The sequence below is a fragment of the Delftia sp. genome, assembly GCF_059499305.1.
Genome location: NZ_JCABYI010000031.1, coordinates 112,382 through 168,789 on the forward strand (window position 1 = coordinate 112,382; position 56,408 = coordinate 168,789).

At 65.7% G+C, this 56,408-nt stretch carries 50 protein-coding genes and 1 tRNA gene (1 of these 51 cut by a window edge); 34 read left to right on the forward strand and 17 right to left on the reverse strand.

The features are described 5' to 3' along the window. The 5 genes in view from AC5I49_RS21635 to AC5I49_RS21655 are tightly spaced (at most 15 nt apart) and all read right to left on the reverse strand, a layout consistent with a single transcriptional unit that may run on beyond the window. Positions 1-2,248, reverse strand: partial view of a pilus assembly protein gene (locus tag AC5I49_RS21635; RefSeq protein WP_495789872.1) — the 5' portion only. It extends 239 nt beyond the left edge of the window; the window shows 2,248 of its 2,487 coding nt (coding positions 1-2,248); its start codon is at positions 2,246-2,248; its stop codon lies off the left edge, out of view. Positions 2,249-2,263: 15 nt separating this feature from the next. Then, positions 2,264-3,028, reverse strand: coding sequence for a pilus assembly PilX family protein (locus tag AC5I49_RS21640; protein WP_133072481.1), 765 nt, complete (start codon positions 3,026-3,028; stop codon positions 2,264-2,266). Then, positions 3,025-3,900 carry a PilW family protein gene (locus AC5I49_RS21645; protein WP_133072480.1) on the reverse strand — a complete coding sequence of 292 codons (876 nt, stop codon included), beginning with the start codon at positions 3,898-3,900 and terminating at the stop codon, positions 3,025-3,027. Before AC5I49_RS21645 ends, AC5I49_RS21640 begins: the two co-directional genes overlap by 4 nt. Continuing rightward, complete coding sequence (gene pilV, locus AC5I49_RS21650; protein ID WP_133072479.1) at positions 3,897-4,535, reverse strand: type IV pilus modification protein PilV; 639 nt, start codon at positions 4,533-4,535, stop codon at positions 3,897-3,899. The genes AC5I49_RS21645 and pilV overlap by 4 nt, the downstream gene beginning before the upstream one ends. Further along, positions 4,526-5,089: a GspH/FimT family pseudopilin gene (locus AC5I49_RS21655; RefSeq protein WP_016451209.1), complete on the reverse strand. Its 564-nt coding sequence runs from the start codon at positions 5,087-5,089 to the stop codon at positions 4,526-4,528. Before AC5I49_RS21655 ends, pilV begins: the two co-directional genes overlap by 10 nt. 848 nt (positions 5,090-5,937) lie before the next feature. Here AC5I49_RS21655 and rpsO point away from each other — a divergent pair. From rpsO to AC5I49_RS21790, 27 genes are all read left to right on the forward strand, one after another. Further along, on the forward strand, positions 5,938-6,204 hold the full coding sequence (rpsO, locus tag AC5I49_RS21660) for a 30S ribosomal protein S15 (protein WP_012206984.1): 267 nt from the start codon (positions 5,938-5,940) through the stop codon (positions 6,202-6,204). A gap of 206 nt (positions 6,205-6,410) precedes the next feature. After that, entirely contained in the window at positions 6,411-8,672 is a 2,262-nt protein-coding gene (gene pnp / locus AC5I49_RS21665; RefSeq protein WP_016447715.1) for a polyribonucleotide nucleotidyltransferase, read from the forward strand. Between the two features lie 121 nt (positions 8,673-8,793). After that, positions 8,794-9,795, forward strand: coding sequence for an NAD(P)H-quinone oxidoreductase (locus tag AC5I49_RS21670; RefSeq protein WP_016447714.1), 1,002 nt, complete (start codon positions 8,794-8,796; stop codon positions 9,793-9,795). A 2-nt stretch (positions 9,796-9,797) separates the two neighbouring features. Then, positions 9,798-10,544: a triose-phosphate isomerase gene (gene tpiA / locus AC5I49_RS21675; protein ID WP_017404094.1), complete on the forward strand. Its 747-nt coding sequence runs from the start codon at positions 9,798-9,800 to the stop codon at positions 10,542-10,544. Positions 10,545-10,602: 58 nt separating this feature from the next. Then, complete coding sequence (gene secG, locus AC5I49_RS21680; protein ID WP_016447712.1) at positions 10,603-10,995, forward strand: preprotein translocase subunit SecG; 393 nt, start codon at positions 10,603-10,605, stop codon at positions 10,993-10,995. A gap of 118 nt (positions 10,996-11,113) precedes the next feature. Next, positions 11,114-11,198: transfer RNA gene (locus tag AC5I49_RS21685), tRNA-Leu, on the forward strand. Positions 11,199-11,271: 73 nt separating this feature from the next. Next, positions 11,272-11,631, forward strand: coding sequence for an NADH-quinone oxidoreductase subunit A (locus AC5I49_RS21690; protein ID WP_012206979.1), 360 nt, complete (start codon positions 11,272-11,274; stop codon positions 11,629-11,631). Between the two features lie 23 nt (positions 11,632-11,654). Then, positions 11,655-12,134: a NuoB/complex I 20 kDa subunit family protein gene (locus tag AC5I49_RS21695; protein ID WP_012206978.1), complete on the forward strand. Its 480-nt coding sequence runs from the start codon at positions 11,655-11,657 to the stop codon at positions 12,132-12,134. A 10-nt stretch (positions 12,135-12,144) separates the two neighbouring features. Beyond that, on the forward strand, positions 12,145-12,753 hold the full coding sequence (locus AC5I49_RS21700) for an NADH-quinone oxidoreductase subunit C (RefSeq protein WP_026062051.1): 609 nt from the start codon (positions 12,145-12,147) through the stop codon (positions 12,751-12,753). Between the two features lie 32 nt (positions 12,754-12,785). Then, positions 12,786-14,039, forward strand: coding sequence for an NADH-quinone oxidoreductase subunit D (locus AC5I49_RS21705; RefSeq protein WP_016447710.1), 1,254 nt, complete (start codon positions 12,786-12,788; stop codon positions 14,037-14,039). After that, positions 14,036-14,527: an NADH-quinone oxidoreductase subunit NuoE gene (nuoE, locus tag AC5I49_RS21710; RefSeq protein WP_016447709.1), complete on the forward strand. Its 492-nt coding sequence runs from the start codon at positions 14,036-14,038 to the stop codon at positions 14,525-14,527. Before AC5I49_RS21705 ends, nuoE begins: the two co-directional genes overlap by 4 nt. Further along, positions 14,524-15,882, forward strand: a complete 1,359-nt coding sequence (gene nuoF, locus AC5I49_RS21715; protein WP_016447708.1) for an NADH-quinone oxidoreductase subunit NuoF — start codon at positions 14,524-14,526, stop codon at positions 15,880-15,882. Before nuoE ends, nuoF begins: the two co-directional genes overlap by 4 nt. Positions 15,883-15,897: 15 nt before the next feature. Continuing rightward, positions 15,898-18,021: an NADH-quinone oxidoreductase subunit NuoG gene (gene nuoG, locus AC5I49_RS21720; RefSeq protein WP_495789873.1), complete on the forward strand. Its 2,124-nt coding sequence runs from the start codon at positions 15,898-15,900 to the stop codon at positions 18,019-18,021. Further along, the gene (gene nuoH / locus AC5I49_RS21725; protein ID WP_016447706.1) at positions 18,018-19,094 is read left to right on the forward strand and encodes an NADH-quinone oxidoreductase subunit NuoH; all 1,077 of its coding nucleotides are present in this window, start codon (positions 18,018-18,020) and stop codon (positions 19,092-19,094) included. The genes nuoG and nuoH overlap by 4 nt, the downstream gene beginning before the upstream one ends. A gap of 11 nt (positions 19,095-19,105) precedes the next feature. Beyond that, positions 19,106-19,615, forward strand: coding sequence for an NADH-quinone oxidoreductase subunit NuoI (gene nuoI / locus AC5I49_RS21730; RefSeq protein WP_016447705.1), 510 nt, complete (start codon positions 19,106-19,108; stop codon positions 19,613-19,615). 34 nt (positions 19,616-19,649) lie between these two features. After that, positions 19,650-20,318, forward strand: a complete 669-nt coding sequence (locus AC5I49_RS21735) for an NADH-quinone oxidoreductase subunit J (protein WP_012206970.1) — start codon at positions 19,650-19,652, stop codon at positions 20,316-20,318. Beyond that, entirely contained in the window at positions 20,315-20,623 is a 309-nt protein-coding gene (gene nuoK, locus AC5I49_RS21740) for an NADH-quinone oxidoreductase subunit NuoK (protein WP_016447704.1), read from the forward strand. The genes AC5I49_RS21735 and nuoK overlap by 4 nt, the downstream gene beginning before the upstream one ends. Positions 20,624-20,652: 29 nt before the next feature. After that, positions 20,653-22,701, forward strand: coding sequence for an NADH-quinone oxidoreductase subunit L (nuoL, locus tag AC5I49_RS21745; protein ID WP_026062052.1), 2,049 nt, complete (start codon positions 20,653-20,655; stop codon positions 22,699-22,701). A gap of 16 nt (positions 22,702-22,717) precedes the next feature. Next, positions 22,718-24,193, forward strand: a complete 1,476-nt coding sequence (locus AC5I49_RS21750; RefSeq protein WP_046239124.1) for an NADH-quinone oxidoreductase subunit M — start codon at positions 22,718-22,720, stop codon at positions 24,191-24,193. Positions 24,194-24,217: 24 nt separating this feature from the next. Continuing rightward, positions 24,218-25,711: an NADH-quinone oxidoreductase subunit NuoN gene (gene nuoN / locus AC5I49_RS21755; RefSeq protein WP_016447701.1), complete on the forward strand. Its 1,494-nt coding sequence runs from the start codon at positions 24,218-24,220 to the stop codon at positions 25,709-25,711. 55 nt (positions 25,712-25,766) lie between these two features. Then, positions 25,767-26,072, forward strand: coding sequence for a DUF2818 family protein (locus AC5I49_RS21760; RefSeq protein WP_016447700.1), 306 nt, complete (start codon positions 25,767-25,769; stop codon positions 26,070-26,072). A gap of 38 nt (positions 26,073-26,110) precedes the next feature. After that, entirely contained in the window at positions 26,111-26,620 is a 510-nt protein-coding gene (locus tag AC5I49_RS21765; RefSeq protein ID WP_209801637.1) for a DUF1178 family protein, read from the forward strand. A gap of 613 nt (positions 26,621-27,233) precedes the next feature. Continuing rightward, entirely contained in the window at positions 27,234-28,004 is a 771-nt protein-coding gene (locus tag AC5I49_RS21770; RefSeq protein ID WP_016447698.1) for an ABC transporter ATP-binding protein, read from the forward strand. 1 nt (position 28,005) lies between these two features. Beyond that, positions 28,006-28,716 carry an ABC transporter ATP-binding protein gene (locus AC5I49_RS21775; RefSeq protein WP_016447697.1) on the forward strand — a complete coding sequence of 237 codons (711 nt, stop codon included), beginning with the start codon at positions 28,006-28,008 and terminating at the stop codon, positions 28,714-28,716. Positions 28,717-28,816: 100 nt separating this feature from the next. Beyond that, complete coding sequence (locus AC5I49_RS21780) at positions 28,817-30,013, forward strand: ABC transporter substrate-binding protein (protein WP_016447696.1); 1,197 nt, start codon at positions 28,817-28,819, stop codon at positions 30,011-30,013. A 57-nt stretch (positions 30,014-30,070) separates the two neighbouring features. After that, a complete protein-coding gene (locus tag AC5I49_RS21785) occupies positions 30,071-30,955 on the forward strand; it encodes a branched-chain amino acid ABC transporter permease (protein ID WP_012206960.1) in 885 nt (294 codons plus the stop codon). A gap of 27 nt (positions 30,956-30,982) precedes the next feature. Further along, positions 30,983-31,981 (forward strand): branched-chain amino acid ABC transporter permease, encoded by a 999-nt coding sequence (locus AC5I49_RS21790; protein ID WP_016447695.1) that lies wholly within the window; start codon positions 30,983-30,985, stop codon positions 31,979-31,981. Between the two features lie 61 nt (positions 31,982-32,042). Here AC5I49_RS21790 and AC5I49_RS21795 read toward each other — a convergent pair whose 3' ends face one another. From AC5I49_RS21795 to AC5I49_RS21835, 9 genes are all read right to left on the reverse strand, one after another. Further along, positions 32,043-33,155: a lipocalin-like domain-containing protein gene (locus AC5I49_RS21795; protein WP_495789874.1), complete on the reverse strand. Its 1,113-nt coding sequence runs from the start codon at positions 33,153-33,155 to the stop codon at positions 32,043-32,045. Between the two features lie 3 nt (positions 33,156-33,158). Next, entirely contained in the window at positions 33,159-34,226 is a 1,068-nt protein-coding gene (locus AC5I49_RS21800) for a PLP-dependent cysteine synthase family protein (protein WP_016447693.1), read from the reverse strand. A 26-nt stretch (positions 34,227-34,252) separates the two neighbouring features. Beyond that, the gene (locus AC5I49_RS21805; RefSeq protein ID WP_495789875.1) at positions 34,253-35,305 is read right to left on the reverse strand and encodes a tetratricopeptide repeat protein; all 1,053 of its coding nucleotides are present in this window, start codon (positions 35,303-35,305) and stop codon (positions 34,253-34,255) included. Positions 35,306-35,531: 226 nt separating this feature from the next. Further along, complete coding sequence (locus AC5I49_RS21810; RefSeq protein WP_202396519.1) at positions 35,532-36,617, reverse strand: collagen-like protein; 1,086 nt, start codon at positions 36,615-36,617, stop codon at positions 35,532-35,534. Positions 36,618-36,626: 9 nt separating this feature from the next. Continuing rightward, entirely contained in the window at positions 36,627-37,325 is a 699-nt protein-coding gene (locus AC5I49_RS21815) for an IPTL-CTERM sorting domain-containing protein (protein ID WP_495789876.1), read from the reverse strand. Positions 37,326-37,520: 195 nt separating this feature from the next. Next, positions 37,521-40,088: an FtsX-like permease family protein gene (locus tag AC5I49_RS21820; RefSeq protein ID WP_495789877.1), complete on the reverse strand. Its 2,568-nt coding sequence runs from the start codon at positions 40,086-40,088 to the stop codon at positions 37,521-37,523. A gap of 19 nt (positions 40,089-40,107) precedes the next feature. After that, positions 40,108-40,824, reverse strand: a complete 717-nt coding sequence (locus AC5I49_RS21825; protein WP_013801071.1) for an ABC transporter ATP-binding protein — start codon at positions 40,822-40,824, stop codon at positions 40,108-40,110. A gap of 16 nt (positions 40,825-40,840) precedes the next feature. Further along, positions 40,841-41,830 (reverse strand): tRNA (adenosine(37)-N6)-dimethylallyltransferase MiaA, encoded by a 990-nt coding sequence (gene miaA, locus AC5I49_RS21830; RefSeq protein ID WP_209801635.1) that lies wholly within the window; start codon positions 41,828-41,830, stop codon positions 40,841-40,843. 29 nt (positions 41,831-41,859) lie between these two features. Continuing rightward, entirely contained in the window at positions 41,860-43,056 is a 1,197-nt protein-coding gene (locus tag AC5I49_RS21835; protein WP_209801634.1) for a multidrug effflux MFS transporter, read from the reverse strand. 214 nt (positions 43,057-43,270) lie between these two features. On the opposite strand from AC5I49_RS21835, the gene AC5I49_RS21840 reads away from it, so the two are divergent. The 4 genes from AC5I49_RS21840 (at position 43,271) to AC5I49_RS21855 (ending at position 47,894) form a co-directional block, all read left to right on the forward strand. Continuing rightward, positions 43,271-44,236 carry a sulfurtransferase gene (locus AC5I49_RS21840; RefSeq protein ID WP_017407485.1) on the forward strand — a complete coding sequence of 322 codons (966 nt, stop codon included), beginning with the start codon at positions 43,271-43,273 and terminating at the stop codon, positions 44,234-44,236. A 176-nt stretch (positions 44,237-44,412) separates the two neighbouring features. Continuing rightward, entirely contained in the window at positions 44,413-45,678 is a 1,266-nt protein-coding gene (locus AC5I49_RS21845) for a YeeE/YedE thiosulfate transporter family protein (protein ID WP_209801633.1), read from the forward strand. A gap of 333 nt (positions 45,679-46,011) precedes the next feature. Further along, positions 46,012-46,767: a hypothetical protein gene (locus AC5I49_RS21850; protein WP_209801632.1), complete on the forward strand. Its 756-nt coding sequence runs from the start codon at positions 46,012-46,014 to the stop codon at positions 46,765-46,767. 38 nt (positions 46,768-46,805) lie between these two features. Further along, positions 46,806-47,894: a type VI immunity family protein gene (locus AC5I49_RS21855; RefSeq protein ID WP_209801631.1), complete on the forward strand. Its 1,089-nt coding sequence runs from the start codon at positions 46,806-46,808 to the stop codon at positions 47,892-47,894. 68 nt (positions 47,895-47,962) lie between these two features. Here the strand turns inward: AC5I49_RS21855 and AC5I49_RS21860 are convergent, their stop codons facing one another. Beyond that, complete coding sequence (locus tag AC5I49_RS21860; RefSeq protein ID WP_495789878.1) at positions 47,963-49,624, reverse strand: ankyrin repeat domain-containing protein; 1,662 nt, start codon at positions 49,622-49,624, stop codon at positions 47,963-47,965. Between the two features lie 311 nt (positions 49,625-49,935). Here AC5I49_RS21860 and AC5I49_RS21865 point away from each other — a divergent pair, with 311 nt between their 5' ends. Continuing rightward, positions 49,936-51,375 carry an alpha/beta hydrolase family protein gene (locus AC5I49_RS21865; RefSeq protein ID WP_495789879.1) on the forward strand — a complete coding sequence of 480 codons (1,440 nt, stop codon included), beginning with the start codon at positions 49,936-49,938 and terminating at the stop codon, positions 51,373-51,375. A gap of 27 nt (positions 51,376-51,402) precedes the next feature. Here the strand turns inward: AC5I49_RS21865 and AC5I49_RS21870 are convergent, their stop codons facing one another. Continuing rightward, the gene (locus AC5I49_RS21870; RefSeq protein ID WP_495789880.1) at positions 51,403-52,305 is read right to left on the reverse strand and encodes an alpha/beta hydrolase; all 903 of its coding nucleotides are present in this window, start codon (positions 52,303-52,305) and stop codon (positions 51,403-51,405) included. Between the two features lie 149 nt (positions 52,306-52,454). Here AC5I49_RS21870 and AC5I49_RS21875 point away from each other — a divergent pair, with 149 nt between their 5' ends. Both AC5I49_RS21875 and AC5I49_RS21880 read left to right on the forward strand, forming a co-directional pair. Beyond that, positions 52,455-53,327, forward strand: coding sequence for a methylglyoxal synthase (locus AC5I49_RS21875; RefSeq protein WP_016447679.1), 873 nt, complete (start codon positions 52,455-52,457; stop codon positions 53,325-53,327). A gap of 110 nt (positions 53,328-53,437) precedes the next feature. Beyond that, complete coding sequence (locus AC5I49_RS21880; protein WP_495789881.1) at positions 53,438-54,763, forward strand: serine hydrolase domain-containing protein; 1,326 nt, start codon at positions 53,438-53,440, stop codon at positions 54,761-54,763. 84 nt (positions 54,764-54,847) lie between these two features. Here the strand turns inward: AC5I49_RS21880 and gdhA are convergent, their stop codons facing one another. Continuing rightward, the gene (gdhA, locus tag AC5I49_RS21885; RefSeq protein WP_016447677.1) at positions 54,848-56,191 is read right to left on the reverse strand and encodes an NADP-specific glutamate dehydrogenase; all 1,344 of its coding nucleotides are present in this window, start codon (positions 56,189-56,191) and stop codon (positions 54,848-54,850) included. Positions 56,192-56,408 lie beyond the last annotated feature (217 nt).

Consider the following 56,408-nt stretch of genomic DNA (forward strand, 5'->3'; position numbering starts at 1 on the left):
GGAATTGGCGCTCCTCGCTCGCATTGCAGGCGTCGGGCGGGCTTGCGCTTTCGCCGGGGCGCCTGGGGGATCCGGCAGGTATCTGGCTGTAGATCGCGAGGATGTTGCTGCCGTCGTAGAAGCCCATTGGCTTGAGCAGGCGCTCGCCCGGCAGGGGCAGGTCCATGTACCAGCCTTTGTGCCGCGTCCAGTCGAGGTCGGTCGTGGAGTCAACGCGCCAGAAGCCTTGGCCGGCCGCCCCTGCCGGCTGATGGTTCACCGAGCGCCTGGCCAGTTCTCCGATGCCTGAAACGGGTGCCGCTCGCTGTCCGTCAGGCTGCCTGCAGTCCGAATCCTTGCCATCGAGGCAAGCTTGCACTCTGCCGTCCGCGAGCAGCCTGTAGCGGGTGCTGTCGAGGATGGAATAGATGCTCTGGACCGCTGTGTTGCCAGAATCCTGCCGCGTGATGTGGCGTCCGGTACCGAATGCCACCAGCATGCCGCCTGCCGTCAAGCGCTCGCGCCCTTCTTTGGCATTTTTGCTGGCCCTGCGCCGGTCATTGGCGCGTACGGAAGGAGGGGCGGTGATGGCTTGACGCAGGTTGCGAGTGGCCGATGGAGAACTGCCACCCCAGGCTGTGTACAGCGGCCGGCCGTCGAAGGCCACGCCCCAGCGGGAGGAGTCACCGCTGGCGATGAGGAATTTCCACAGATTGCCCTGGATGTCACCTGCGTAGACCACATCGGGCAGGCCGTCTCCATTGATGTCCACAAGGCGCGGGGCGGAGAGTCCGTTGTGGGAGGTCTCGGGGGTGGTGCCGGTTGGGGTATTGCCCGTGGCAACGAGGCGCAACAGCTCCTGGTTGCCATCGAGATACTGGATCAGCAACACGGGCCGCTGGTTGGTGCTGTGGTAGCCGTTGCCCGTCACCAGTGCCCAGCGGTTGTTGTTCAACTGCGTGATCTGAGTGCTGCGTTGCGGGTTGGCATCGTCCAGCACGGGCGCCGCAAAAATATGGCCCAGGTCCTTGTTTTCCTGGCAAGTGGCGCGCTGGCGCATCTCATCCAGGCTGGCGCAGTCGCCGGGATCGCTGTTGCGTGTCTGGGTTCGGTCGAGCAGGACCAGCGAGCTGGCACCGGACTCGCTGAAAGCCTCCGGATGGGTGATGTCCAGCACGAAGTAGCCCTTGGCTCCGGCGCCCGCCATGCCAGCCAGCACAGTGCGCCACTGCGAGGACGCAACGCTGCCCGGGGGGATGTCGCCGCTCATGGCGGAGCCGTCCACAAAGTAGCGATGCCGGGCGTCATAGTCGGGGTCGGAAAGTCTTGCCAGTCCGGAGATCACGCCTCGTGGGATGTAGGCGATCTTTTCCCTGCCTTCGGTGGCCGAAAAGCCATGCAGCATGCCGTCATTGCCGCCTGCATAGATCATGGGCTGGCGTTTCTGCTGGGCGAGGGTATAGGCGGCATAGCCCGGCAGGGGCCAGTTGTCCACGGGATGACCGGTATGCCAGATCTGGGAGTTGACGATGTCGCCCTGGCGCGAGCTGCGCTGGCGAAAAGGACGGGTGGGGCCAACGCGCGGCGGTTGTCCCGGCGCTTCCATGCGGCGGTCGCCGCGTATGAAGTTGAGCCTGTGCTTGCCCAGGTTGTCTGCTCTTCCTTCGACATCGATGCCCAGGGAGGCTTTCTGCAGGTGGTCGAGTTCATTCCACTTGAAGGACACGCCTCTTTGCAGTCTGTCGCTCCAGGTCAGGATCAGACGGTCATTGATTGCCTGTTCGTCGCTGAGTGCATCCAGGTGGCCGGCCGTGGTTTTGCCTTGCCAGCCGGCTGTTGCGGTGAGGCTGCCATCGGCCTGGACGGTTTCTGCGCTGATCCAGCCGCTCCAGGCCGCTTTTGCGCTGTAGCGGGCGCTGAATATGTCCACGCCGGCCCGCGTAATCACGCTGCCGCTGGAGGCCATGGAGCTGCTGCGGCCCTTGGCATCTGCCTGTTGTCCGGCCGGGCAGTCTTCAATGGGCGCGGCGAATTCGGTGCCATCTGCCTGAACCCTGGCAATTGGAGTGTCTGCCTCCAAGACCTGCTGGACCTGGATGGGTGCCGGCAGGCCAGGCTTTATCGTGACCTTGACTCGGGGCCCAAGCGACGACTGGGTCATATCCATTGCCTGGCTGTTTTGCGCGGCCAGGACTGCAGCGGCCATGGCTGCGGCTGTCGGCGCTGGCAGCAGGATGCGCCGGAGCCAGGGATGGCAGAGGTGGGGCATGTCAGGTGTCCTGAGTCAGTCGCGGCGTTTCTGCCGGGCATAGGTCTGCTGCATCACCACCTGGGTGTTGCTCTTGCGGCCATGGGCAATGGCCGTGATGCGATAGATCACCTGGGGCTGCATGTAAAGGGCCAGTCGGGGTGAGCCGTTGGCGATGACGCCCGAGTTCCCTGCGTTGACGTCATAGGGCAGGATCTCTATCCAGTACCAGCCTCCCTTTCCTGCCTCACGATTTGCCAGGATGGAGTCGCTCTTTCCGCCAGCGATGGCGCCCGTGAACTGGCCGTAGCGTGCGCCGACGTCAGCGGCAGTCATCTGGCCCAGCGTGATCCCTTGGCCTTCGTCCGCGTTGTTCCAGAAGTCCTGAGGTCCCGTGCGCTTGGTGCACAGGCCATCGCGGCATCCAGTGGGTGCGGCCTCAGCGAGGCTGGCCAGCAGCAGGCCGACTTCCCCGGTTTCCCGGGGGAACTGTGCGATGCCTGCACCGCTGCGGCAGACGGATGGCTGGCTGCTGCTGGCGGCGCAGGCGGCGCCGCTGGCCTGTTCGCCCCGAATATCCAGTTCGGCATCCTGCAGCAAGGCCTGTGCAGCTTCCAGGGCGCGCTGGTAGTCGGCATCGTTGCCCACGAACATTTCGTTGAACAGTGCGCTGCGCGACGCCCACAGGGCGAGCAGCATGGACAGCATGACCAGCACCACCACGATGAACAGGGCGATGCCTTTTTGGCGCTGCGCTGCGCAGGTGTGGGCATGTCGCATGCCTGCAGCCTTGTGCGTCATCCGGCCAACCCCTGGCTGCGCAACTGGTACACGCTGCGAAAGACCATGTGCAGGCGCCGCGTCCTGGGCGCAGGCAGCGTGGCCATGTGGATGGATTCGGCCGTACCGCCGCTGTCGTCGCAGTCGGTATAGCTGCTGTTGGCGGGCATGTCGATGGCCTCGTTGCCGAATAGCACCAGGCAGACCTCGGCGCCGACGACGCGAGGCCAGTCCTGGCCTACGGCGGCTGCGTTGACATACTGTATGCGGGCGGCGCCCCCCGGCGCCTGGATCAGGTAGCGCACCTGGAAGTTGGCGACGTTCCTGGCAAGGGGCTGGGCACCCGCGGAGGGCGCTCCGGCGCAGCGCAGGGTGTTTTTACTGGCGTCCAGGACAAAGCGGCTCAGGATGAGGCTGTCGCTGTTGGTCTGCCCCAGGCAATTGCGCTGCAGTGAGGTCTCGATGGCCGATGTGTGCAGCGGCTGCGTGTAGTTGCTGTAGCCCACGGCGAGCTTGTATTGGGAGCGCCCGGGTGCATCGAGGCCCTGGATGGTGTCGTGCGCGGGGTTGAAGTCCAGTGCGCCCACCTCGAATGCAACGGGGTCTGCCACGTCAATGGCTTCTGTTGCCTTCTTGTGTGATGCAAGAAGCAGCCGCAGGGACCCCGCCTGCCGGATCTGCCGGCCCATGACACGGAAGAGATGGGAAGCCTGCTGTTGCAACTGACTGGCATCGCTGACGGTGGCGGACACGGCGCGTGACGCCATGAGTGCGCCCATGGCCACGCCGATGATCAGCAGTCCCAGGAAAAGTCCGACCAGCAGTTCGACGAGGCTCAGCCCGCGTTGACGCGGTCTGGCCGCAATAGCGGTGGCGATGCGATGGGGATTCATGGGCCTGCGCAGAAGAGCTGTACTGCGTTGTTTGCAAGGTAGGGAGCGCAGCGAGCGCTGAGTGCGATGTATTGCAGGTGGCAGGTTCTGCCTGCAGGACAGGCCATGGCCTGATCGCTGTGCATGCGATCGCCATCGCCATCAAGCCCGATGGGGTCCTTGTAGTCGGCCTTGCCGGACTTTTCGTTCTCGCGCCAACTGATCATGATCCCCAGCTGGCGCCCATTGCCGGCGCTGGCGGCTGCCTCGTCTCCTGCGAGGAAGACCTTGGCGGCCCCGCCTGGCAGCAGTTGGCGAACGGATGCCTTCCATCGTGCGAGGTGGTAGCTGGCCATTGCGTCCGGGCCGCATGCGGCGGCACTGCAGTCGGCGACGGATTCGGGGGCGTGATTCCAGTCGGAAACGTAGCGGCCGATCTGTCCGAGGGAGTTGGGGTTGGCGTGCGTGCGCTCGCTGAGGTCCTCGATCAGCCGGATGGCCTGGGCGCGGCGCACGCCGCTTTGGTTGTCGGCCAGGGTGCGCATCTGCAGTCCCAGGATTCCCAGAACACCCAGGGCCGTGATGACGGTGGCGACCAGGGTTTCGATCAGGGTAAAGCCATTGGGATGCCGATTGCGGGTACGTGTCAGGCGCATGGAATACCCTCCTGGCCGACCACCCGGATGCGTCCGCCGGACGAGACGCAAATGCCTTGGGTTGCGGCGGAAGTGATTCCGGCCGGAGATGGCGCAATGGCGAAGCCCATGGCGGTGAGTCCGCCCAACTGACCCCAACGGTCCACACTGATGATGGAGGCAGACCGGGAGCGGGTGACGAGGGTGCGGGCGGGCGTGTCGAAGCGCTGCAGCTCCTCCTTGGGATCCCAGTGCCTGTTGCCATTGCGGTCGACGAACACCACCCAGCCGCAGCCCCAGTCGGCGTGCTGCGCCGCCAGGGTGCAGCCCTTGGTGCCTTGGGGCAGTTTCTGGATGAAAACGCCGCCACCGCGCCGCACGGCTTCGGAGCGCGCGTACTGCAGCGTCGATTGCAGGGCCTCGACGGTCTGGCGAACACGCCAGCGCTCGATGATGAGGTTGAAGCTGGGAGCTGCCAGCGTGGTGAGCACGGCGAGGATGGCGACGACCACCATCAACTCGATGGCAGTGAAGCCTTCGGCGCCCGGGCGAGCCTGAGGCCTGGTCGATGACATGTCTTGAATCCCTCCCCGTCGATTGGCTTGCGCAACGCTGGTTGTTGCTGCTTGTTTCGTGCGCCGCTCAATCTATTGGGGTTGTTCGTGCATGTCTTTCAGACCAATCTGTTTCTTTGGTCAAAAAATAGGAGTTGTGCAGTGAATGGGGCTGAATTCAGGCGTGCAGAGGTGCGAAAAAATCCAATGATGGCAAGGCTTTGCCGGATTTTTGGGTATTCGAGGCCGGCCTAAGACTGTTTCTGGGAGCGTGTCAGCGCTGGCGTCTGCCCGGCGGCTGCCCAATGTATCCGGCGCATGCTCCGGCGTTGTGCCTGCCCTGGCATTCGCGGTAAAGCCGCTTGTCGCGTTGCTCGGGCGACTCGTCGGAGCTGCTGCGCTGCGTCGGCACCCGGACCCGCTGCCCGCCCTTTTTGCGCTTGGAGCCTTGCGCAGCCGATGCGTCGGCGCGATGGGACGCAGCCTGGGCAGGCAGGGCCAGGCCCAGGGCCGCGACCAGGCAGAGCAGGGTGCATTGCCGCAGCTGCGCTTGTCGGGTCGATGGAATGAATGAAAAACGCACTGCCATGGCGTGGCCCTCCCTTGGTGTATGGAATGCCTGCGCACCACATATCCGTGCTTCGTGACGGCATGCCTTTGGCGCGGGCTTTGCGGGATTCTGGGCGGCCAGCAGGCCGAAGTGGCAAAGGGCGCAAATCAGGTGTGGATGCCGGTCCGGGCGTGCTTGTTATAATCCCAGGGTTTTGCATGGTGCAAGACGCACGTCGGGGCCTTTCCAGTCCCGGCGCAAGTAACCAAGGCTGCCTCCTTGCTTTTGTCTTTGAGGCGCCAATTTCCAAGGAAAAAAAATGATCGCATCTTCCGTGAAGGCTGAAGTCGTCAAGTCCAACGCACGCTCTGCCAACGACACTGGTAGCCCAGAAGTGCAAGTGGCCCTGCTGACCGCACGCATCAACGAGCTGACCCCTCACTTCAAGCAACACGCCAAGGACCACCACGGTCGCCGTGGCCTGCTGCGCATGGTGAGCCGCCGTCGCAAGCTGCTGGACTACCTCAAGTCCAAGGACGCTGATCGCTACACCGCACTGATCGCCAAGCTGGGCCTGCGCAAGTAAGCACGGTGGGAGATCGAAACGCCTGAGTTAGCCTGTCTAGCTCAGGCGTTTTTTACTTCGGAGAAAGCAAGACAGAGCGAAGCTGTGTCATTCCATTGCTGCGGATTTGATAGCAAGAAATCCAGCAATGGAATGGCATCGTGTTCTGAATTGCTCTCCATCATGGCCGGATGAGTGCATCTGGCCAACATTCCCTAGGAGCAACAATGTCCATCTTCAACAAAGTCACCAAGACCTTCCAGTGGGGCCAGCACACGGTCACCATGGAAACCGGCGAGATCGCCCGCCAGGCTTCCGGCGCCGTGCTGGTCAACATCGATGACACCGTGGTGCTGGCCACCGTGGTGGCGTCCAAGCAGGCCAAGTCCGGCCAGGACTTCTTCCCGCTGACCGTCGATTACATCGAGAAGACCTACGCCGCAGGCAAGATCCCCGGCAGCTTCTTCAAGCGCGAAGCCAAGCCCAGCGAACTCGAAACCCTGACCAGCCGCCTGATCGACCGTCCGATCCGCCCGCTGTTCCCCGAAGGCTTCTACAACGACGTGCATGTGGTCATCCACACCGTGTCGCTGAACCCCGAAGTCGATGCCGACATCGCCGCCCTGATCGCCACGTCGGCCGCCCTGTCCGTGTCGGGCATTCCGTTCAACGGTCCCATCGGTGCCGCCCGCGTGGGCTACATCAATGGCGAGTACGTGCTCAACCCCGGCCAGACCCAGCGCAAGGATTCGCAGATGGATCTGGTCGTGGCCGGTACTGAAGCTGCCGTGCTGATGGTGGAGTCCGAGGCGCAGCAACTGCCTGAAGACGTGATGCTGGGCGCCGTGGTCTTCGGCCACGAGCAAGGTCGCATCGCCATTGACGCCATCCATGAACTGGTGCGCGAAGCCGGCAAGCCCGTCTGGGACTGGGTCGCTCCCGCCAAGGATGAAGAGCTGATCGCCAAGGTGGCCGCACTGGGTGACGAAGCCCTGCGCGCGGCCTACCAGATCCGCAACAAGCAAAGCCGCACGCAGGCCTGCCGCGAAGCCTACGCCGCCGTGAAGGCCGGCCTGACGGCCCAGGGCGTGGAGTTCGACGGCGTCAAGGTCGAAGGCATGCTGTTCGACATCGAGGCACGCATCGTTCGCAGCCAGATCCTGGCCGGCGAGCCGCGCATCGACGGCCGTGACACGCGCACCGTGCGCCCCATCGAAATTCGCAACTCCGTGCTGCCCCGCACGCACGGCTCGGCCCTGTTCACGCGTGGCGAGACGCAGGCCCTGGTCGTGTCCACGCTGGGCACCGAGCGCGACGCGCAGCGCATCGACGCGCTGGCCGGCGAGTTCGAGGACCGCTTCCTGTTCCACTACAACATGCCTCCCTTTGCCACTGGCGAAGTGGGCCGCATGGGCTCGACCAAGCGCCGCGAAATCGGCCACGGCCGTCTGGCCAAGCGCGCCCTGGCGGCCTGCCTGCCCAGCAAGGAAGAATTCCCCTACACCATCCGCGTGGTGTCGGAAATCACCGAGTCCAACGGCTCCTCGTCCATGGCCTCGGTCTGCGGCGGCTGCCTGTCGATGATGGATGCAGGCGTTCCGATGAAGGCCCACGTGGCCGGTATCGCCATGGGCCTGATCAAGGAAGACAACCGCTTCGCCGTGCTGACCGACATCCTGGGTGATGAAGATCATCTGGGCGACATGGACTTCAAGGTGGCTGGCACCACCAGCGGCATCACTGCGCTGCAGATGGACATCAAGATCCAGGGCATCACCAAGGAAATCATGCAGGTCGCCCTGGCCCAGGCCAAGGAAGCGCGCATGCACATCCTGGGCAAGATGCAGGAAGCCATGGGTGAAGCCAAGGCCGAGATCTCGTCCTTCGCTCCCAAGCTGTACACGATGAAGATCAACCCCGAGAAGATCCGTGACGTGATCGGCAAGGGCGGCTCCACCATCCGTGCACTGACCGAAGAGACCGGCACGCAGATCGACATCGGCGAAGACGGCACCATCACCATCGCTTCCAGCGATGCCGCCAAGGCCGACGAAGCCAAGCGCCGCATCGAAGAGATCACGGCCGAAGTCGAAATCGGCAAGATCTACGAAGGCCCGGTCACCAAGATCCTGGACTTCGGTGCTCTCGTGAACCTGCTGCCCGGCAAGGACGGTCTGCTGCACATCAGCCAGATTGCCCACGAGCGCGTGGAGCGCGTCGCCGACTACCTGCAGGAAGGCCAGATCATCAAGGTCAAGGTCATGGAGACCGACGAAAAGGGTCGTGTCAAGCTGTCGCTGAAGGCGTTGACCGAGCGTCCTGCCGGCATGGAGCGCAGCGAGCGCCCCGCGCCTGCCGAGCGTGAGTTCCGCCAGCCGCGTGAGCCCCGCCAGCAACGCGAGTACCGCGAGCCGCGTGAACCTCGCGAGCCCCGTGACGGCGGCCGTCCGGCTGCCGAGGGCGAGCAGCAACAGCAACAGCAGCAGTAATGCCCGGCAAGGCCGTTCCCCAAAAAGGGGGGGTGGCCTTGCAGGTGCATGCGGTGACTGGAAAAAGCGCTGACCTGTTCAGCGCTTGTGGCATTTTTGACAGGGATTGCGAGGTCGAAAAATGGAAAAGCAAATCATGCGTGCCGTGGAACTCACGGACTTTGGTGGTCCCGAGGTCTTGCGCCTGGGCGAGCGTCCGCTGCCCGTGGCCGGCGCGCAGGAGTTGCTGATCCAGGTCTCGGCCAGCGGTGTCAATCGTCCTGATGTGTTGCAGCGCAAGGGGCACTACGCCCCGCCGCCCGGTGCCTCGGATCTGCCCGGGCTGGAAGTGGCCGGGGTGATCGTGTCGGGTGACGACGACGCCATGCGGCTGGCAGGCCTGCGCGTGGGCGACCGCGTGTGCGCGCTGCTGGCCGGTGGTGGCTATGCGGAGTACTGCGTTGCGCCAGTGGCCCAGTGCCTGCCCATCCCGGCGGGGCTCAGCGAGGTGGAGGCTTCGGCATTGCCTGAAACCTTCTTCACCGTCTGGAGCAATGTGTTCGATCGCGGCGCCTTGCAGGCGGGCGAAACCCTGCTGGTGCAGGGCGGCAGCAGCGGCATTGGCGTGACGGCCATCCAGTTGGCCAAGGCGCGTGGCGCCACGGTCATCGTGACGGCTGGCTCCGATGCCAAATGCGCCGACTGCCTGAAGCTGGGCGCCGACCATGCCATCAACTACCGTACCCAGGACTTTGCCGCGGAGGTGCAGCGCATCACCGACGGCAAGGGCGTGGACGTGATCCTGGACATGGTGGCGGGCAGCTATGTGGCGCGCGAAGTGCAGAGCCTGGCCGAGGATGGCCGTCTGGTCATCATTGCGGTGCAGGGCGGCATCAAGGCGGAGTTCGATGCGGGCCTGGTCCTGCGCCGTCGCCTGCTGGTGACGGGCTCCACGCTGCGTCCGCGTCCTGTCGCCTTCAAGGCGGCCATCGCCCAGGCGCTGCGGCGCGAGGTCTGGCCGCTCATCGAGGCAGGCGGTATCCGCCCTGTGATTCACAGCACCTTTGCTGCCGCTGATGCCGACAAGGCGCACGCGCTGATGGAGTCGAGTCAGCACACCGGCAAAATCGTTTTGACGTGGTAACCATGAAGAAGAAACTCATCGTCGGCAACTGGAAGATGAATGGCAGCCTGGCTGCCAATGCCGTGTTGCTCAAGGCCCTCAAGCAGGGGCTGCCCGAAGGTGGAAATGCGGGTGTGGCGGTGGCTGTGCCGGCCGCCTATCTGGCCCAGGCCCAGGCCGAGCTTGCAGGGTCGTCCATTGGCGTGGCTGCGCAGGATGTGTCGCAGCATGACTCGGGCGCCTACACGGGCGAGCTTTCGGCTGCCATGCTCCAGGATTTTGACGTGCGCTACACCTTGGTGGGGCACTCGGAGCGTCGCCAATACCATGGTGAAACCGATGCCGTGGTGGCCTTGAAGGCGCAGGCTGCGCTGGCCAAGGGCGTCACGCCCATCGTCTGTGTGGGCGAAACGCTGGCAGAGCGCGAGGCGGGGCAGACCGAGGAAGTCGTCAAGCGCCAGCTGGCAGCCGTGATCCATCAGGTGGGGCAGTGCATCAGTGAGCTGGTCGTGGCCTACGAGCCTGTCTGGGCCATCGGCACCGGCAGGACCGCAACACCCGAGCAGGCGCAGCAGGTGCATGCCGTGCTGCGCGCCCAGCTGGCGGCTGCCAGCCGGCAGGCTGACCGCATCCCCTTGCTCTACGGCGGCAGCATGAATGCCTCCAATGCAGCCCAGCTTCTGGCCCAGGCCGACATTGACGGTGGTCTTGTGGGTGGGGCGTCGCTCAAGGCGCCGGATTTCCTGACCATCATCGCTGCGGCCCAGTGAGCCGGAGCAGTTTCTCCATTCGCTTTTTTAGCTCTCGCGTTACTAGCAGGTACAACCAATGAATGCATTCGCAAGCGTGATCCTCGCCGTCCAGATGCTGTCGGCACTCGGCATGATCGGCCTGATCCTGATCCAGCACGGAAAGGGCGCCGACATGGGCGCCTCGTTCGGCAGCGGCAGCTCCGGCAGCCTGTTCGGTGCCTCGGGCAGCGCGAACTTTCTGTCGCGCTCCACGGCAGGCCTGGCCACGGTGTTCTTCGTGACCACGCTGGCGCTGGCCTATCTGAGCAATGCGCGCCCCGTCAGCTCGGGCAGCGTGCTGGAAGGCGCGGCCCCCATCACGGCACCGGCTCCCGCAGTCCCTGGCGCTGCTGGCGAAGTGCCTGCTCCTGCGGCAGGTCAGGCGCCTGCTGCCGGTGCTGAAGGTGCGGCCCAGATCCCCACGAAATAATTTCGAACAAAGCCCTCGGTCCTCCTGGTCCGAGGGTTTTTCAGAGTAGAATCTAGAGATTGTTCGGTAGGCGGAATCTTTGCAACGAAGATAAAGAGCCAGCCGAAATCGAGACGTAGCCGTCGTGGTGAAATTGGTAGACACGCTATCTTGAGGGGGTAGTGGCGAAAGCTGTGCGAGTTCGAGTCTCGCCGACGGCACCAAGATATAACTAAGAGCCTGCCCTGCTGATCAGGCTGATCGGTGCGGGCATGCCTTTCAAGGTAGCCGCACACGATGAACATCGACCAGTATCTTCCCGTTCTCTTGTTCATTCTCGTCGGCATGGGTGTCGGCGTAGTCCCCCTGGTACTGGGGTATGTGCTGGGTCCGAACCGGCCCGATGCCGCCAAGAACTCTCCCTACGAATGTGGCTTCGAGGCCTTCGAAGACGCGCGCATGAAATTCGATGTGCGCTACTACCTCGTCGCCATCCTGTTCATCCTATTTGATTTGGAAATCGCCTTTCTGCTGCCCTGGGCCGTTGCGCTTCGGGACGTGGGTGGGGCTGGTTTCGCCGCTGTCCTGATTTTCCTGACCGTTCTCGTCGTGGGCTTTGTCTACGAATGGAAGAAGGGTGCGTTGGACTGGGACTGATGCGGGTTCACTAAGGAAACACGATGATCGAAGGCGTGATGAAGGAAGGCTTCATCACCACGAGTTACGACTCGGTGGTGAATTGGGCCAAGACGGGCTCGCTGTGGCCCATGACATTTGGTCTGGCCTGCTGCGCGGTCGAGATGATGCACGCTGCGGCGGCGCGTTACGACATTGGCCGCTTTGGCTCGGAGGTCTTCCGTGCCAGCCCCCGCCAGTCGGACCTGATGATTGTGGCCGGCACCCTGTGCAACAAGATGGCGCCCGCCATGCGCAAGGTCTATGACCAGATGTCCGAGCCGCGCTGGGTCATCTCCATGGGCTCGTGCGCCAATGGCGGCGGCTACTACCACTACAGCTATTCCGTGGTGCGTGGCTGCGACCGCATCGTGCCGGTCGATGTCTATGTGCCTGGCTGCCCCCCCACGGCGGAAGCCCTGATCTACGGCATCATCCAGCTGCAGCAGAAGATCCGCCGCACCCATACCATCGCTCGCGTCTAAGGGCTAGATGATGACTGCTATTGCGATTCACCCCGAAGTGCTTCGGGATGTGGTGGCTGCTGCCTTGGGCGACAAGGCGCGCAGCGTGACCGTGGCCCTGGGCGAGGTGACGGTCGAAGTGTCCGCTGCCAACTATCTGGAGGCCATGCAGGTTCTGCACAGCGCCCCGGATTGCCGGTTCGAGGTTCTGGTGGACCTGTGTGGCGTGGACTATTCCACCTATGCGGAAGTCGGCCGCGAAGGGCCGCGCTTTGCCGTGGTGTCCCACCTGCTGTCGATCAGCCTGAACCAGCGCCTGCGCGTTCGCGTCTTCTGTACCGACGACGATTTTCCGGTGGTGGCTTCGGTCACTCCCATCTGGGCCGGCGCCAACTGGTTCGAGCGCGAGGCGTTCGACCTGTTCGGCATTGTCTTCGATGGCCATGACGACCTGCGCCGCATCCTGACCGACTACGGCTTCATCGGCCATCCCTTCCGCAAGGACTTCCCGCTGTCGGGCCATGTGGAGATGCGCTATGACCCCGAACAGCAGCGCGTGGTGTACCAGCCGGTCACCATCGAGCCCCGCGAGATCACGCCGCGGATCATCCGCGAAGACAACTACGGGGGCCTGCACTGAAGGCGCTGCAGGCGCCTTTTTGATGGACGACCATGGCTGAAATCAAGAACTATTCCCTGAACTTTGGTCCGCAGCACCCGGCAGCGCACGGCGTGCTGCGCCTGGTGCTGGAGCTCGACGGTGAAGTGGTGCAGCGTGCAGACCCGCACATCGGTCTGCTGCACCGCGCGACGGAAAAACTGGCAGAGAGCAAGACCTACATCCAGTCGCTGCCCTATATGGACCGGCTGGACTACGTGTCCATGATGTGCAACGAGCACGCCTACTGCCTGGCCATCGAGAAGCTGCTGGGCATCGAAGTGCCCATTCGCGCCCAGTACATCCGCGTGATGTATTCGGAGATCACCCGCATCATGAATCACCTGATGTGGCTGGGCTCCAGCGGCAACGATGCAGGCAGCTCCACGACGCTGATCTATACCTTCCGTGAGCGCGAAGACCTCATGGACATGTACGAGGCGGTCTCCGGCGCGCGCATGCACGCGGCCTATTTCCGTCCGGGCGGCGTCTACCGCGACCTGCCCGACACCATGCCGCAGTACAAGGCCAGCAAGGTGCGCAATGCGCGCTCGGTCGAGGTCATGAACCGCAACCGCCAGGGCTCGCTGCTGGACTTCATCGACGACTTCACGCAGCGCTTCCCCAAGTGCGCCGACGAGTACGAGACCCTGCTGACCGACAACCGCATCTGGAAGCAGCGCAACGTGGACATCGGCGTGGTGACGGCCGAGCGTGCCATGAACCTGGGCCTGACCGGCCCCATGCTGCGTGCCTCCGGCGTGGCCTGGGACATGCGCAAGTCGCAGCCCTACGAGGTCTATGACCGCATGGACTTCGACGTGCCCGTGGGCAAGACCGGCGACTGCTACGACCGCTACCTGGTGCGCGTGGCCGAAATGCGCCAGTCCAACCGCATCATCAAGCAGTGCGTGGACTGGCTGCGTGCCAACCCGGGCCCGGTGATCGTGGACAACCACAAGATCGCCCCGCCGCCGCGCGAAGGCATGAAGTCCAACATGGAAGAGCTGATCCACCACTTCAAGCTCTTCACCGAAGGTTTCCGCGTGCCCGAAGGCGAGGCTTACGCGGCCATCGAACACCCCAAGGGGGAGTTCGGCATCTACATCGTGAGCGACGGGGCCAACAAGCCCTACCGCCTGAAGATCCGTCCGCCGGGATTCGCCAATCTGTCCGCCATGGACGAACTGTGCCGAGGCCACATGCTGGCCGACGCCGTGATGGTGCTGAGTACCCTGGACATCGTGTTTGGAGACGTTGACCGATGATTACCGAAGCGACCAAGGAGCGCTTTGCGCGCGAGGTGGCCAAGTACCCGGCCGACCAGAAGCAGTCGGCCGTGATGGCCTGCCTGTCCATCGTGCAGCAGGAACAGGGCTGGGTCAGTCCCGAGAGCGAGGCCGTGATCGCCGAGTTCCTGGGCATGGCCGAGATCGCGGTGCACGAAGTCACCACGTTCTACAACATGTACAACCAGCGGCCGGTGGGCAAGTTCAAGCTGAACGTCTGCACCAACCTGCCCTGCCAGCTGCGCGACGGCTACAAGGCGCTGCACCATCTGGAATCCCGCCTGGGCATCAAGATGGGCGAGACCACGCCCGACGGCATGTTCACGCTGCAGCAGTCCGAGTGCCTGGGTGCCTGCGCGGATTCGCCGGTGATGCTGGTGAACGACCGCTGCATGTGCAGCTTCATGAGCAACGAAAAGCTCGACGAACTGATCGACGGCCTGCGCGCCGCGGAGGGCAAGGCATGAACGCCGCCGCACAATCGGTCCTGGCCAGGTTTGCCGCCTCGGGCAGCGAGACCTGCTTCCACGACCGCCACATCAATCCCCAGATCTATGCCGATCTGACCGGCGCCAACTGGTCCATCAAGGACTACGAGGCACGCGGCGGCTACCAGGCGCTGCGCAAGATCCTGGGCAAGGACGGCAGCGAAGGCCTGACGCAGGACCAGGTGATCGCCACCGTCAAGGAGTCGGGGCTGCGCGGCCGCGGCGGCGCAGGTTTCCCCACGGGCCTGAAGTGGAGCTTCATGCCCCGCCAGTTCCCGGGCCAGAAGCATCTGGTGTGCAACTCGGACGAAGGCGAGCCGGGCACCTGCAAGGACCGGGACATCCTGGTGCACAACCCCCACATCGTGATCGAGGGCATGATCATCGCGGCCTACGCGATGGGCATCTCCCTGGGCTACAACTACATCCACGGCGAAATCTTCGAGGCCTATGAGCGCTTCGAGGCCGCGCTGGAGGAAGCCCGCGCTGCCGGCTACCTGGGTGACAACATCATGGGCAGCAGCTTCAGCTTCCAGCTGCACGCGCACCATGGCTTCGGCGCCTACATCTGCGGCGAAGAGACTGCGCTGCTGGAGTCGCTGGAAGGCAAGAAGGGCCAGCCGCGCTTCAAGCCGCCGTTCCCGGCCAGCTTCGGCCTGTACGGCAAGCCCACCACCATCAACAACACCGAAACCTTTGCGGCCGTTCCCTGGATCATCCGCAACGGCGGTGCTGCGTACCTGGAGTGCGGCAAGCCCAACAATGGCGGCACCAAGATCTTCTCGGTCAGCGGCGACGTCAACCTGCCCGGCAACTACGAAGTGCCGCTGGGCACGCCTTTCAGCAAGCTGCTGGAGCTGGCGGGCGGCGTGCGCACGGGCCGCAAGCTCAAGGCCGTGATCCCCGGCGGATCGTCCTCGCCCGTGTTGCCGGCCGACATCATCATGGAATGCACGATGGACTACGACTCCATCGCCAAGGCCGGCTCCATGCTGGGCTCGGGCGCCGTGATCGTGATGGACGACTCGCGCGACATGGTCGAGAGCCTGCTGCGCCTGTCCTACTTCTACCAGCACGAGTCCTGCGGCCAGTGCACTCCCTGCCGCGAAGGCACGGGCTGGCTGTGGCGCGTGGTCAACCGAATCGAGCACGGCGAAGGCCGTCCTGAAGACATCGAGCTGTTGGACTCGGTGTCCGTGAACATCATGGGGCGCACGATCTGTGCGCTGGGCGATGCGGCAGCGATGCCGGTGCGCGCCATGATCAAGCACTTCCGCCACGAGTTTGAAGCGAAGATCCAGAACGCTTCCAAGCAGACGGTCCACGCCGCCTGATCGCGAGAAAAGCATATGGTTGAAATTGAACTGGACGGAAAGAAGGTGGAGGTCGCCGAGGGCTGCATGGTCATGCATGCAGCCGAGAAGGCAGGCACCTACATCCCGCATTTCTGCTACCACAAGAAACTTTCCATCGCCGCCAACTGCCGCATGTGCCTGGTGGACGTGGAAAAGGCCCCCAAGCCCATGCCCGCCTGCGCCACGCCCGTGACGCAGGGCATGATCGTGCGCACCAAGAGCGAGAAGGCGATCAAGGCACAGCAATCGGTGATGGAGTTCCTGCTCATCAATCACCCGCTGGACTGCCCGATCTGCGACCAGGGCGGCGAATGCCAGCTGCAGGATCTGGCCGTGGGCTACGGCAGCTCCGCCTCGCGCTACGAGGAAGAAAAGCGCGTGGTCTTCCACAAGGACGTGGGCCCGCTGATCTCCATGCAGGAGATGAGCCGCTGCATCCACTGCACCCGCTGCGTGCGCTTCGGGCAGGAAGTGTCCGGCGTGATGGAGCTGGGCATGATCAACCGCGGCGAGCACTCCGAGATCACCACGGTGGTGGGCGATACGGTGGACTCCGAGCTGTCGGGCAATATGATCGACATCTGCCCCGTGGGCGCGCTGACCAGCAAGCCCTTCCGCTACAGCGCCCGCACCTGGGAGCTGTCGCGCCGCAAGTCGGTCTCGCCCCATGACTCCACGGGTGCCAACCTCATCGTCCAGGTCAAGAACCACAAGGTCCTGCGCGTCGTGCCCTTCGAGAACGAAGAGGTCAACGAGTGCTGGATCGCCGACCGCGACCGCTTCTCCTACGAAGCCCTGAACAGTGACGAACGCCTGACCCGCCCCATGCTCAAGCAGGGCGGCGAGTGGAAGGAAGTCGACTGGCAGACGGCCCTCGAATACGTGGCCAACGGCCTGCGCCAGATCAAGAACGACCATGGCGCCTCCGCCATCGGCGCGCTGGTCAGCCCGCACAGCACGCTGGAAGAGCTGTTCCTGGCAGGCAAGCTGGTGCGCGGCCTGGGCAGCGAGAACATCGACCATCGCCTGCGCAACGCCGAGTTCACCGCCGCCCAGGGCGTGCAGTGGCTGGGCACGCCCATCGCCTCGCTTTCCAAGCTGCAAGGCGTCCTGGTGCTCGGCTCCAACCTGCGCAAGGACCATCCGCTGTTCGCGCAGCGCATCCGCCAGGCGGCCAAGCAGGGCTGCACCGTGCTCGCCATCAATGAGCGTGTCTACGACTGGGCCATGCCGGTGACGGCGTCCATCGTGGCAGCCCCGGACTGGGCCCAGGCGCTGGCCGATGTGGCCGCCGCCGTGGCGCAGGAAAAAGGTGTTGCCGCTCCCGTGGCCGCCGCCGACGTGCATGCCGAGGCCCAGGCCATTGCCACCGCGCTGCTGCGCGGCGAGCGCAAGGCCATCTTGCTGGGCAATGCCGCTGCGCACCACGCACAGGCATCGACCCTGCTGTCGCTGGCCAACTGGATTGCCGAGCAGACCGGCGCCTCGGTCGGCTACCTGACCGAAGCCGCCAACACAGTGGGCGCGCAGTGGGTGGGCGCACAGCCTGCCGCTTCGGGCCTGAACGCAGGCCAGATGCTGGCCGGCGGCCTCAAGGCCGTGCTGCTGCTGAACAACGAACCCGTGTTCGACTCCGCTGCCGGCGCCCGCGCCGCAGAGGCACTGGGCAAGGCCGAGATGGTCGTGACCCTGAGCCCGTTCAAGGCCAACATGGAATTCAGCGACGTGCTGCTGCCCATCGCCCCGTTCACGGAAACCTCGGGCAGCTTCGTCAACGCCGAAGGCCGCCTGCAAAGCTTCCATGCCGTGGTCAAGCCGCTGGCCGAAGCCCGTCCGGGCTGGAAGGTGCTGCGCGTTCTGGCCAACCTGCTGGGCGTGCAGGGCGTGGACTACGAGACGTCGCAGGATGTGCTCGCAGCCGCCACCGCCGGCGCCACCAGCGTGCCGGCCAACCTGCTGGGCAATGGTGCGCTTGCCGTGAATTCCATCGCCAACGGCGCTGGCCATGCCGCGCCCGTGGTGGCCAGCATTTATCAGCTCGACAGCATCGTGCGCCGCGCGACGTCGCTGCAACTGACGGCAGATGCACGTCAGGCTCGTGAGGGAGGCGCCGCATGATTGACGCACTCAAGACGGCCGGTGCCGGCCTGATCGCCGCCCCCTGGTGGACCGACGTGGCCTGGCCCGTGCTCTGGATCCTGCTGGGCATCGTCGCCATCGTCGCCCCGCTGATGGGCGCCGTGGCCTACCTGACGCTGTGGGAGCGCAAGCTGCTGGGCTTCATGCAGGTTCGCATGGGTCCCAACCGCGTGGGTCCCTTCGGCCTGCTGCAGCCCCTGGCCGATGGCCTGAAGCTGCTGACCAAGGAACTGATCCAGCCCACGGCTGCCGCCAAGGGCCTGTTCTACGTGGGTCCCGTGATGGCCATCATGCCCGCCCTGGCGGCATGGGTGGCGATCCCCTTCGGCCCCGAAGTGGCGCTGGCCAACGTCAACGCCGGCCTGCTGCTGATCATGGCCATCACGTCCATCGAAGTCTATGGAGTGATCATTGCCGGCTGGGCCTCCAACTCCAAGTACGCCTTCCTGGGCGCGCTGCGCGCCTCGGCGCAGATGGTCAGCTACGAGATCGCGCTGGGCTTCTGCTTCCTGGTGGTGATCATGGTCACGGGCAGCATGAATCTGACGCAGATCGTGCTGAGCCAGGGCCAGGGCCAGTTCGCCAGCATGGGTGCCAGCGTCCTGTCGTGGAACTGGCTGCCGCTGCTGCCGATCTTCGTGGTGTACCTGATCTCGGCCGTGGCCGAGACCAACCGCCACCCCTTCGACGTGGTCGAAGGCGAAGCCGAAATCGTGGCCGGCCACATGGTCGAGTACTCGGGCATGGGCTTTGCCATCTTCTTCCTGGCCGAGTACGCCAGCATGTGGCTGGTGTCCATCCTGGCCGTGATCATGTTCCTGGGCGGCTGGCTGCCTCCGTTCGACTTCCTGTCGTTCATCCCCGGATGGATCTGGCTGGCGGCGAAGACTTTCCTGGTCGTGTCCATGTTCATCTGGATCCGTGCCACCTTCCCGCGCTTTCGCTATGACCAGATCATGCGTCTGGGCTGGAAGATCTTCATTCCCGTCACCCTGGTGTGGCTGGTCATCGTGGGTGGCTGGATGCACTCGCCTTGGAACATCTGGAACTGAGCGGAGCAAGAATGTCTGCGGTTGCTGCTACCCCATTTTCGATCAAAGATTTCTTCAAGAGCTTCATGCTCTGGGAACTGGCCAAGGGCATGGCCCTGACTGGCCGGTACACCTTCCGCCGCAAGGTCACGGTGCAGTTCCCCGAAGAAAAGACACCTCTGTCGCCGCGTTTTCGCGGACTGCACGCCCTGCGCCGTTATGACAACGGCGAAGAGCGCTGCATCGCCTGCAAGCTGTGCGAAGCGGTCTGCCCGGCCATGGCCATCACCATCGAGTCCGATGTGCGTGACGACGGCTCGCGCCGCACCACGCGCTACGACATCGACCTGACCAAGTGCATCTTCTGCGGCTTCTGCGAGGAAAGCTGCCCGGTGGATTCCATCGTCGAGACGCATATCTTCGAATACCACGGAGAAAAGCGCGGCGACCTGTACTTCACCAAGGACATGCTGCTGGCCGTTGGCGATCGCTACGAACCCGAGATTGCCGCCGCCAAGGCTGCGGACGCCAAGTACCGCTGAAGCGGCTCCTTGATCACTTGAAAAGATTCGATCCATGGACGCCAAAACTGGTTTCTTCTATCTGTTCTCGGTCGTGCTGCTGTTTGCAGCCTTCCGGGTCGTCACGGCGCGCAACCCCGTGCATGCCGTGCTCAACCTGATCCTGGCCTTCTCGCAGGCTGCCGGCATCTGGCTTTTGCTCAAGGCCGAGTTCCTGGGCGTGACCCTGGTGCTGGTCTACCTGGGCGCCGTGATGGTGCTGTTCCTGTTCGTGGTGATGATGCTGGACATCCGCATCGACGCCGTGCGCCAGGGCTTCTGGAAGCATTTCCCCTTCGCTGCCCTGATCGGCGCACTGATCGCCTTTGAAATGGGCATGGTGCTGATGGGCGGCTTCAGCGGCGTCGAGGAGCCCAAGGCCATTGCGGCCACGGTCAACGCTGCCGGCCAGACCGTGCAGTACTCCAACACCCAGGCCCTGGGCAAGCTGCTGTACACCGAATACCTGTACCCCGTCGAGATCGCTGCCGTGATCCTGCTGGTGGCCATGATCGCCGCCATCGCCCTGACCCTGCGCAAGCGCAAGGACAGCAAGGCAGTGAACCCGGCCCAGCAGATCCGCGTGCGCGCAAAGGATCGCCTCGAGCTGGTCAAGGTGCCGGTCACCCAGGCGCCGCAGGCACCGGCCGCCGAGGCAACCCCCGCCGTGGAGACAAAAGCATGACGCTGACTTTGGGCCATTACTTGACGCTGGGCGCCATGCTGTTCGCGCTCTCCGTCGTTGGCATTTTTCTGAACCGCAAGAACCTGATCGTGCTGCTGATGGCCATCGAGCTGATGCTCCTGGCCGTCAACATGAACTTCGTGGCCTTCTCCAGCTATCTGGGTGACATGCACGGACAGGTGTTCGTGTTCTTCATCCTGACAGTGGCAGCGGCCGAGTCGGCCATCGGTCTGGCGATCCTGGTGCTTCTGTTCCGCAACAAGACCAGCATCAATGCGGAAGATCTCAACTCCCTCAAGGGTTGAGTCCGCCGTAACTTGCAAGGTTCTTAAGAATGAGTCAAACACTCTCTGCATCCATGCTCCTGGCGGTGCCGCTGGCACCGCTGGCGGGTTCCGCGCTCGCGGGTATCTGGGGCACGGCCTTCGGCGGCAACAAGATCGGTCGCGGCGGCAGCCATTCCCTCACGATTTTGGGCGTGCTGATCGCCTTCATCCTGTCGGCCATCACCTTCAACAGCGTGATCTTCGACGGGGCGCGCTTCGACCAGTCCATCTACACCTGGATGGAAATCGGCGGGCTGAAGATGGAAGTCGGTTTCCTGATCGACAGCATCACGGCCATGATGATGTGCGTGGTGACCTTCGTGTCGCTGATGGTGCACATCTACACCATCGGCTACATGCAGGAAGATGACGGCTACAACCGTTTCTTCTCCTACATCTCGCTGTTCACCTTCTCCATGTTGATGCTCGTCATGAGCAACAACCTGCTGCAGCTGTTCTTCGGCTGGGAAGCCGTGGGCCTGGTGTCGTACCTGCTGATCGGCTTCTACTACAACAAGCCCTCGGCCATCTTCGCCAACATGAAGGCCTTCCTGGTCAACCGCGTGGGCGACTTCGGCTTCATCCTGGGCATCGGCCTGATCGCTGCCTACACGGGCACCATGAACTACGGCGAGATCTTCGCCAAGCTGCCCGAGATCCAGAACACCCTGCTGCCGGGCACCGGCTGGCTGCTGGTGACGGTGACGGCCATCTGCCTGTTCATCGGCGCCATGGGCAAGTCGGCCCAGTTCCCGCTGCATGCCTGGCTGCCCGATTCGATGGAAGGCCCGACCCCCATCTCGGCACTGATCCACGCCGCCACCATGGTGACGGCCGGCATCTTCATGGTCTCGCGCATGTCGCCGCTGTACGAGCTGTCGGACACCGCGCTGAGCTTCATCCTGGTGATCGGCTCCATCACGGCGCTGTTCATGGGCGTGCTGGGCATCATCCAGAACGACATCAAGCGCGTGATCGCGTACTCCACGCTGTCGCAGCTGGGCTACATGACCGTGGCCCTGGGCGCCTCGGCCTACTCGGTGGCCGTGTTCCACCTGATGACCCACGCCTTCTTCAAGGCCCTGCTGTTCCTTGGCGCCGGCTCGGTGATCATGGGCATGCACCACAACCAGGACATCCGCTGGATGGGCGGCGTGCGCAAGTACATGCCCATCACCTGGATCACGTTCCTGCTGGGCAACCTGGCGCTGATCGGCACGCCGTTCTTCTCGGGCTTCTACTCGAAGGACGCCATCATCGAGGCCGTGCACGCCACCAACCTGCCGGGTGCTGGCTTCGCCAACTTCGCGGTGCTGGCCGGCGTGTTCATCACGGCCTTCTACTCCTTCCGCCTGTACTTCATCGTCTTCCACGGCAAGGAGCGCTACGACCAGAATCCCGATGCGCACCACCATGGCCACGATGACCACCACGCCCATGACGACCACCACGGCCATGGCCACGATGCCAAGCCGCATGAGTCGCCGCTGGTCGTGACCGGCCCGCTGATGCTGCTGGCCATCCCCTCGGTGGTGATCGGTGCCCTGGCACTGATGCCCATGCTGTTCGGTGATTTCTTCAAGGGCGTGATCCACGTCGATGGCAGCAAGCACGGCGCCATGGCCGAGCTGGCCGAGAAGATCCACGGCTGGGTGCCAATGGCGTTGCACGGCTTCACGGCCGCGCCGTTCTGGCTGGCACTGGCAGGCGTCGTCGTCTCCTACCTGTTCTACATGGTCAAGCCCGAAGTGCCTGCCGCCATCAAGTCGTCCATGCAGAAGATCGGTGTCTACCAGGCACTGGAAGGCAAGTACGGCGTGGACTGGGTCTACGAGAACATCTTCGCCCGCGGCGCACGCGCCTTCGGCAGCTTCTTCTGGAAGGTCGGCGACCAGGCCATCATCGATGGCGGCATCGTCAACGGCTCGTGGAAGCTCATCGGCCGCATCGGCCAGTGGGTGCGCAAGCTGCAGTCGGGCTATCTCTATCACTACGCGTTGGTCATGCTGCTGGGCGTGTTCGCTCTCATGACGTATTTCGTGTGGCTCAACAAGTAGTAGGGGAAGAACAAAAATGCATTGGTTGAGTCTTTCAATCTGGGTGCCGATCGCCTTCGGCGCCCTCCTGCTGGCCCTGGGCCGCGAGGATCAGGTCAAGGCAGTGCGCTGGCTGGCCCTGGTCGGCGCGCTGGCAGGCCTGGCCGTCACGCTGCCGCTGATACAGCAGTTCGACAACAGCACGGCTGCCATGCAGTTCGTGGAGAAGGCGCTGTGGATCGAGCGCTTCAACATCCACTACCACCTGGGCGTGGATGGCATCTCGTTCTGGTTCGTGCCGCTGACCGCCTTCATCACCGTGATCGTCGTGATCGCGTCGTGGGAGAACATCACCGAGCGCGTGAACCAGTACATGGGCGCCTTCCTGATCCTGTCCGGCCTGATGGTCGGCGTGTTCAGCGCGCTGGACGGCCTGCTTTTCTACGTGTTCTTCGAGGCCACGCTGATCCCGATGTACCTGATCATCGGCATCTGGGGCGGTCCCAACCGCATCTATGCGGCCTTCAAGTTCTTCCTGTACACGCTGATGGGTTCGCTGCTGACCCTGGTCGCCGTGATCTACCTGTACACCCAGTCGGGTGGCAGCTTCGAGATCCTCGACTGGCACAAGCTGCCGCTGTCCATGACGGCCCAGACGCTGATCTTCTTCGCCTTCTTCGCGGCCTTTGCCGTGAAGGTGCCGATGTGGCCGGTCCACACCTGGCTGCCCGACGTGCACGTGGAAGCGCCCACCGGCGGCTCCGCCGTGCTGGCCGCCATCATGCTGAAGCTGGGCGCCTACGGTTTCCTGCGCTTTTCCATGCCCATCGCACCCGATGCCTCGCACAAGTGGGCCTGGCTGGTCATCGCCCTGTCGCTGATCGCCGTGATCTACGTGGGCGTGGTCGCCCTGGTGCAAAAGGACATGAAGAAGCTGGTGGCCTACTCGTCCGTGGCCCACATGGGCTTCGTGACCCTGGGCTTCTTCATCTTCAATCCGCTGGGCATTGCTGGCGGCATCGTGCAGATGATTGCCCACGGCTTCGTGTCGGGCGCCATGTTCCTGTGCATCGGCGTGCTCTACGACCGCGTGCACTCGCGTGAAATCGCTTCCTACGGCGGCGTGGTCAACACCATGCCCAAGTTCGCGGCCTTCGCGCTGCTGTTCGCCATGGCCAACTGCGGCCTGCCCGCGACGGCCGGCTTCGTCGGCGAGTGGATGGTGATCCTGGGCGCCGTGCAATACAACTTCTGGATCGGCCTGGGCGCTGCCACGGCGCTGATCTTCGGCGCGGCCTACACGCTGTGGATGTACAAGCGCGTCTACCTGGGTCCTGTCACCAATGACAATGTGCGCGGCCTGACCGACATCGGCAACCGCGAGTTCCTGGTGCTGGGTCTGCTGGCCATCGCCGTGCTGTACATGGGCCTGTATCCCAAGCCCTTCACTGACGTGATGGATGTGTCCGTGGCCGAGCTGCTCAAGCATGTGGCCATGAGCAAGCTGCAGTGACCAGACTGAAACGAGAGAATCGAGATGATTGACAACATCAGCTGGCTGGCCATCTATCCGGAGATCCTTCTCCTGGTCATGGCCTGCGTGATCGCCCTGGTGGACCTGGGCGTCAAAAGCCCGCGCCGCACGGGCACCTATGTTCTGACACTGCTGACCCTGGGCGTGGTGGCCGTGCTGCAAGGCATGTATGCCTCCAGTGGCAACACGTTCTATGGCTGGGGCAACATGGTCGTCTCCGACGCCATGGGCAACTGGCTCAAGTGTTTCGCCACCGTGGCCATGATGGTCACCCTGGTCTACGGCCGACCCTATGCCGCTGACCGCGACATGCTGCGCGGCGGCGAGCTCTTCACGTTGGCCATGCTCGCGCTGCTGGGCATGTTCATCATGATCTCGGGCAACAACTTCCTGGTCATCTACCTGGGCCTGGAGCTGCTGACGCTGTCCAGCTACGCCCTGGTGGCGCTGCGCCGCGACCACACGGCTTCGGTCGAGGCCGCGATGAAGTACTTCGTGCTTGGCGCCATGGCCAGCGGCTTCCTGCTGTACGGCATGTCCATGCTCTACGGCGCGACCGGCTCGCTGGACATCGGCCAGGTGTTCAAGGCCATCAACTCGGGCGAAATCAAGCACCAGGTGCTGGTGTTCGGCCTGGTCTTCGTGGTCTCCGGCCTGGCCTTCAAGCTGGGCGTGGTTCCCTTCCACATGTGGGTCCCCGACGTGTACCAGGGCGCTCCCACGGCCATCACCACCATGATCGGTGGCGCGCCCAAGCTGGCGGCCTTCGCCATCGTCATCCGCCTGCTGGTGGACGGCCTGCTGCCGCTGGCCATCGACTGGCAGCAGATGCTGGCCGTGCTTGCCATTGCCTCTCTGCTGGTCGGCAACCTGGCCGGCCTGCAGCAGACCAACCTCAAGCGCATGCTGGCCTACTCGACCATCTCGCAGATGGGCTTCGTGCTGCTGGGCCTGATGTCGGGTGTGGTCGACGGCAAGGTCGATCCGGCCACCGTCGAGAACGCTTACAGCTCGGCCATGTTCTACGTGGTGACCTATGTGCTGACCACGCTGGCCGCCTTCGGCGTGATCCAGCTGCTGGCCCGCGAAGGCTTCGAGAGCGAAGAGGTCGCCGACTTTGCCGGCCTGAACCAGCGTAGCCCGCTGTATGCCGGCGTGATGGCGATCTGCCTGTTCTCCATGGCCGGCATTCCGCCCCTGGTCGGCTTCTACGCCAAGCTGTCGGTGCTGCAGGCGCTGGTGGCTTCGGGCCACAGCCTGTACATCGCCCTGGCCGTGTTCGCCGTGGTCATGTCGCTGATCGGCGCCTTCTACTACCTGCGCGTCGTCAAGGTCATGTACTTCGATGAGCCCATCACCGCCACCAGCGTTTCCGCTTCGCTGGACGTGCGCGTGGTGCTGACCCTCAATGGCGCCCTGGTGCTGGGTCTGGGCATCCTGCCCGGCGGCCTGATGGCCCTGTGCGCCGACGCCGTCGTGCGCGCCCTGGCTTCCTGATCCACTTTCCCTGTGCAGGGCCTTGCGCGCAAGGCCCTGCGGTGAGGACATCGGCTTGTCGCAAACCGCTTCGATCTGGCTCGTGATATTGGCTGCCCTTGTGGCAGCCAATTTGCCTTTCTTCAACCCCCGCTGGCTGCAGCTGGGGCCGCTGCGCACCCAGCGCAAGCCGCTGGCCCTGTGCCTGCTGGAGATGGTGCTGCTGTACTTCATCGTCGGCGGCGTGGCGCTGCTGCTGGAGCGCCGCGTGGGGCAGATTGCACCCCAGGGCTGGGAGTTCTATGCCATCACGGGGGCGTTGTTCCTGACACTGGCATTCCCGGGTTTCGTCTATCGTTTCCTGATTCACCGCCGCGGCTGAGGCCGCGGTGCCGGTTGCTTCATGGATGAGGGTGCGCGATGAAAGTGCTCGACCTCCATTGCCCGCAGGGCCACCTCTTCGAGGGCTGGTTCGCCTCGGAAGAGGATTTCCAGAGCCAGCTGCAGCGCCAGCTGGTGCTGTGCCCCGTCTGCGGCCACAGCGACATCACCAAGCGCCTGAGCGCCCCCCGCATCAATCTTGGCGCCAAGCCTGCAAGCTTGCCCCCGGCTGCGGCGGCAGAGCCTGCTGCAGCCGCCTCGGCCGCCAGCTCGGCAGCCGCTGCTTCAACGGCCATGCCGCCCCAGGCGCGTGAGCAATTGCAGGCCATGCAGGCCGCCTGGCTGCAGTGGTCGCGCAAGGTCGCGCAGCAGACCGAGGACGTGGGCGAACGCTTTGCCGATGAAGCCCGCCGCATGCACTATGGCGAGACCGAAGAGCGCGCCATCCGCGGCAAGGCCAGTCCCGAGCAGGCCATGCAATTGCTGGACGAAGGCATTGCCGTGGTTCCATTGGCCTTGCCGCAAGGCAGCAAGGAAACGCTGCAGTAACTTGCTCCGGGCACATGCTGTCTTGGCGGCGACAATTGCGCTCATGGCGATCGATCGCCAATTCCCATGCCAGGCAATCACCTGGTGCTATTAATTGAATAGCGCTTTGAGTCGCTTTGTCGCCATTCAATTGATGGGGCGACAAACCCAAGCATATCCGCGGCTTTTCGCATAGTGACTGAGCAGGCCACAGGGAGATTGCCCACCTGGGTGTTTCCCGTAAGGCAGCAGACATTGGTCGCTGTCTGCCAAGCCGCAAAAAGGGTAGTTTGCTATCTCTTTGGAAGCGCTCTGGCCTTCCGCGTGGGCGTTGCCGGGCCGAGGTGATGGAGAACCCTAGGGCCCGCCTGCAGCCGCGGCGCCTTGCAGCCCCGTGACTGCTTGATTATTTCAAGTGTGAGTGGTTGCTTCTTGTTTTTGCGGCGACTCGTCTTGATGCGCCATGCTGCAGTGCGGGGCAGGGCCTGTGCTTAGGAGCACCTACGTAGGCGTTTTCCCGCTGCGGTGCACAACGTCGGCAAGCCTACGATGCGTCCGACCCTGCACAACGCCCACCAGAGCCTCTGGCGACGCGTTGGCGGCTGGCAGCATCAACGGAGCAGGCGAAGCGCACATGAGCGACGTTATTCTCGAAACCCGGAACCTGACCAAAGAGTTCAAGGGATTTACGGCGGTGAGCAAGGTGGACCTTTCGGTGCGCCGCGGCTCCATCCATGCCTTGATCGGCCCCAATGGCGCAGGCAAGACCACCTGCTTCAATCTGCTGACCAAGTTCCTGGAGCCCACCTCCGGCACCATCCGTTTCAATGGCGAGGACATCACGCAGGAGGCGCCGGCGCAGATCGCGCGCCGTGGCGTGATCCGGTCCTTCCAGATCTCGGCCGTCTTCCCGCATTGCACGCTGCTGGAGAACGTGCGCATCGGCCTGCAGCGCAAGCTGGGCACCGAGTTCCATTTCTGGCGCAGCGAAAAAAGCCTGTCCATGCTCAATGACCGCGCCATGCAGCTGCTGTCCGAAGTCGGCCTGCAGGACCTGGCCGACGAGGTCACCGTCAACCTGCCCTATGGCCGCAAGCGCGCGCTGGAGATCGCCACCACTCTGGCCATGGAGCCCGAGCTGATGCTGCTGGACGAGCCCACCCAGGGCATGGGCCACGAAGACGTGGACCGCGTGACCCAGCTGATCAAGAAGGTCTCGGCAGGCCGCACGATTCTCATGGTGGAGCACAACATGAAGGTGATCTCCACCATCGCCGACCGCATCACGGTGCTGCAGCGCGGCGCCGTGCTGGCCGAGGGGCCATACGAGGAAGTTTCGCGCAACCCGCAAGTGATGGAAGCGTATATGGGCACCACCGACGGCCAGTTGCAGGGAGCGCATTGAGATGACTGCACCGGCATTGGAAATCAAGGGCCTGCAGGCCTGGTACGGCGAATCCCATGTGCTGCACGGCATGGACCTGGTGGTCCAGCCCGGCGAGGTGGTCACGCTGCTGGGACGCAACGGCGCGGGCCGCACGTCCACGCTGCGCGCCATCATGGGGCTGACGGGCGCACGCAAGGGCTCGATCAGGATCAATGGCGTGGAGGCCATCCACCTGCCCACGCACCGCATTGCCCACCTGGGCGTGGGCTACTGCCCGGAAGAGCGCGGCATCTTCTCCAGCCTCTCGTGCGAGGAGAACCTGATGCTGCCGCCGCCGCTCAAGACCGGCCAGCAGGGCATGAGCGTGGACGAGATCTACGCCATGTTCCCCAACCTGGCCGAGCGCCGCCACAGCCAGGGCACGCGCCTGTCGGGCGGCGAGCAGCAGATGCTGGCGGTGGCGCGCATTTTGCGTACCGGCGCGCGGCTGTTGCTGCTCGACGAGATCTCCGAAGGCCTGGCCCCCGTCATCGTGCAGGCGCTGGCCCGCATGATCACCATGCTGCGCACCAAGGGCTACACCGTGGTGATGGTGGAGCAGAACTTCCACTTCGCGGCGCCGCTGGCCGACCGCTTCTACGTGGTCGAGCACGGCCATGTGGTCGAGCGTTTCGGCGCGGCCGAGCTGCAGGCCAAGATGCCCGTGCTCAACGAACTGCTCGGAGTCTGACCCGGATATCCATCGTGGCTGGCGCCTGGGGCTCGCCGGCTGCATTCCTGCCATGGCCCTGTGACAAAAAACCCAAGACATCAACGCGAAGGAGACACCAATGAAAGCAAAACTGACCGCACTGTCGTGCATGCTGGCCGCCGCCGGCCTGGCCAGCCCGCTTGCCATGGCACAGGAGAAGGTGAAGATCGGCTTCGTGACCGACATGTCCAGCCTCTATGCGGACGTGGAAGGCAAGAATGCCGTCACCGCGATGCAGATGGCCATCGATGACTTCGGCGGCAAGGTGCTGGGCCAGCCCATCGAGCTGCTGAGCGCCGACCACCAGAACAAGGCCGACATCGCCGCCTCCAAGGTGCGCGAGTGGGTGGACACGCAGGGTATCTCGCTGGTGTTCAGCGGCACCAACTCCGGCACGGCCCTGGCGGTGTCGCAGGTGGCCAATGAGAAAAAGCGCGTGCACTTCAACAGCGGCGCAGGCTCGTCGGCGCTGACCAACGAGCAGTGCAATCCCTACACCGTGCACTACGCCTATGACACCGTGGCCCTGGCCAAGGGCACGGGCACGGCCGTGGTGGAGCGCGGCGGCAAGGACTGGTTCTTCCTGACGGCAGACTACGCCTTCGGCCACGCGCTGGAGAACGACACCACGGCGGTGATCAAGGCCAAGGGCGGCAAGGTGGTGGGCGGCGTCAAGCATCCGCTCAACGCCTCGGACTTCTCGTCCTTCCTGCTGCAGGCGCAGGCCTCCAAGGCCCAGATCCTGGGCCTGGCCAATGCCGGTGGCGACACCATCAACGCCATCAAGGCGGCCAAGGAATTCGGCATCAACAAGAGCATGAAGACCGTGGGCCTGCTGGTGTTCCTGACCGACATCCACAGCCTGGGCCTGAAGAACACCGAAGGCATGCAGTTCACCACCAGCTGGTACTGGGACCAGAACGACGCGGCGCGCAAGTTCGCCGAGCGCTTCTTTGCCAAGACCAAGCGCATGCCTACCTCCATCCAGGCCGCCGACTACTCGGCCGTGACCAGCTACCTCAAGGCCGTGCAGGCCGTGAAGTCCACGGATGCCGACAAGGTCATGGCCCATCTCAAGAGCACGCCCATCGACGACTTCTACGGCAAGGGCTCGATCCGTCCCGACGGCACCTTTGCCCACGACATGTACCTGGTCGAGGTCAAGAAGCCCGCCGAGTCCAAGAAGCCCTGGGACTACCTGAAGGTCGTGGCCACGCTGCCCGCCGACCAGGTCTGGACCACCAAGGCCGAGACCAAGTGCGCGCTGTGGAAGTAACGCCGCGCCGCCACTGACCCCCAACCGCCACCCGGCCAACCACGACAGCTGCATCCCATGGAAATCTTTGGTGTTTCCCTGCCAGGCCTGATGAGCCAGCTCCTTCTGGGGCTGGTCAACGGCTCGTTCTACGCCATCCTCAGCCTGGGGCTGGCGGTGATCTTCGGCCTGCTCAACGTGATCAACTTCGCCCACGGCGCGTTGTTCATGCTGGGCGCCATGGTCACCTGGATGGCCATGAGCTACTTCAACATCAACTACTGGGTGATGCTGGTGCTGTCGCCGCTGCTGGTGGGCCTGCTGGGGGTGCTGATCGAGCGCTTCCTGTTGCGCTGGATCTACAAGCTCGACCATCTCTACGGCCTGTTGCTGACGCTGGGCCTGTCGCTGCTGATCGAGGGCCTGTTCCGCTCGGTCTACGGCGTCTCGGGGCTGGGCTATGACACGCCCGAGCTGCTGGAGGGCGCGACCAACCTGGGCTTCATGATCCTGCCCAACTACCGCGCATGGGTGGTGCTCGCCTCCATCGTGGTCTGCGTGGCTACCTGGTTCATGATCGAGAAGACGCGCATCGGCGCCTACCTGCGGGCCGGCACCGAGAACCCGCGCCTGGTCGAGGCCTTCGGCGTCAATGTCCCCGTGATGATCACGCTGACCTATGCCTTCGGCGCGGCGCTGGCGGCGTTTGCCGGCGTGCTGGCTGCGCCCGTCTACCAGGTCACGCCGCTGATGGGGCAGAACCTCATCATCGTGGTCTTCGCCGTGGTGGTGATCGGAGGCATGGGCTCCATCATGGGCTCCATCCTCACCGGCTTGGGCCTGGGGGTGATCGAGGGCCTGACCAAGGTCTTCTGGCCCGAGGCATCGTCCACCGTGGTGTTCTTCATCATGGTCATCGTTTTGCTCATCCGCCCCGCCGGCCTGTTCGGCAAAGAGAAATAACAAGAACGAGGACAAGGGGCCGACCACATGAAATCCAAGACTCTCGTTCAACGCATTGCCCCCTGGGGCTATGGCCTGCTGCTGCTGGGCCTGCTGGCGGCGCCCCTGCTGGGCGCGTATCCGGTGTTCGTGATGAAGCTCATGTGCTTCGCACTGTTCGCCTCGGCCTTCAACCTGCTGCTGGGCTACACGGGCCTGCTGTCCTTCGGCCACGCGGCCTTCCTGGGCGGCGCGGCCTATGTGACGGGCTACGCCATCAAGGGCTGGGGCTTCACGCCCGAGCTGGCCATGCTGGCCGGCACGGCCGGCGGCGCGCTGCTGGGGCTGATCTTCGGCTGGCTGGCCATCCGCCGCCAGGGCATCTACTTTTCCATGATCACGCTGGCGCTGGCCCAGATGCTGTTCTTCGTGTGCCTGCAGGCGCCCTTCACGGGCGGCGAGGACGGGCTGCAGGGCGTGCCGCGCGGCAAGCTGTTCGGCCTCATCGACCTGGCCAGCGACATGACCATGTACTACGTCACGCTGGTCATCGTGGTCCTGGCCTTCCTGCTGATCGTGCGCACCATCCACTCGCCCTTCGGCCAGGTGCTCAAGGCCATCAAGGAGAACGAGCCGCGCGCGACCTCGCTGGGCTACGACGTGGCGCGCTTCAAGCTGCTGGCCTTCGTGATCTCGGCCGCGCTCACGGGCCTGGCCGGTTCGCTCAAGACCGTGGTGCTGGGCTTTGCCACGCTGTCGGATGTGCACTGGACCACCTCCGGCCACGTGATCCTGATGACGCTGATGGGCGGCCTGGGCACGCTGTCCGGCCCCATCCTGGGCTCGGCCGTGGTGGTCATGCTGGAGAACAAGATCGGCGAGTTCGGCCTCTTCCTGCAGCGCCTCACGGGCGTGGAGTGGTTCTCCACGCTGGGCGAGTCGGTGACCATCGTCACGGGCCTGATCTTCGTGGTCTGCGTGCTGCTGTTCCGCAAGGGCATCATGGGCGAGCTGATCGTCCGGCTGCAGAAAAAGCGTACCCCTTGAGAGCCGGGTTGGGACGGTTTCAAGGGGGTGGGCTACGTGCCCATGCTGTTGACTGCCATAGCTACAACTGCAGCGGCCGGGCGTAGCCCGTCATCTCCAGATATCCCTGACCGGCTCGCGCCTCCTGGCCCGGGCCGGTGGGCTTTTGCAGGCTGCACAGGCCCTCCCAGTAGATGGCGCCGGTGGAGGCGCTGCTGTCCAGCTCCTGGTCATCGACCAGGGCGTTCACCGAGAAACGGCCAGCGGGCGTGTCCACCTGCCATTGCACGGGGTAGCGCGCTCCGCTGGCAGGGCTGCTCCAGTGGCGCAGCGGCGTGAACTGCACTGCATCGTGGGCGAAGACCTGCAGCGTGCCATCCACACCGCGCAGCGAGCCGCCGGCCCACAACGCGCTGCCATCCGCCCGTCGCACGCGAAAGGCCGTGAGCGCGCCGCCGTCGAACAGGTTCATGCCTATCCAGTCCCAGCCCACGGCCTCGGGGTGCAGCAGGGCCTGGCTCCATTCATGGTCCAGCCAGGCGCGGTTGTCGCCGGGCTCGCGTGCGGCTTCTATCGCCATGCGCTGGCCTGCCAGTTCCAGCGTGCCGCTCACCTGCAGCTGCGGGCGGCTGTAGTAGTAGCTGGCCTGATCGGGTTCGGGACCCTTGCGCGACAGGCCGGCGCGGCCCTGCAGCAAGGGGGGCAGGCGGGTGTCAAAGCGCAGGTCCAGGGCGAATGTGCTGCTGCGCAGGCGCGTGGTATAGCGCTCGGCAGCGCCTTCATCGGTGCGGGCCAGCGACCAGTCCTGCAGCCGCACGTCGGCATCGGCCTCGCTGGCCTGGGCAATGCCGAAGCCTGCGCGCGCAATGCGCTGGTCGTGGTGCAGGCGAGCGCCCTGCACATCGCACAGCGCCGCATGGGCAAACAGCAGCTGGCGCGCCGCAAAGGCGGAGCGCAGCTCCTGCGTGGCCTGTACGCGCGACCGGAAGAAGGTGATCTGGAAACCCCAGGCCCGGCCCGCTGCGCGTGCCTGGCCGGTGATGTACCACCACTCGGTGCGCAGCCCGGGGTGGCTGCCGTGGTCGCGCGGGAAGACCAGCGTGCGTGGCGGCAGTGCCTGGGCGGGCAGTCCTGCCGCCCCCAGGCCCAGGCCGGCAGCCAGGCCCAGTAGATGGCGGCGGGGCAGGGGCATCATGGATCAGCCTTGCAGCTGAGCGATGCGCGCCTGGGCCGGCCCGCAGTCGCCGATGCGCTGCATCACCCAGTCCGCATCGTGGTAGGTGGGCAGGTAGCGTTCGCCCGCATCGCACAGCAGCGAGAGAATGGAGCCCTGCTCGCCGCGCTGGCGCATCTCGCTGGCCAGCCTGAGCATGGCCACGTAGTTGGTGCCGGTGGACGGCCCCACGCGCCGGCCCAGCAGTGCGGACAGGCTGCGCATGGCGGCCAGGGAATCGCAGTCCGCCACTTCCTCCATGCGGTCCACCAGCGTGCGCACGAAGCTGGGCTCCACGCGCGGGCGGCCTATGCCCTCGATGCGCGAGCCCGGCGCGGTGAGGGTGGCATCGCCCGTGCGGTGGTAGGCGGCGAACACCGAGCCCTCGGGGTCGGCCACGCAGATGCCCGTGGCATGGCGCTGGAAACGCACGTAGCGGCCGATGGTGGCACTGGTGCCGCCCGTGCCCGCGCCCACCACGATCCAGCGCGGCACGGCATGGCGCTCGCGCCGCATCTGGGTGAACATGCTCTCCGCAATATTGTTGTTGCCACGCCAGTCGGTGGCGCGCTCGGCATAGGTGAACTGGTCCATGTAGTGGCCGCCGGCCTGCGCGGCCACGGCGCGTGCCTCGTCATAGACCTGGGCGGCGCTGTCCACCAGATGGCAGCGGCCGCCGTAGAACTCGATCAGTGCAATCTTCTCCACCGAGGTGCTGCGCGGCATCACGGCCACGAAGGGCAGGCCCAGCAGGCGCGCGAAGTAGGCCTCGCTCACGGCCGTGGAGCCGCTCGATGCCTCGACGATGGTCGATCCCTCGTGCACCCAGCCATTGCACAGCGCATAGAGAAACAGCGAGCGCGCCAGCCGGTGCTTGAGGCTGCCCGTGGGATGGGTGGATTCGTCCTTGAGGTAGAGATCGATCCCCAGGCCGGCAAAGCCGGGCAGGGGCAGCGGTATCAGGTGCGTGTCGGCACTGCGCTGGTAGTCGGCCTCGATGCGGTTGATGGCTTCATGCAGCCAGGGGGAGGTGGTGTGCGGCATGGCGGCCATTGTCGCAGGCCGCCCGGCCCAGGCGGCTACAGGCCATAGAAGGGGCGATTGGCCTCGATGCGTGCCTGCTCGCTGGCAGGGTAGCGGCGTTCGGCCAGCAACTGCTGCAGCGCGGCGCGGCCCAGGTCGCGCAGCGGGGTGTAGAAGGCGCTGACGGCCAGCTCGTCCAGTGCGCGCCAGGCATAGACCTGGGCGTCGATGAACAGGATGTCCTCGGCCGGGCGCGGCAGCGCGGCGGCCTGGTGCGCATAGAGGCAGGCCAGGGCGAACTCGGACCGCTCGCGGTGGTAGCGCGCCAGCTCGCACAGGGGCTCGGCCCGCTGCGGTCGCGCGGCATAGGCGGTGAGATAGGCCTCGCGCACGGAGGCCGGCTCGGCGCCCGAGCGCTCCAGCAGCACGCCGATCTGGAACAGCGCAAACCACTGCTCCTCGGCCCAGCCGCCCATGGCGGCGCGCTGCCGGTACCAATGCAGGCTGGACTCGATCTGGCCCGCGTCGCGGTGGCTTTGCGCCAGATAGAACACGTTGCGCGTGTTGCCGGGCTGCTCGCGCACGGCCTTCTCGAGCACGGCGATGTCGCGCAGGTAGGTCTGCGGGTCCCGCGCCCGCGCGCCGTCGTGCGAGACATCGATGTACGGCCCCGCCAGCATCTGCCAGGCCTGGTGCGCCGGGGCGGTCAGGTACTCGTGCAGCACGCCTTCCCAGCGCCAGTCCACGCGCGTGGCGATCAGCGCATTGCGCTGGTATTCGGTGCCCGCCATGTGGCAGGACAGCATGCAGCCGTCCGCCTCCAGCGCCGGCCATGCAAAGCCTTCGGGCACGCGCAGCTGCTCGTCGGCATCAATGAACAGCAGGTAGTCACCGTGCGGCCGCGCCAGCTCCAGCGCCTCGTTGCGGTTGTGGGCGAAGTCCACCCAGGGCCGCTCGTGCAGGCTGCCGGGTATGCCCTCCATGCACTGGCGCACCAGGTCCTGCGTGCCATCGCTGGAGCCCGTGTCCACGATCACCCAATGGTCCACCCACGGCTTGACCGAGGCCAGGCAACGCGCGATCACCGGGGCCTCGTTCTTGACGATCATGTTCAGGCAGATGCGGGCAGCGGATCCTGGGCGTTTGCGCGGCGGGGAACCAGGCATGGTGTGGCTTTGCGCGAGCCTATCGGCGCGTCACGGCAGTGCTCACTTCGGCGGCCTGCACTGCGGTGCTGAACATGCCTGCACTGAGACACAGGGTCCTGAAGCGACGGGAGTGGATGCAGCAGGTGCGACGATCCAGGGTTCCGGTGGTGCTTGGATGCATACCGATTCAGGGCGCCGAGAACTGCAGCGGCGCAGTGATGCTTGCCGGCAGACCCGCGTTGCTGAGAAGCGTCTCGACCAGAGGGAACACCGCCTGGCTGGAATTGCTTAATGTGCAGTCGCCTGAAAGAATGTCCTCGGTGGATGTCACGTCAATGCCCAGGCTGGTCTGGCTTTGCGACAGCACCACGCCGTTGGCATTGGCACCGCTCAAGCTATAGGTCTTGTTGTCGGTCTTGGCATAGACCAGTGTCTTGGCAAAGCGAGGGATGTTCTCCACCGACCCCCCTGACGCCATGTAGGGCGTGCCCGTGCAGTCGGGCGTGAGAAAGAACAGGTTGTTGTCGTTCTGGATACGGCCGTCGAAGCGCATTCTTGCGAAATGTCGGGTCGAGGTAAGCACGCCGACGGTGCTGTAGTTGGCCGTGTTCATGTCGATCACCGTTCCCAATATGGCGCCGCTGTTGTCCCTGAGGGTGACACCCCCTCCGCCTGCGGGGCCGGTGGGTCCGGTGGGGCCCGCATCGCCCGTGGCGCCCGTGACACCCTGTATGCCCTGGATGCCTTGTGGGCCCGTGGGACCGGTCACACCGATCCCCGTGGCGCCGGTCGGCCCCATCGTGCCCTGAACGCCCGGAATGCCCTGCGGACCCGTGGGTCCAGCCGCTCCCGTGATGCCCGCGCCCGTGGGTCCTGTTGCCCCGGTGGCACCTGTGGGGCCGGTCGGGCCGGCTGCGCCCGTGGCGCCTGCAGGGCCGATGGCGCCCGTCAAACCTGTGGCGCCCGTAGCGCCTGTCGCTCCCGTGGCCCCGCCGCCCACACCCGCCGCGCAGTGCATGAGCTGGCCCGAGACACCGTCAAAACACAGCAGCTGGTTGCCGGTAGCCGTATCGGCCGGCAGGGCCGGAACCAGTACCTCGCCGGTACGCTGCACCCGCAGCCGTTCGGCGCCCACGGAGTTCTTGATCACGAAATCGCCATTGGCTGGCAGGGTGATGGAGACATCGGCCGCCAGTGCTGCGGAGGTGTGCAGGCCTGCGCCCGCAAACATCGCAAGCAGCAGGGCCGGGACAGGGCGACGGTTCTGGTGCATGTCCGCTCCTCAGATGCGTGTGTTGCGGCGCTGGCGATGCAGGGCCATGCCGCCGAGCAGCAGGCTCATCAGCATCAGCCCATAGGTGCTGAGCGTGGGGATGCTGGCCGGAGCCGTCACCACAGGCGCTCCGATCTGCACGTTGCCAGGCACCACGCTGCCGCTGCTGTTGACCAGGGTCGCCGACGGCCCCATGGTCACCACGGCGGTGCCAGGGCCGGAAGAGGTCAGTACCACCGGCCTGCCAGGAGAGCCCAGGGTAAGGGTGCCCAGCACCGTGAGGTTGGTGCCTGCCGGCAAAACGATGGTGGGAGGCGTTGCGCTGGTGCTGATCAGCGTGAGGTCCTTGACGACGATGTTGCCGCCCAGTTGCAGGGTGGAGCCGGGGGCGCACGAGTCCGACAGCACCACGCTGCTGGTGCCCAGGTTCAACGGCACGGTGCTGGTGAGATCGCCGCTGACGTTGAGCTGGCCCCCTGTTCCGGTGACCGTCGCGCCGGTGTCGAAGCTGAAGGATCCCGTGTCGAAGGTCCCTGTTCCCAGTGTCAAGTCGCCCTGCATGATGACCGCGGTGCAAGGCAACTGGAACGAACCGCCGGCCAGATCGATGCTGGAGCCAGGAGGGAAAACGATCTGCCCCCACGCCGAGCCGCACAGTGCCGTGCCCAGGGCCAGCGACGCAGCCCAACGTTTTCCGAAACCTGCCATGAGTCCGATCTCCCGAATCCAGGCGGTGATGTGCCTGGTCTGATTTGTCGAGGCAGGGGGCCTTCTATGTAGGTCGTGTCCCGCCGAATTCGGGCAGATGATCAGATAGAAATTAATTCTTCTGTAAGAAAAATTAACAATTGATTGGGTGGTTTCATTTTCATTTGGCTATCGGTATGTGGCTGGGGATGGGGTTTACCAATCCTCCTTGACCGCCAGCACTGCCTCGCGCCCTGCAGCCGCACGCCCGGCCAGCCAGGCCGTCAGCGTGCCTGCCGCGATCACGCTGGCAGCCAGCGCCAAAAGGCGGGGCCACGGCAGGGACAGCTCCATGGTCCAGTGAAAGCTTTGCGGATTCACCACATGCACCAGGATCACGGCAACGCCCAGGCCCAGCAGGCTGCCGGCGATGGCGCCGGCCGTGGTCCAGGCCATGCCTTCGCCGGCCACCACCGCCAGGATGTCGCGCCGCGTCAGGCCCAGGTGGGCGAGCAGGCCGAATTCCTTGCGCCGCGCCAGAACCTGGGCGCTGAAGCTGGCGGCAATGCCGAACAGGCCGATGCCGATGGCCACGGCCTGCAGCCAGTAGGTCACGGCAAAGCTGCGGTCGAAGATGCGCATGGAGCGCTCGCGCAGCGCGCCGCTGCTGGCGAACTCCAGTGCCTGCGCGGCGCCCGGCCCGGCCATCAGCGACTGGATGTGCGCCTGCAACTGCTGCTCCGTGGCTGTGTCGTCGCCGTCCGGCCAGATGGCGATTTCGGTGGGGCCTGCCGTGGTGGCGCTGCCGTCGGCAAGCCGTTGGTAGTCATCCCAGTCCATGGCGATGGCGCCGAACTGGCGCACATAGTCGCGCCAGATGCCGGCCACAAACACGCGGGAATCTTCCGACGGCAGGGCCTGGGCCAGCAGCGGCCACTCCTGGCCCGGCCGCACGCCATAGAGTTGGGCCACGGCTTCACTGACATAGACGGGCGTGCTGCCAGCGGGCGCTTGCACGGGGCCTTGTATCCACGGCAACTGCTGGCCCTGGGGGCCATGCAGCGGGCGCAGCAGCAGGCTGACGGCGGGGCGATCCGGGCTGAGCCACAGGCTGGTGCTGCGCATGGGCTGGGCGCGCTGCACGCCAGGCAGGGCGGCAATGCGCGCGGCCAGATCGGCGGGCAGGGGCGCGGCATCGGCACGGCCTGCGCTGCCGGCCGTGCGCAGGTACAGCGGGGCGGGCAGCACGGCGTCCAGCCAGGCGATCATGCTGTCCCTGAAGCTGGCCACCATCACGGTCAGCGCCACGGCCAGGCTCAGGCTGGCCACCACGCCGCCCACGGCCACCGTGGTGCTGCGGCGCATGCGCCGTGCGCGCTCCACGGGCAGCAGGGCCAGCGGCTGGCGCAGCAGCGATTGCGGCACCAGGCGCAACAGTTGGCCCAGCAGCCAGGGCAGGGCGGCCATGCCGCCCAGCAGCAGCAGGGCCACGGCGGCATAGGCGGCCAGGGGAATGCCGGCCACGGGCGGCACAAAGGCCAGGGCCACGCTGGCTGCCATCAGCAGCAGGGCCGGCAGGCCGCGCGCCGCGCGTTCGGAGCCCGCGCCCTGGCCCTTGAGCGTGGCCGCAGGCGGCAGCTCCATGGCCTGGCGCGCCGGCCACCAGCCGCCAGCCACGGTGGCGGCCACGCCCAGCAGGCCAAAGGTCAGCGCGGCGCTGGCGCTCCACTGCAGCGCGGGCTGCACGCCGGCAAAGTAGCCGCCGCCCAGGTCACCGCCCAGCAGGTGCAGGGCCAGCCAGGCCAGTCCCGCTCCCAGCGCAATGCCGGCCGCGCTGCCCACCATGCCCAGCAGCAGCGACTCCAGCAGCACCAAGCCCAGGCGCTGGCGCGGTGTCAGTCCCAGCACGGCCAGCAGGGCGAACTGCGGCGCGCGCTGGGCCACGCTGAGCGCCAGCACCGAGAACACCAGGAACGCCCCCGTGAACAGCGCCACCAGGGCCAGCACCGTGAGGTTGACGCGGTAGGCGCGCGACATCTCGGCAATGCGCTGCTGGTCGTCGCCGGGGCGGCCGGCCAGGGCCTGGGCGGGCCAGTCGGGCAGGCGGCGCAGTTCGGCCAGCAGGGACTCGCGCGTGGCGCCTTCGGCCAGCAGCACATCGATGCGGTCCACCTGACCCCAGCGCTGCAGGCTGTCCTGCAGCGTGCCGATGTCCATCACGGCCAGCGGCGGGCCGGATGCGGCCACCGTGCCCGCGATGCGCAGGGTCTGCGCGCGCCCGCCCAGTTGCCATGGCAGGGGCGTGTGCCGCGCCTGCTCCGGCGTCAGGCCCAGGGCTTCGAGTGCCGTTGCATTGAGGAAGACCGCATCGGGCGCGAACAGGTCCAGACGCCCGCCGCCATCGAACAGCCGGGGCATGAGCGCAGGCGCCACGGGCGCCAGCCGCAGCGCATCGCCGCCCAGCACGCGCAACTGCACCGGCGTGGCGGTGCCGGCCAGGGCCGTGGCTTCGATCCAGGGTGCGGCCAGGCTGACCTGGGGCTGCTGCGCAACACGGCCATACAGCGTTTCGGGCAGGCCGCCCTGCATGGCACGCAGCTCCAGGTCCGGCTGGCCGCTGACCGTGCGCACGGCGCGCGAGAACTCATCGAGCGCGGACTGGTTGATCACATGCACGGCAAAGCCCAGGGCCACGCCCAGCATGATGGCCACCAGGGCGGTGGCCGTGCGCCAGGGATGCTGGCGCAGCTCCTGCCAGGAAAAGGTGCGAAGCAGGGCGAGCATGGGCGGATGGTCTCTGGCGCTAGGCGGGCTGCATGCCCTGTGCGGTCAGGCGCAGCACGCGGTCGGCACGGCGAGCGGCCTCGATGGAGTGCGTGACCAGCACCAGGGCGGCCTGGTGTTCCCGGGTCTGCTGCAGCAGCAGTTCCATGACCTGTGCGGCCGTGCCGGGGTCCAGGTTGCCGGTGGGCTCGTCGGCCAGCAGCAGGGCCGGGCCGTGGACCAGGGCGCGTGCAATGGCCACGCGCTGCAGCTGGCCGCCGCTGAGCTGCCAGGGCAGGCGCTGCTCCAGCCCCTGCAGCCCGACGGCCTGCAGCAGTTGCTGCACGCGCTGGCGGCCCGCCGCATCCAGCCGCTGCAGCAGCATCAGCGGCAGGGCCACGTTGTGCCAGACATCCAGGTGCGGCAGCACATGGAAGGCCTGGAACACGAAGCCCACATGGCTGCGCCGCCACAGCGCACGGCCGGTTTCATCCAGGGCCGACAGGTCCTGGCCTTCGTGCAGCACGCGGCCCTGCTGCCACTCATCAAGCCCGGCCAGGCAGTTGAGAAAGGTGGACTTGCCCACGCCCGAGTCACCCACGATGGCCACGAACTCGCCGCGCGCCACGCTGCAGTCCACGTTCTCGAAGACGGCGGTTTCCGTGCCGCCGTCGTTGCGGTAGCGCCGCGCCAGGCCCTGGACCTGAAGCAGCGGCGGCTGAGTCAGTGGCGTGTTGTCCCGGGGCGCGGCAGTCATGAAGGCGGTTTCCTGTTCAGCCGTTGCGGGCCTGGTTTGCTGCAGCCACCACGGCCATCGCTGCCTGCAGCAGTTGCGACTGGGCATCGGGCGCATCGCAGGCAATGGCATGGCGGGCGGGCATGCTGCGCAGCCAGGTGATCTGGCGCTTGGCCAGCTGGCGCGTGGCGGCAATGCCGCGTTCGCGCAGCGAGTCCATGGGGTACAGGCCGTCCAGCGATTCCCAGGCCTGGCGGTAGCCCACGCAGCGGATGGAGGGCAGGTCCAGGTGCAGGTCGCCGCGCGCGCGCAACTGCTGCACTTCGTCGATGAAGCCGGCGCTCAGCATGGCGTCGAAGCGCTGGGCGATGCGCGCATGCAGCCAGGCGCGGTCCTGCGGCTCCAGCGAGAAGAAGCCGCCGGGGCTGATCAGGCCCTGTGCCGCACCCTTGCCCGCTCGTGTATGAAAGCTGGACAGCGGTTTGCCCGACACCTGCCAGACCTCCAGCGCGCGCTGTATGCGCTGGCTGTCGGCCGGCGCCAGGCGCGCGGCCGTGGCGGGATCGACCTGGGCCAGCAGCGCATGCATGGCGGGCCAGCCGATCTGCGCGGCCTGTGCGTCCAGCCGCTCGCGCACGGCGGGGTCGGCGGCCGGCATGTCGTCAATGCCATCCTGCAGGGCCTTGAAATACAGCATGGTGCCGCCCACCAGCAGCGGCAGGGCGCCGCGCGCGCGGATCTCGGCCACCAGGCGCTGCGTGTCCTGCACGAATTCGGCCGCGCTGTAGGCCTGCAGCGGGTCGCGGATATCGATCAGGTGATGGGGGCAGGCAGCCAGTTCTTCGGGCGTGGGCTTGGCCGTGCCGATGTCCATGCCGCGATAGACCAGGGCCGAGTCCACGCTGATGATTTCTGCGGCCTGGCCGCGTTCGGCCAGCAGCCTGGCCAGGGCCAGGGCGGCAGCGGTCTTGCCGGAAGCGGTGGGGCCGGCGATGGCCAGGCAGGGGAGCGGGGAAGCGGTGGACATTCAAAAAACGCAAACGCAGGAAATGAAAATCAGCGGTGGCCATCGACCCCGCCGTGGCGGCGCACCAGCCCCCAGGCGACCAGGGCCGTGCACACGCCCCAGAACCAGATGCCGAAGGCCATGGGCCGGGTGGACTGGCCGTCCAGGTGCAGGCCCAGCCAGTGTCCCATGGCAAAGGCGATGAGCATCATGGTGAAGCCGTTGAGCGCCGAGGCCGTGCCCGCCGACTGCGGGAAGGGCGCGATGGCATTGCTCTGGCCGCAGGGCATGTGCACGCCATGGGCGATCTGGAAGATATAGAAGGGCAGGGCATAGGCCCAGAGGCTGCGCGCATCGGCCAGCGCCGCAATGCCGATGGCCGTGGCCGACAGCAGGCTGGCCAGCCCGGCAATCTGCACGGCGCGCCGCACATCCATGCGCTGCAGCAGCCAGCGGCACAGGAAGGTGCCCGCGATGTAGCACAGCGCATTGCTGCCCATCAGCAGGCCGTAGCCCGTGCGGCTTACGCCCAGCACATGGATATAGGTGAAGGAAGATGCGGCCAGGTTGGTGAACAGGGCCGCATAGGTGCAGCAGGTCAGCAACTGGTAGGACTGGAATCCCGGGTGGCGCACGATGGTGATCCAGTTGCGCGCCAGGGCCAGCGGCTGCAGCGCCGTGGGATTGGTGCGGGCCAGTGTCTCCGTGAAGCGCAGGGCCACCAGCAGCAGGGCCTGCGCACCCATCACCGCCTGGGCCAGCATGGTGGCGCGCCAGCCCAGCGAATCCACCAGCAGGCTGCCGCTGACGGGGCTCAGGAAGGCGATCACGCCCAGCCCGGTCAGCGCCTTGGACATGACCTGGGCACCCAGGTGCGGCGCGAACAGGTCGCGCACCATGGCGCGCGCACACATCACGCCGGCGCCCAGCGATGCACCCTGCAGCGCGCGCCAGGCGATCAGCGATTCCATGGTCTCGGCGCTGGCGCTGCCCAGGGCCGCCAGCACATAGATGGACATGCCTGCCAGCAGGATGGGCCTGCGCCCGAAGCGGTCGGACAGCGGCCCCCAGGCCAGCTGCGAGCAGCCGAAGGCCAGCAGGAAGGCCGTCAGCGTGAGCTGCACCTGGGACACCTGGGTGGAGAAGGCCGCCTGTATCGAGGGCAGGGCGGGCAGGTACAGATCTGTGGCCAGCGGCTGAAGCCCCAGCAGCAGGCCGAGCAGGATGACGACCAGGACGGGGGACATGGCCGGCTGCGCTTGCGCGACGGCGGGAGACAGGGGCGCTGACATAGGCGCCCGAGGGTAGCAGAGAACCCGGGGTGCCGCTGTCCATGCCTTGGCGGCGCATATCCATCTGCGGATTGCGCAGTTGGGAACCGGCCCGCCCCTGCCTACATTGCATTGCAGAGCAACCCGACCCCAACCGAGCAATCAACGCAACTGCGAACAAAGGACCGTGATGGCAACGCCGACCGCTTTCTCCACCATCCCCGCCACCCTGCGCCAGGGTGCCTGCACCGTGCTGTACGTCGCGGCCCTGATCGGCGGCACGGCCCATGCCAATGCGCCCGTTCCCGAAGGTCCGCTGGTCAGCACCGAATGGCTGGCGGCCAACCTCAACCGCGCCGACGTGCGCATCGTCGAAGTCAGCGTCAACCCCGGCCTGTACGAGCGCTCCCATGTGCCGGGCGCGGTCAATTTCTCGTGGCACAACGATCTCAACGACAAGGTACGCCGCGACATCGTGGGCAAGGAGCAGTTCGAGAAACTGCTGTCGCAGGCCGGCGTGAAGGACGGCACCACGGTCGTGCTGTACGGTGATACCAACAACTGGTTTGCAGCTTGGGGGGCCTGGGTCTTCGACATCTATGGCGTGCAGAACGTCAAGCTGCTGGACGGCGGCCGCAAGAAGTGGGAGGCCGAGAACCGCCCCCTCAACAACCGCGCCCCGGAATATGCGGCCACCACCTACCGCGTGGGCAAGGTCAACACCGCGCTGCGCGCGCGCCTGACCGATGCGCTGGCCTCGGCCGAAGGTCGCAGCGACGCCAGGCTCGTCGACATCCGCTCGGCCGACGAATACCAGGGCAAGGTCTTCGCCCCGGCCGGCGTGCCGGAGCTGGCCATCCGCGCCGGCCACATCCCCGGTGCCGTCAACGTGCCCTGGGGCCAGGCAGTGCGCGAGGACGGCAGCTTCAAGTCCGCCGAAGAACTCAAGAAGCTCTATGCGGGCGTGGGCATCGACGGCAGCAAGCCCGTCATCACTTACTGCCGCATCGGCGAGCGCTCCAGCCACACCTGGTTTGCGCTGTCCAAGATCTTGGGCTACCAGGTGCGCAACTACGACGGCTCGTGGACCGAATACGGCAACTCCGTGGGCGTGCCCATCAACAACCCGGCCGGTACGGTCTGGGCCGCGAAATGATTCCGCCGTCGATCAACCTGTCTTGAAGGCGGGGGCCGGGCGAGGGGTGTCAGTGCTCTTGGTTCGACGGATCAGGTGCGTGACGTGTGGCTTTGGCAAAAGCTCGGCTCCTTTGGGACCCGCAGACTGCGGGCCCCTTTTTTTTATGCGTGGATGGCAACAAAGGGGGGGCAGGAATGACAAGCGTGACCGGTGAGCACACGCAGAACGTGAATGGCAGGCACAGGGCAAGGGACTGGACCAGATGGCTGCCCCTGGCCGCCGTGCTGGCCGCAGCCTTGCCTGTGGCGGCGCAGCTGCAGCTGCAAGGCGGCGGGCGCACCCTGGTCTTTGCGCTGGCGCTGGGCCTGCTGCTGGGGCTGGTGCTGCAGCGCTCGCGCTTTTGCTTTTACTGCCATGCGCGCGACTGGTTCGAGTTCGGCGACCCGCGCGGCGTGCTCTCCATCCTGCTGGCGCTGGCCGTGGGATCGGCGGGCATGACCGTGGTGCTGGGCAGCTGGGTGGCCGTGCCCCAGCCGGGCCAGTTGCCGCCCGACATGCACATAGGCCCCGTGAGCTGGGTGCTGGTCCTTGCGGGCCTGGCCTTTGGAGCGGGCATGTCGGTCTCGGGCTCGTGCATCAGTGCCCACTGGTACCGGCTGGGCGAGGGCTCGCCCGTGGCGCCGTTTGCCCTGGTCGGCACGGGCCTGGGCTTCGTGCTGGGGTTTCGCAGCTGGAACCCGCTGTACAGCCTGGCCATTGCCGATGCACCCGTCATCTGGCTGCCGGCCCATCTGGGCTATGGCGGCGCGCTGGCGCTGCAACTGGCCGTGCTGGGCCTGCTGGCGGCCTGGGTCTGGCGCATTCATGGGCGCTCGGGCCGCGCACGGCCCCGGCCTGCGGCAGAACCGGCGCAGCCACCGGGCCTGTGCCAGCTGTGGCTGTCACTGTGGCAAGGCCGCTGGAACGCCGCGCTGGGCGGCCTGGCCGTGGGCCTGATCGCGGCCGCCGCCATCGTGCGCATGCGGCCGCTGGGCGTGACCACCACGCTGGGCAGCACCGTGCGTGGCTGGGCCCAGGCAGGCGGCTGGGTGCCCGAGCGCCTGCACGGCCTGGACACCCTGGGCGGATGCGCCACGGCCGTGCTCAACAGCCTGCTCACGCCCCATGCCGTGCTGCTGCTGGGCCTGGTGGCCGGTGCCTGGGGCGCCGCCGTGGCCAGCCGCCAGTGGACGCCACGCCGCCCCACCTGGCGCGATGCGGCTCGCGGCCTGGCCGGTGGCGCCTTGCTGGGCTGGGGCGCCATGACGGGGCTGGGCTGCACCATCGGCACGCTGCTGTCGGGCAGCATGGCGGGCGCGCTGTCGGGCTGGGTCTTTGGCGCGGCCGTGTTCACGGCGCTGTGGCTGGGATTTGCGTTGCGGCGCTGGCTGCACGAGCGTGCGGGAGCGCAGGGGCTTTGACCTGCAGCAGGAGATGATGGCCGAGTGACAGGCGAGCGCGGCACCTGAAACAGGCTTTCTGGCCATTGCTTGTCCTAGGCTTTTTTCTGCCAGTTTTCAGAGGAGACCGCTGCCAATTGCGGGCAGCTCAGTCCTGGAAATCTCTGAAAAATAGGATTTACGTGCCCAATTCATTGCTCCTATTATTTTCCTTTCAGAAGGAAGGGAGCGCCTTTCACAGGCGAAGGAGCCAATGACATTCAGGATAGACATCCATGCGCCATTGAGCCGCGCAGGGCGTTTCCACGAGTTGAATGGGGCAGTGGAGCGGCCACCGGCCATCCGCTCGGATACATGAGCTGCGGGCAACTGGTTCCCGCCTTCATTGCCCTCAATCGCCTGAAGCGGTCCAGGGACCTGTGCAAGGCTGTCGTGCTTGTTGGCTTCAACAAGGTATGCGGCACCCGGGACTTCGACAACGAACTGGACCGCAGGGCGCTGTGCGAGCTGTTTTGCTGCTGCATGACCGGCGGCCTGGGCCAGCGCTGCGTGGCCGGCGTGGTCATGCAGGCCGATGGGTTTGAAGGCTACCGGGGCTACTACAAGCAGGAAGTGCCTTACCTGAACAGAGCACCTGTCATGTCGCGCAACGAGCCCGTGCGCCCCACGCGCAGCCGGCCTGCGGGCTCGCGCATTCCGGATGTGGTCGTGGTGAAGAACCCGCGCCTGCCGCCTGTGCTGGACAACGTGCAGCGGGTCTATGAGATGAAGTTTCCGGGGGATGGCTTTTCCAATGCGGAAGGGCCAGACGGCAAGACACAGCTTCAGGCCTATACGCACCTTTTTGGAGACAAGTTTCTCAAGAAAGCCTTGGATGCAAGAAGTTGTGCGTGCGACGGCGATGGAGAAAAGTCGAACCAAGGTGTGTTGAACCAGGCAGCGCGATGGCAGGCCAACAGGGAAAAGGCCATCTCTTTGTCCGAGCGGGTGAATAAGGATACGGCGGCGGCGGTCGGGGCTGCAGCCGGTGCGTCTGCGCTGGGGCGGGCGCTCCGAGGTATAGGCATAGTGGGGACTGCACTGGCAAGAGTCCTCGGGTTGTCCTTTTGAGGTGATGGCTTCGGTATAGCGAAATATGGAGGGTTGATATGGCAAAAGATTTCAAAAAACCTTTGAGCACCAGAGAGCTGCAAAAAGCCACCGTGGCGACGATCGATATTCTCAAGGCGCTGGTACTGTGCAATCAGTTCGGTGATGTCTGCGCAAGAGCCGGCTGGACCATTGAAATGGTGTTCCATGAAGGGGATTCCTTGGCTGTGCGTGAGCGTGCATGGGAAGTGGTCGATATTTTTTGTGAGGCTGTAGGGAAGGAGAAACTGGTTTATTGGTACGACGGAATGCCTGCCATGCTGACCAGCGCGATAGCACAAAGAAAGTTGGCTGCAAAAAAGCAGAAAAGCTTTGATAACCCAAAAGGTTATGCACTGATATTTCATATGGCTTCGGGCAAGCCAAATCCCCCTGAGGTGTGGGAGAACAATGCGCAAGACTTTCGCCTTTACTGTCGCATTGAGAATGACGAAGGTATTTGGGGGCATGACAGATATACGACGCCTGGCATAGGCCCTTCCATGTCTTTCATTCGCATGGCATTTCCTGCATGGTGGGTCCTGGATCAGCTGCCCGAAAACAATGTGGGCCGCATTACCACCCAGGTGGTGGAGTTGATGCAGCCTTTCTGGGCCATTGCCGGATGGGGTGTCATGCCTGCAGTGGAGGAGCGCAATATCGATCCCGATGGCAAGGGCCAGCAGATGCTGTACCCCTATCTGCAGCGTTTTCCAGGCTTGAATGCCCTGGGCAGTCTTGCGCTGATGAGCCATGACTTCAACAACGCCATGTACAGCATCAACTGGCTGAGTTTTGTGAGTGATGCCTTGCTGGAAAAGCTGGGTGGTCGGGATGCGGTGCGCAAGCAGGTTCAGGCCAGCCAGTATCTTTCGGCTGGGGATGTAGGCAACTGTCTGGGGATACGGGCAGGAGATTTCCCAGGACTGGGGGATATGGACCAGGGGCTGACGCTGCCCGCCTTTGGCGAGGCGGCACGCCTGCTCAAGCCTTTGCGCGCCAGATCCCGGCTCAACAACTTCATCGGCCCGCCGCCTTCGGGGTCCAATGATGAACATGCGTGGCTGCTGGCATGCGATGCCTACATGAGCCGGTTTGATCTGTTCTGACCCATGCAGGCACTGCAGCTGAATCCTGCCGGGCCAGCCGGCAGGACGGGTTTTCGGGTCGGGCGGACCTAGTCCGCGTCAACCCCTAGCAGCAAATCCGTGATCTCGTCCGGATACCGCTGCCGGTTGCCGTCGATGAGCACGCAGCCGGGTACTTCGGGGTCGGGCCGGGCCATGGGCATACCGTGGTCCAGCAGGGCCTGGGCGCAGCCCAGCCAGTCGCCGCCGCCGGGTTCCGTGGATTCGGGCCGGTTCAGCGATGCCCAGCACAGGGTGCCTGCGCAGTTGTCGCCATAGGCGTGGCGTTCGGTCCACTGTGCGCCGTGCTCCAGCAGGAAGCGCGCCATGGCGGCATCGCCACGGAAAACGGCCTGGTTCAGTGCGGATGCATCCCAGTCGCCGCCGCGCGCAGCGATGGGCCAGCCCAGTTCCACCATGCAGCGCACGGCCTCCATGCGGCCCAGGGCTGCCAGTTCGGGCAGCATGCGCAGCTGCTCGTGAGACAGTCCTTGCAGCAGACCCGGGTGGGACGCGAGAAGCCCTCCGGCCTGGGCCCGGTCGCCCATGGCGCAGGCGGCAACGAACTGTTCTTCGGGCGTGGCGGGTTCAGCGCCCGTGGCCTGTTCCAGCAGGACGGCCACGTCGGCCAGGCCAAAGCGCCGTGCCAGGCGGGCGGCGCCCAGGCCTTGCGGTGTGCGGGTGGCCGGGTCGGCTCCTGCATCCAGCAAGGCCTGCACGTGGGCGGGCGAGCGCAGCCGGCGTATGGCCCACAGCAGCGGGCGACCCCATTCGCCCTGGCCGTTGTCCTCGTTCGGATCGGCGCCGTGGTCCAGCAGCAGGCGCAGGGCCTGCTCATCGTCCAGGTCCAGCACGCGGAACAGGGCATTGCTGCCCTCCACACGCGCGCCCGCCTGCAGCAGCAGCCGCGTGCATTCGCGGCTGGCCGGCGTGCCTTCCAGAGAGTGGTAGAGCGATTCGCCGTCGTTGGGGTCGGCCCCGGCCTGCAGCAGCATCTGCGTCAGTTGCGCATCATGGTTCTGGCCTGCTGCGCCATAGAGTGCTGACAGCCGCTCGGTCTCGGAGGGCGCCTGCAGCGAGGCCGGCGGCCAGCGATTGCCCACGGTCTGCAGCGGGTCGGCGCCCGCGTCCAGCAGCCAGCGCGCGCAGGCGCGCAGCGGCTCGGCGAACTCGGGCAGGCGCAGCAGGCACGAGTGCGTGACGGCCACCAGCGGCGGCAGTCCCAGCGGCCCGCCTGCGCGCTGCAGCCAGCCGGGATCTCTGTGCGTGGCTTCGCGCAGCGCGGCCAGGTTGCCGATGGCGCAGGCCATCCAGGGATCATTGCCCGGCAGCTCCGGCCGCTCGTCCAGCAGGCGCCGGGCCAGCGCGGGCTGCGCGCGGTGCGTGCCGCCCGCCACATCGCCGGCATAGACCAGGGCCAGCCAGTGCAGCCGGGATGTCTCTGGGTCCGCCGCCAGGCGCTGGCATGCCTCGACGTAGCCTGACAGCTCGCTCCATGAGGCGAAACCGTGCTCGCGCGCCACGGCGGACTGGGCGTCGTGCAGCCGCAGGTCCATGGCGGCCAGTGCTTCATCCGTGCGGCCCCGGGCAGCGGGCAGGTGGGCGCGCAATTGCTCCATGGCCTGGGCCGAGCCTGCGCGATAGGCGGCCAGCAGTTGCTTGGCCTGTTTCTTGAGATGGCCCATGTCGGGCCGGGCGGGGATGCGTTTCACAGGGATACCTCCGTGCACGAAGGCCAATGACCTGCAGCTTGGCGCACAAAGGCATGTGGCAAGAGAAAAACGCCGAGAGGCGCATACAGGTGGGTTCAACCCTTCCCGCAGGTCCGGGTGCGGCCTGCACCGCAAGCGCGGATGTTATCGCAAGGCGACAGTCATCTGGGTGACAGCCGGCAGCCCCTGCTTGCGGGTTCCTACCCGCATGGCGGGCCAGTTGTCTGGCATAGGCTGCGTCGGCACTCCCCCTTGAAACGGATTTTTTGCGCGCGTTCCCCTTCAAACCTTCATCCCAAGGAGACAGTCTTATGCGAGCCCTGCGTTGGAATCGTTGGAAGTATCTCGGTCTGCTGGCGGTCACGGGCCTTGCGGCCTGCGGCGGGGGGGACGGTGATGCGCCCGAGGAAACCCGGGCCCAGGATAGCCGCAGCTTTGCGCCGGCCAATCCTTCTGCCACCACGTTCGATGCGCTGGCGGCTGCCGCTGGCGACACGGTGGACAACGCCAGCACCAGCCGCTGGGCCGGAGTGCTGGAAGGCGCGGCCTACCGCATCGAGGTGCCCGCCAACTGGAATGGCCGCCTGGTGATGTATGCCCACGGCTATGCGGGCGAGGGCAGTGCGCTCAACGTCAGCAATCCGTCCATACGCCGCTACCTGATCCAGAACGGCTATGCCTGGGCGGCGTCCAGCTACAGCAAGAACTACTACGACGTGCGCGCCGGCGTGGAGGACACGAATGCGCTGGCGCTGGCCTTCAACCGCCTGGCCGCATCCCACGGCCGGCCGCTGGCGCAGCCGCAGCGCCTGTACATCACCGGCCATTCCATGGGCGGCCATGTCACGGCGGCGGCCATCGAGGCCGAAGCCCAATCAACGGCCCGCAACAAGGTGCGCTACCAGGGCGCCGTGCCCATGTGCGGCGTGATGGGCGATACCCAGCTGTTCGACTACTTCGCGGCGGCCCAGGTCACTGCCCAGGCCCTGGCGGGCGAGGCCCAGCATGCCGTCACCGACTGGGCGGCCATCCAGGGCAAGGTGACATCGGCCCTGTTCACGACCTTCCCGTCTGCACCTACCGCGACGGGCCGCGCCTATCTGTCGGTGATCCAGAATCTCACGGGCGGTCCGCGCCCGCTGTTCGACCTGGGGGTGGCCGTGGGTGGCTCGTTCGCTCCGGTCTGGGGTGTGTTCGGCAGCGACGGCTCGGTCAACGGCATCCTGAACCGCAACGTGACCGATACCAACCGCTTCACCTACCGCATCGATGGGGATGCAGCGGCCTCGGCCGCGCTCAATGCCGCCGCGCAAAAGCGCACGGCCGCGCCCGATGCCAACCGGCTGCGCCGCGACGGCCTGCGCTGGATTCCCGTGAGCCCAGGCGACATCGGCATTCCAGTGGTGACGCTGCACACGCTGGGCGACCTGTATGTGCCGTTCAGCATGCAGCAGATCTACCAGCGACGCGTGGCCGACAAGGGCAAGGACCGTTGGCTGGTGCAGCGCGCCATCCGCGGCGCATCGCACTGCGACTTCACCGTGGCCGAGCAGGTGGAGGCCTTCGATGCCATGGTGCAGTGGGAGCAGGGCGGCGCCAGGCCGGGCGGTGACGATGTGCAGACGGCCGCCACGGTGGCCGCGCCCACCTATGGCTGCCGCTACACGCGCAACACGCTGGGCCCGGATGACAGCACCACCACGCGGCAGTTGCGTGCCGTGATCTCGCAGAACGCGGCAAGCTGCCCGTAGCGCGGAAGGCGGCGCAGGCTGCGCCGCTCAGCGCGGGCTTGCAGGCGCGGTGGGCGCCTGTGCGAGCAGGCGCAGCCCGAACAGCTCGTCCAGCGCCTGCCGGTATTGCTCCATGGCGCGCGACTGGGTGTTGTGGTGGTTGCCGCCTTCGATGAGCACGAAGCGCTTGGGCTCGCTGGCCGCCTCGAACAGCTGGCGGCCCAGCGTGGCGGGGATCAGCGGATCGGCGCTGCCGTGCACGACCAGCAGCGGCGAGCCTATGCCGGCCACCTTGTCGATGGAGGCAAAGCGCTGCGTGATCAGCGGCCCCACGGGCAGCCAGCCCCAGCGGAAGCTGCGGACCACGTCGGGAATGCTGGTGAAGGTGGCCTCGACCATGACGCCGGCCTCATCCTGGACGCTGCGCGCCAGGTCGATGGCGATGGCGCCGCCCAGCGAATGGCCGAAGATGAAGCGCGGCCGGTCCGGAGCGTGCCGGCCCAGCCAGTCCCAGCCGGCGCGGGCATCCTCGGCGGCCGATTCCTCGGACGGCAGGCCGGCGCTGCTCTTGCCAAAGCCCCGATAGTCGATGGCCAGCACCGAAAAGCCCAGCTCGTGCAGCCGCCGGATGCGCGGCGAGGAGCCGGCAACGTTCCAGCGCGCGCCATGCAGGTACAGCAGCACGGGGGCGTTGCCGGCCGTGGCCGGCTGGGGCAGCCACAGCGCATGCAGGCGGGCGCCGTCCTGCGTTGGCATGTCGATCCAGACATCTTCCATGCCGGCCGTGTTGGCGCCGGGCCAGCTGCGGTCGCTGGGCTGGAAGATCCATTCGCGCTGCTTGGTGTCCAGAACGGAGCAGCCGCTGGCCGCCAGCAGCGCGGCCACGCCCAGCGCTGCCGTGAGCCGGTGCAGGCGCCGTCGGGGCCACAGGTGGGAAAGCAGTGAGGGCATGACGCAACAATGGATGCACGGGCCGGCCAAAAGTTCAGCGCCGCTGCCGTGCCGGCCGGCGCTGTCATGGATTGGCGCTATTCTTGCCGCTGGTCCGCAGGCTGTCCTGGCTGCACGGGCCTCTCCCCACTGTTGATGAGTGAACCTGTATGCCGATACGCCTGGGCCTGGCCGCCAACCGAATCCACCACCAAACCGAGGATGCCGCACTGTTCGGCTGGCTGCGCGCCTGCGAGTCCGGCATCCGCGAGCTGCAGCTGGGCCTGCATGCCGTGGGCCGCACCTTCGATGCCATCCAGGCGGCCGGCATGCTGGCGTCCTACCGGGGCCTGCGCCGCTATCCCTATGGCCGCGAAGGCGGGCTGATGAAACTGGTGGCCGAGGTGGTGGGCGTGGAAGGTGACGAGCGCACCATCGACGGGGCCATCTATTTCACCGACCCGGTGGATCCGTCCTCCATCTTTCCCGAGGCCGTGGCGCTCAAGCGCCAGTGCGTGATCCATGGCAAGCCCTTCCTGTCCACCGTGGCCTCGGCGCGGGACTGGGTCGAGATGGAGCGCATCCAGGCAGGTCTGCCCAAGGATGCCGGTGCGCAGCGCTTTCACGACTACGCCCAGCAGACGCTGGCGCTGATCGCCCACGATGCGCTCAAGCCCACCATGCTGGATTTCGCGGCGCGCAACTTCGAGCTGCTGTCGCGCTTTGGCCGGCGCGTGGGCACGGGCACCACGGGCCAGCGCCTCAACGAAATGGCCTGGAGCCGTGGCTGGCCCGAGGACCGGCCCTGGGTGGACCGCTACAACAGCGGCCCGCTGGGCGGCGATGCGCAGATCGCCGACCTGGTGCTGGACCGCCGCTGCCAGCGCGTGATCTTCTTCGAGGACCCGCATGTGGCGCGCCAGCACGAGGCCGACATCCAGCTGCTGGAGCGCGCCGTGACCACGGTGACGCACGACACGGTCTGCACCACTTCTCCGGCCGTGGCGCAGCGCTGGTGCGATGCGGCCTTGATGCGCCGCTGAAACCTTCGTCACGCAGACGACAGCCCGCCGGCCTGCGGGTGGGCGAACACCCGTGACCGGCCGAGGGCTTTCTGCAAGACTGGCCGTTTCCAAAAACCAAGGAGACAACGATGGTCAGTCCGCTCTTTCGGCGTTCCCGGCATGCCATGGCCCTGCTGGCACTGCTGCCCGGCTGGGTGGCGGCCCAGGCACAGGCCCCCGCAGCGCCCGCGCTGCCGCCGCCCGACAGCGTGCGCCTGGAGCAGCTGGGGCTGATGCAGGGCTTTCCGCCGGCCGCCGACAAGCGCGTGGACGTGTCCAACGGCTACCGCTATCCGCAGCTGCGCTGGGTGGTGCAGCACCTGCGCGAAATCCAGCCCACGCAGAACATCCGGCGCGGCGCGGCGGCGCCCTCGGCACTGCCCGAAGCGCCCATGGCCCTGGGCGGCCTGCGCTTTGACGACGACAAGGGCCAGCCCGTCACCGTGGACCAGTGGCTGGACCGCACCTATACCGACGCCATCGTGGTGCTGCACAAGGGACGGGTGGTCTTCGAGCGCTACCAGAACCAGATGCAGGCCAGCTCGCCGCACCTGCTGTTCTCGGTCACCAAATCGTTCACCGGCCTGATGGCCGCGCAACTGGCCCAAGAAGGGCGCATCGACCCCCAGGCGCTGGTGACGAAGTACGTGCCTGAGCTGGAAGGCTCGGCCTGGGGCGACATGACGGTGCGCCAGGTCATGGACATGACGGGCGCCGTGCGCTTTCGCGAGGACTACACCGACCCCAGGACCGAGATCTTCGGCTACTCCTGGGCCTCGGGCATGCTGCCGCGTCCGCCCGGTTACGCGGGGCCGACCAATGTCTACGACTTCCTCAAGACGCTGCCCCAGGAAGGCACGCATGGCGAGGGCTTTGTCTACCGCACCGTGCACTCCGAGGTGCTGGGCTGGATCGTCTCGCGCGTCACGGGCCGGCGCTGGAGCGATCTCATGAGCGAGAACATCTGGCAGAAGCTGGGCATGCAGGAAGACGCCTATGTGATGGTGGACAGCACCGGCACGCCGCTGCAGGGCGCGGGCCTGAACGCCACGGCGCGTGACCTGGCGCGCGTGGGCGAGATGCTGCGCCTGGGCGGCAGCTTCAACGGCCACAAGATCTTCGACAAGGCGGTGCTGGACGACATTGCGCGCGGCGGCGACCGCGAGCAGTTCAAGTTCCGCGGCATCCAGGCCGCGCGGCCCGGCTACAGCTACCGCAACCAGTGGTGGGTGCTGCACAACGCCGATGGCGCCTACGAGGCCGCCGGCATACACGGCCAGTTCATCCACGTGAACCCGGCCGCGCAGATGGTGGTGGTCAAGCTGTCATCGCACCCGGTGGCGGGCGCGGCCTTCACGCATGCGCTGACGCTCAAGGCCTGGGCGGCGCTGGCCGATGCGGTGCGCGACAGGTAAGGCGCGCGAATCCATCTCTTTCCATGAAAAAAGCCCATGCAGCAGGCTGCATGGGCATTCGTCAGGGGTGGGAAGCGCTGACGCTCAGATCACGCCCTGGGCCAGCATGGCATCGGCTACCTTGACGAAGCCGGCGATGTTGGCGCCGTCGATGTAGCTGACCGTGCCGTCCTCGCGCTTGCCGTACTTCAGGCAGGCGGCGTGGATGCCTTGCATGATCTGCAGCAGGCGGGCATCGACTTCCTCGGCGGGCCAGGACAGGCGGGCCGCGTTCTGGCTCATCTCCAGGCCCGAGGTGGCCACGCCACCGGCATTGCTGGCCTTGCCCGGTGCGTACAGCACGCCGGCCTTCTCGAAAGCCTTGGCGGCTTCGATGGTCGAGGGCATGTTGGCGCCTTCGGCCACGCAGACCACGCCGTTGGCGATCAGCACCTTGGCATCTTCCTCGGTCAGTTCGTTCTGCGTGGCGCAAGGCAGGGCCACGTCCACCTTCAGGTGCCACGGCGTCTTGCCGCGCAGGAACTCTGCGCCCACCAGCTTGGCGTACTCGTCCACGCGGCCGTAGCGGTGGTTCTTCACGTCCATTAGGATGGCCAGCTTCTCGGTGGTGAAGCCGTCCTGGTCATACACGGTGCCCGAGGAGTCGGAGACCGACACCACCTTGGCGCCCAGCTGCATGGCCTTTTCCACGGCGTACTGGGCCACATTGCCCGAGCCGGAGATGGAGACGGTCTTGCCTGCGAAGGACTGGCCGCGCGTGGCCAGCATTTCCTGGGCGAAGTAGACGGTGCCGTAGCCGGTGGCTTCGGGACGGATCAGCGAGCCGCCGAAGGACAGGCCCTTGCCCGTGAACACGCTGGCGGCGCTGTTGGACAGCTTCTTGTACATGCCGGCCATGAAGCCCACTTCGCGGCCGCCCACGCCGATGTCGCCTGCCGGCACGTCGGTGTCCGGGCCCACGTGGCGGAACAGCTCGGTGACGAAGGCCTGGCAAAAGCGCATGACTTCAGCGGGGCTCTTGCCCTTGGGATCGAAGTCCGAGCCGCCCTTGCCGCCGCCCATGGGCAGCGTGGTCAGCGCGTTCTTGAAGGTCTGCTCGAACGCCAGGAACTTGAGCACGGACAGCGTGACCGAGGGGTGGAAACGCAGGCCGCCCTTGTAGGGACCGATGGCCATGCTGTGCTGGATGCGGAAGCCGCGGTTGACCTGCACCTGGCCTTTGTCGTCGGTCCAGCTCACGCGGAACATGACCACGCGCTCGGGCTCGACCAGGCGCTCCAGCAGTCCGTGCTCGGCGTACTTGGGGTTCTTCTCGATGAAGGGCCACAGGCTTTCCATCACTTCGGTGACGGCTTGCAGGAATTCGGGCTGGCCGGGATTGCGTTGCGCGACTTCATCAAGGAACTGGCCGACGGACTCGTACTTCATGGAAAAAACCTCTGACTAAAAACGGCTGCGGGAAGGGGTGAGTGCAAACCAAGATTATGCCTAAAAGTTATGCCGTCATGCATCGTTTTGGTGAACGGCGCCCGAGCTTGGTGCCTTTGTGCCGTGTTTCGGTGCATCTTCAGAGGGGGTTGACGGTATTTGGTGCATGGCAGAAAGCTGCGTGCAGCAGTGGGCGGGCAGGCAGGCTCCTGGATCG

Bases quoted from the DNA above. Each gene is read 5' to 3' on its own strand.
- AC5I49_RS21640 (WP_133072481.1), bottom strand. From the start codon at position 3,028: ATGACGCACAAGGCTGCAGGCATGCGACATGCCCACACCTGCGCAGCG.
- AC5I49_RS21645 (WP_133072480.1), bottom strand. From the start codon at position 3,900: ATGAATCCCCATCGCATCGCCACCGCTATTGCGGCCAGACCGCGTCAA.
- pilV (WP_133072479.1), bottom strand. From the start codon at position 4,535: ATGCGCCTGACACGTACCCGCAATCGGCATCCCAATGGCTTTACCCTG.
- AC5I49_RS21655 (WP_016451209.1), bottom strand. From the start codon at position 5,089: ATGTCATCGACCAGGCCTCAGGCTCGCCCGGGCGCCGAAGGCTTCACT.
- rpsO (WP_012206984.1), top strand. From the start codon at position 5,938: ATGATCGCATCTTCCGTGAAGGCTGAAGTCGTCAAGTCCAACGCACGC.
- pnp (WP_016447715.1), top strand. From the start codon at position 6,411: ATGTCCATCTTCAACAAAGTCACCAAGACCTTCCAGTGGGGCCAGCAC.
- AC5I49_RS21670 (WP_016447714.1), top strand. From the start codon at position 8,794: ATGGAAAAGCAAATCATGCGTGCCGTGGAACTCACGGACTTTGGTGGT.
- tpiA (WP_017404094.1), top strand. From the start codon at position 9,798: ATGAAGAAGAAACTCATCGTCGGCAACTGGAAGATGAATGGCAGCCTG.
- secG (WP_016447712.1), top strand. From the start codon at position 10,603: ATGAATGCATTCGCAAGCGTGATCCTCGCCGTCCAGATGCTGTCGGCA.
- AC5I49_RS21690 (WP_012206979.1), top strand. From the start codon at position 11,272: ATGAACATCGACCAGTATCTTCCCGTTCTCTTGTTCATTCTCGTCGGC.
- AC5I49_RS21695 (WP_012206978.1), top strand. From the start codon at position 11,655: ATGATCGAAGGCGTGATGAAGGAAGGCTTCATCACCACGAGTTACGAC.
- AC5I49_RS21700 (WP_026062051.1), top strand. From the start codon at position 12,145: ATGACTGCTATTGCGATTCACCCCGAAGTGCTTCGGGATGTGGTGGCT.
- AC5I49_RS21705 (WP_016447710.1), top strand. From the start codon at position 12,786: ATGGCTGAAATCAAGAACTATTCCCTGAACTTTGGTCCGCAGCACCCG.
- nuoE (WP_016447709.1), top strand. From the start codon at position 14,036: ATGATTACCGAAGCGACCAAGGAGCGCTTTGCGCGCGAGGTGGCCAAG.
- nuoF (WP_016447708.1), top strand. From the start codon at position 14,524: ATGAACGCCGCCGCACAATCGGTCCTGGCCAGGTTTGCCGCCTCGGGC.
- nuoG (WP_495789873.1), top strand. From the start codon at position 15,898: ATGGTTGAAATTGAACTGGACGGAAAGAAGGTGGAGGTCGCCGAGGGC.
- nuoH (WP_016447706.1), top strand. From the start codon at position 18,018: ATGATTGACGCACTCAAGACGGCCGGTGCCGGCCTGATCGCCGCCCCC.
- nuoI (WP_016447705.1), top strand. From the start codon at position 19,106: ATGTCTGCGGTTGCTGCTACCCCATTTTCGATCAAAGATTTCTTCAAG.
- AC5I49_RS21735 (WP_012206970.1), top strand. From the start codon at position 19,650: ATGGACGCCAAAACTGGTTTCTTCTATCTGTTCTCGGTCGTGCTGCTG.
- nuoK (WP_016447704.1), top strand. From the start codon at position 20,315: ATGACGCTGACTTTGGGCCATTACTTGACGCTGGGCGCCATGCTGTTC.
- nuoL (WP_026062052.1), top strand. From the start codon at position 20,653: ATGAGTCAAACACTCTCTGCATCCATGCTCCTGGCGGTGCCGCTGGCA.
- AC5I49_RS21750 (WP_046239124.1), top strand. From the start codon at position 22,718: ATGCATTGGTTGAGTCTTTCAATCTGGGTGCCGATCGCCTTCGGCGCC.
- nuoN (WP_016447701.1), top strand. From the start codon at position 24,218: ATGATTGACAACATCAGCTGGCTGGCCATCTATCCGGAGATCCTTCTC.
- AC5I49_RS21765 (WP_209801637.1), top strand. From the start codon at position 26,111: ATGAAAGTGCTCGACCTCCATTGCCCGCAGGGCCACCTCTTCGAGGGC.
- AC5I49_RS21770 (WP_016447698.1), top strand. From the start codon at position 27,234: ATGAGCGACGTTATTCTCGAAACCCGGAACCTGACCAAAGAGTTCAAG.
- AC5I49_RS21775 (WP_016447697.1), top strand. From the start codon at position 28,006: ATGACTGCACCGGCATTGGAAATCAAGGGCCTGCAGGCCTGGTACGGC.
- AC5I49_RS21780 (WP_016447696.1), top strand. From the start codon at position 28,817: ATGAAAGCAAAACTGACCGCACTGTCGTGCATGCTGGCCGCCGCCGGC.
- AC5I49_RS21785 (WP_012206960.1), top strand. From the start codon at position 30,071: ATGGAAATCTTTGGTGTTTCCCTGCCAGGCCTGATGAGCCAGCTCCTT.
- AC5I49_RS21790 (WP_016447695.1), top strand. From the start codon at position 30,983: ATGAAATCCAAGACTCTCGTTCAACGCATTGCCCCCTGGGGCTATGGC.
- AC5I49_RS21795 (WP_495789874.1), bottom strand. From the start codon at position 33,155: ATGATGCCCCTGCCCCGCCGCCATCTACTGGGCCTGGCTGCCGGCCTG.
- AC5I49_RS21800 (WP_016447693.1), bottom strand. From the start codon at position 34,226: ATGGCCGCCATGCCGCACACCACCTCCCCCTGGCTGCATGAAGCCATC.
- AC5I49_RS21805 (WP_495789875.1), bottom strand. From the start codon at position 35,305: ATGATCGTCAAGAACGAGGCCCCGGTGATCGCGCGTTGCCTGGCCTCG.
- AC5I49_RS21810 (WP_202396519.1), bottom strand. From the start codon at position 36,617: ATGCACCAGAACCGTCGCCCTGTCCCGGCCCTGCTGCTTGCGATGTTT.
- AC5I49_RS21815 (WP_495789876.1), bottom strand. From the start codon at position 37,325: ATGGCAGGTTTCGGAAAACGTTGGGCTGCGTCGCTGGCCCTGGGCACG.
- AC5I49_RS21820 (WP_495789877.1), bottom strand. From the start codon at position 40,088: ATGCTCGCCCTGCTTCGCACCTTTTCCTGGCAGGAGCTGCGCCAGCAT.
- AC5I49_RS21825 (WP_013801071.1), bottom strand. From the start codon at position 40,824: ATGACTGCCGCGCCCCGGGACAACACGCCACTGACTCAGCCGCCGCTG.
- miaA (WP_209801635.1), bottom strand. From the start codon at position 41,830: ATGTCCACCGCTTCCCCGCTCCCCTGCCTGGCCATCGCCGGCCCCACC.
- AC5I49_RS21835 (WP_209801634.1), bottom strand. From the start codon at position 43,056: ATGTCCCCCGTCCTGGTCGTCATCCTGCTCGGCCTGCTGCTGGGGCTT.
- AC5I49_RS21840 (WP_017407485.1), top strand. From the start codon at position 43,271: ATGGCAACGCCGACCGCTTTCTCCACCATCCCCGCCACCCTGCGCCAG.
- AC5I49_RS21845 (WP_209801633.1), top strand. From the start codon at position 44,413: ATGACAAGCGTGACCGGTGAGCACACGCAGAACGTGAATGGCAGGCAC.
- AC5I49_RS21850 (WP_209801632.1), top strand. From the start codon at position 46,012: ATGAGCTGCGGGCAACTGGTTCCCGCCTTCATTGCCCTCAATCGCCTG.
- AC5I49_RS21855 (WP_209801631.1), top strand. From the start codon at position 46,806: ATGGCAAAAGATTTCAAAAAACCTTTGAGCACCAGAGAGCTGCAAAAA.
- AC5I49_RS21865 (WP_495789879.1), top strand. From the start codon at position 49,936: ATGCGAGCCCTGCGTTGGAATCGTTGGAAGTATCTCGGTCTGCTGGCG.
- AC5I49_RS21870 (WP_495789880.1), bottom strand. From the start codon at position 52,305: ATGCCCTCACTGCTTTCCCACCTGTGGCCCCGACGGCGCCTGCACCGG.
- AC5I49_RS21875 (WP_016447679.1), top strand. From the start codon at position 52,455: ATGCCGATACGCCTGGGCCTGGCCGCCAACCGAATCCACCACCAAACC.
- AC5I49_RS21880 (WP_495789881.1), top strand. From the start codon at position 53,438: ATGGTCAGTCCGCTCTTTCGGCGTTCCCGGCATGCCATGGCCCTGCTG.
- gdhA (WP_016447677.1), bottom strand. From the start codon at position 56,191: ATGAAGTACGAGTCCGTCGGCCAGTTCCTTGATGAAGTCGCGCAACGC.